Source organism: Burkholderia sp. 9779_493, from assembly GCF_015712215.1.
Classification (GTDB): Bacteria; Pseudomonadota; Gammaproteobacteria; order Burkholderiales; family Burkholderiaceae; genus Burkholderia; species Burkholderia cenocepacia.
Genome location: NZ_JACCQA010000023.1, coordinates 1 through 56,318, shown reverse-complemented (window position 1 = coordinate 56,318; position 56,318 = coordinate 1). Strand labels below are relative to the sequence as shown.

Annotated in this window: 55 protein-coding genes (1 of these 55 running past the window's edge); 26 read left to right on the top strand and 29 right to left on the bottom strand. The window is 67.1% G+C overall.

Going from position 1 to position 56,318, the window contains the following annotated elements; translation table 11 throughout:
* Positions 1–170 carry the beginning of a BCAM0308 family protein gene (locus H0X95_RS23090; RefSeq protein WP_059721007.1) on the bottom strand. 340 nt of this gene lie to the left of the window's left edge, so the window shows 170 of its 510 coding nt (coding positions 1–170); it begins with the start codon at positions 168–170; its stop codon lies beyond the left edge, outside the window.
* 40 nt (positions 171–210) lie between these two features.
* Positions 211–858: a BON domain-containing protein gene (locus H0X95_RS23085; protein WP_059721008.1), complete on the bottom strand. Its 648-nt coding sequence runs from the start codon at positions 856–858 to the stop codon at positions 211–213.
* Between the two features lie 282 nt (positions 859–1,140).
* On the opposite strand from H0X95_RS23085, the gene H0X95_RS23080 reads away from it, so the two are divergent.
* The 7 genes from H0X95_RS23080 to H0X95_RS23050 all read left to right on the top strand — a co-directional run bounded on the left by H0X95_RS23080 (position 1,141) and on the right by H0X95_RS23050 (position 9,883).
* Positions 1,141–1,329, top strand: a complete 189-nt coding sequence (locus H0X95_RS23080) for a DUF2964 family protein (RefSeq protein ID WP_059721009.1) — start codon at positions 1,141–1,143, stop codon at positions 1,327–1,329.
* 182 nt (positions 1,330–1,511) lie between these two features.
* Entirely contained in the window at positions 1,512–3,008 is a 1,497-nt protein-coding gene (locus tag H0X95_RS23075) for an efflux transporter outer membrane subunit (RefSeq protein WP_059721010.1), read from the top strand.
* Positions 3,005–4,078 carry an HlyD family secretion protein gene (locus H0X95_RS23070; protein WP_059721011.1) on the top strand — a complete coding sequence of 358 codons (1,074 nt, stop codon included), beginning with the start codon at positions 3,005–3,007 and terminating at the stop codon, positions 4,076–4,078. Before H0X95_RS23075 ends, H0X95_RS23070 begins: the two co-directional genes overlap by 4 nt.
* Complete coding sequence (gene rbbA, locus H0X95_RS23065; protein WP_059721012.1) at positions 4,075–6,879, top strand: ribosome-associated ATPase/putative transporter RbbA; 2,805 nt, start codon at positions 4,075–4,077, stop codon at positions 6,877–6,879. Before H0X95_RS23070 ends, rbbA begins: the two co-directional genes overlap by 4 nt.
* Positions 6,880–6,881: 2 nt before the next feature.
* Positions 6,882–8,006, top strand: a complete 1,125-nt coding sequence (locus tag H0X95_RS23060) for an ABC transporter permease (RefSeq protein ID WP_006488436.1) — start codon at positions 6,882–6,884, stop codon at positions 8,004–8,006.
* 157 nt (positions 8,007–8,163) lie between these two features.
* Positions 8,164–8,349: a DUF2964 family protein gene (locus tag H0X95_RS23055; RefSeq protein ID WP_058902626.1), complete on the top strand. Its 186-nt coding sequence runs from the start codon at positions 8,164–8,166 to the stop codon at positions 8,347–8,349.
* Positions 8,350–8,479: 130 nt separating this feature from the next.
* Positions 8,480–9,883, top strand: coding sequence for an MBL fold metallo-hydrolase RNA specificity domain-containing protein (locus H0X95_RS23050; protein ID WP_006488469.1), 1,404 nt, complete (start codon positions 8,480–8,482; stop codon positions 9,881–9,883).
* An 81-nt stretch (positions 9,884–9,964) separates the two neighbouring features.
* Here H0X95_RS23050 and H0X95_RS23045 read toward each other — a convergent pair whose 3' ends face one another.
* From H0X95_RS23045 to H0X95_RS23025, 5 genes are read right to left on the bottom strand one after another with little or no spacing between them, the layout of a single operon-like run.
* Positions 9,965–11,005, bottom strand: a complete 1,041-nt coding sequence (locus H0X95_RS23045) for a zinc-dependent alcohol dehydrogenase family protein (RefSeq protein ID WP_059721013.1) — start codon at positions 11,003–11,005, stop codon at positions 9,965–9,967.
* The gene (locus H0X95_RS23040) at positions 11,002–12,033 is read right to left on the bottom strand and encodes a bifunctional enoyl-CoA hydratase/phosphate acetyltransferase (RefSeq protein WP_059721014.1); all 1,032 of its coding nucleotides are present in this window, start codon (positions 12,031–12,033) and stop codon (positions 11,002–11,004) included. Before H0X95_RS23040 ends, H0X95_RS23045 begins: the two co-directional genes overlap by 4 nt.
* Positions 12,030–13,850, bottom strand: coding sequence for a PHA/PHB synthase family protein (locus tag H0X95_RS23035; protein WP_058902622.1), 1,821 nt, complete (start codon positions 13,848–13,850; stop codon positions 12,030–12,032). Before H0X95_RS23035 ends, H0X95_RS23040 begins: the two co-directional genes overlap by 4 nt.
* Positions 13,847–14,593 (bottom strand): beta-ketoacyl-ACP reductase, encoded by a 747-nt coding sequence (locus H0X95_RS23030; protein ID WP_012493058.1) that lies wholly within the window; start codon positions 14,591–14,593, stop codon positions 13,847–13,849. The genes H0X95_RS23035 and H0X95_RS23030 overlap by 4 nt, the downstream gene beginning before the upstream one ends.
* On the bottom strand, positions 14,583–15,116 hold the full coding sequence (locus tag H0X95_RS23025) for a hypothetical protein (protein WP_059721015.1): 534 nt from the start codon (positions 15,114–15,116) through the stop codon (positions 14,583–14,585). Before H0X95_RS23025 ends, H0X95_RS23030 begins: the two co-directional genes overlap by 11 nt.
* A gap of 189 nt (positions 15,117–15,305) precedes the next feature.
* Between H0X95_RS23025 and H0X95_RS23020 the strand changes: the two genes are divergently transcribed.
* The 4 genes from H0X95_RS23020 to H0X95_RS23005 all read left to right on the top strand — a co-directional run bounded on the left by H0X95_RS23020 (position 15,306) and on the right by H0X95_RS23005 (position 18,756).
* Positions 15,306–16,145 (top strand): universal stress protein, encoded by an 840-nt coding sequence (locus H0X95_RS23020; protein ID WP_059721016.1) that lies wholly within the window; start codon positions 15,306–15,308, stop codon positions 16,143–16,145.
* A gap of 8 nt (positions 16,146–16,153) precedes the next feature.
* Positions 16,154–17,353 (top strand): acetate/propionate family kinase, encoded by a 1,200-nt coding sequence (locus tag H0X95_RS23015; protein ID WP_006488472.1) that lies wholly within the window; start codon positions 16,154–16,156, stop codon positions 17,351–17,353.
* 69 nt (positions 17,354–17,422) lie between these two features.
* Positions 17,423–17,926: a universal stress protein gene (locus H0X95_RS23010; RefSeq protein ID WP_059721017.1), complete on the top strand. Its 504-nt coding sequence runs from the start codon at positions 17,423–17,425 to the stop codon at positions 17,924–17,926.
* Positions 17,923–18,756 carry a universal stress protein gene (locus H0X95_RS23005; protein ID WP_006488447.1) on the top strand — a complete coding sequence of 278 codons (834 nt, stop codon included), beginning with the start codon at positions 17,923–17,925 and terminating at the stop codon, positions 18,754–18,756. Before H0X95_RS23010 ends, H0X95_RS23005 begins: the two co-directional genes overlap by 4 nt.
* Before the next feature lie 72 nt (positions 18,757–18,828).
* On the opposite strand, the gene H0X95_RS23000 is transcribed toward H0X95_RS23005, so the two are convergent.
* Entirely contained in the window at positions 18,829–19,299 is a 471-nt protein-coding gene (locus H0X95_RS23000; protein ID WP_059721018.1) for a universal stress protein, read from the bottom strand.
* A gap of 251 nt (positions 19,300–19,550) precedes the next feature.
* On the opposite strand from H0X95_RS23000, the gene H0X95_RS22995 reads away from it, so the two are divergent.
* The 3 genes from H0X95_RS22995 (at position 19,551) to fnr (ending at position 23,273) form a co-directional block, all read left to right on the top strand.
* A complete protein-coding gene (locus H0X95_RS22995) occupies positions 19,551–21,548 on the top strand; it encodes a PAS domain S-box protein (RefSeq protein WP_059721019.1) in 1,998 nt (665 codons plus the stop codon).
* Positions 21,545–22,192 (top strand): response regulator, encoded by a 648-nt coding sequence (locus H0X95_RS22990; protein WP_006488271.1) that lies wholly within the window; start codon positions 21,545–21,547, stop codon positions 22,190–22,192. Before H0X95_RS22995 ends, H0X95_RS22990 begins: the two co-directional genes overlap by 4 nt.
* 307 nt (positions 22,193–22,499) lie before the next feature.
* On the top strand, positions 22,500–23,273 hold the full coding sequence (fnr, locus tag H0X95_RS22985; protein WP_006488370.1) for a fumarate/nitrate reduction transcriptional regulator Fnr: 774 nt from the start codon (positions 22,500–22,502) through the stop codon (positions 23,271–23,273).
* Positions 23,274–23,298: 25 nt separating this feature from the next.
* Here the strand turns inward: fnr and H0X95_RS22980 are convergent, their stop codons facing one another.
* Complete coding sequence (locus tag H0X95_RS22980) at positions 23,299–24,288, bottom strand: zinc-dependent alcohol dehydrogenase family protein (RefSeq protein ID WP_059721020.1); 990 nt, start codon at positions 24,286–24,288, stop codon at positions 23,299–23,301.
* 178 nt (positions 24,289–24,466) lie between these two features.
* On the opposite strand from H0X95_RS22980, the gene H0X95_RS22975 reads away from it, so the two are divergent.
* The 5 genes from H0X95_RS22975 (at position 24,467) to H0X95_RS22955 (ending at position 29,163) form a co-directional block, all read left to right on the top strand.
* Positions 24,467–25,474, top strand: coding sequence for an Acg family FMN-binding oxidoreductase (locus tag H0X95_RS22975; protein WP_006488462.1), 1,008 nt, complete (start codon positions 24,467–24,469; stop codon positions 25,472–25,474).
* Between the two features lie 19 nt (positions 25,475–25,493).
* Complete coding sequence (locus tag H0X95_RS22970) at positions 25,494–25,829, top strand: c-type cytochrome (RefSeq protein ID WP_006493297.1); 336 nt, start codon at positions 25,494–25,496, stop codon at positions 25,827–25,829.
* A 31-nt stretch (positions 25,830–25,860) separates the two neighbouring features.
* Positions 25,861–26,904 carry a TIGR00730 family Rossman fold protein gene (locus tag H0X95_RS22965; protein ID WP_058902616.1) on the top strand — a complete coding sequence of 348 codons (1,044 nt, stop codon included), beginning with the start codon at positions 25,861–25,863 and terminating at the stop codon, positions 26,902–26,904.
* 135 nt (positions 26,905–27,039) lie between these two features.
* Positions 27,040–27,240 (top strand): hypothetical protein, encoded by a 201-nt coding sequence (locus H0X95_RS22960; RefSeq protein ID WP_369718985.1) that lies wholly within the window; start codon positions 27,040–27,042, stop codon positions 27,238–27,240.
* Positions 27,241–27,405: 165 nt separating this feature from the next.
* Positions 27,406–29,163 carry a SulP family inorganic anion transporter gene (locus H0X95_RS22955; protein ID WP_058902615.1) on the top strand — a complete coding sequence of 586 codons (1,758 nt, stop codon included), beginning with the start codon at positions 27,406–27,408 and terminating at the stop codon, positions 29,161–29,163.
* 91 nt (positions 29,164–29,254) lie between these two features.
* Here H0X95_RS22955 and H0X95_RS22950 read toward each other — a convergent pair whose 3' ends face one another.
* Both H0X95_RS22950 and H0X95_RS22945 read right to left on the bottom strand, forming a co-directional pair.
* A complete protein-coding gene (locus H0X95_RS22950; RefSeq protein ID WP_006488400.1) occupies positions 29,255–29,458 on the bottom strand; it encodes a hypothetical protein in 204 nt (67 codons plus the stop codon).
* 36 nt (positions 29,459–29,494) lie between these two features.
* Positions 29,495–30,145, bottom strand: a complete 651-nt coding sequence (locus H0X95_RS22945; RefSeq protein ID WP_059721021.1) for a BON domain-containing protein — start codon at positions 30,143–30,145, stop codon at positions 29,495–29,497.
* A 230-nt stretch (positions 30,146–30,375) separates the two neighbouring features.
* Between H0X95_RS22945 and H0X95_RS22940 the strand changes: the two genes are divergently transcribed.
* Entirely contained in the window at positions 30,376–31,041 is a 666-nt protein-coding gene (locus H0X95_RS22940) for a nitroreductase family protein (RefSeq protein WP_058902613.1), read from the top strand.
* 94 nt (positions 31,042–31,135) lie between these two features.
* On the opposite strand, the gene H0X95_RS22935 is transcribed toward H0X95_RS22940, so the two are convergent.
* The 5 genes from H0X95_RS22935 to H0X95_RS36000 form a co-directional block, all read right to left on the bottom strand.
* The gene (locus H0X95_RS22935) at positions 31,136–31,570 is read right to left on the bottom strand and encodes an Hsp20/alpha crystallin family protein (protein WP_058902612.1); all 435 of its coding nucleotides are present in this window, start codon (positions 31,568–31,570) and stop codon (positions 31,136–31,138) included.
* Between the two features lie 175 nt (positions 31,571–31,745).
* Positions 31,746–32,021, bottom strand: a complete 276-nt coding sequence (locus H0X95_RS22930; protein WP_006488456.1) for a DUF1488 domain-containing protein — start codon at positions 32,019–32,021, stop codon at positions 31,746–31,748.
* 117 nt (positions 32,022–32,138) lie between these two features.
* Positions 32,139–32,609: a universal stress protein gene (locus H0X95_RS22925; RefSeq protein WP_006488364.1), complete on the bottom strand. Its 471-nt coding sequence runs from the start codon at positions 32,607–32,609 to the stop codon at positions 32,139–32,141.
* Positions 32,610–32,820: 211 nt separating this feature from the next.
* Positions 32,821–33,075: a hypothetical protein gene (locus tag H0X95_RS36005; protein WP_006488265.1), complete on the bottom strand. Its 255-nt coding sequence runs from the start codon at positions 33,073–33,075 to the stop codon at positions 32,821–32,823.
* 1,072 nt (positions 33,076–34,147) lie between these two features.
* A complete protein-coding gene (locus H0X95_RS36000) occupies positions 34,148–34,528 on the bottom strand; it encodes a hypothetical protein (RefSeq protein WP_230205735.1) in 381 nt (126 codons plus the stop codon).
* 484 nt (positions 34,529–35,012) lie between these two features.
* Between H0X95_RS36000 and H0X95_RS22910 the strand changes: the two genes are divergently transcribed.
* Both H0X95_RS22910 and H0X95_RS22905 read left to right on the top strand, forming a co-directional pair.
* Positions 35,013–35,879: an ion transporter gene (locus H0X95_RS22910; RefSeq protein ID WP_059721024.1), complete on the top strand. Its 867-nt coding sequence runs from the start codon at positions 35,013–35,015 to the stop codon at positions 35,877–35,879.
* Between the two features lie 204 nt (positions 35,880–36,083).
* A complete protein-coding gene (locus H0X95_RS22905; protein ID WP_059721025.1) occupies positions 36,084–36,572 on the top strand; it encodes a GlcG/HbpS family heme-binding protein in 489 nt (162 codons plus the stop codon).
* A 71-nt stretch (positions 36,573–36,643) separates the two neighbouring features.
* Here the strand turns inward: H0X95_RS22905 and H0X95_RS22900 are convergent, their stop codons facing one another.
* The 12 genes from H0X95_RS22900 to H0X95_RS22845 all read right to left on the bottom strand — a co-directional run bounded on the left by H0X95_RS22900 (position 36,644) and on the right by H0X95_RS22845 (position 45,887).
* A complete protein-coding gene (locus H0X95_RS22900; RefSeq protein ID WP_059721026.1) occupies positions 36,644–37,315 on the bottom strand; it encodes a MarC family protein in 672 nt (223 codons plus the stop codon).
* Positions 37,316–37,465: 150 nt separating this feature from the next.
* The gene (gene arsN2 / locus H0X95_RS22895) at positions 37,466–37,918 is read right to left on the bottom strand and encodes an arsenic resistance N-acetyltransferase ArsN2 (RefSeq protein WP_059721027.1); all 453 of its coding nucleotides are present in this window, start codon (positions 37,916–37,918) and stop codon (positions 37,466–37,468) included.
* Positions 37,919–38,031: 113 nt separating this feature from the next.
* Positions 38,032–38,754, bottom strand: a complete 723-nt coding sequence (arsH, locus tag H0X95_RS22890; RefSeq protein WP_059721028.1) for an arsenical resistance protein ArsH — start codon at positions 38,752–38,754, stop codon at positions 38,032–38,034.
* A 20-nt stretch (positions 38,755–38,774) separates the two neighbouring features.
* Entirely contained in the window at positions 38,775–39,848 is a 1,074-nt protein-coding gene (arsB, locus tag H0X95_RS22885) for an ACR3 family arsenite efflux transporter (protein WP_059721029.1), read from the bottom strand.
* A 62-nt stretch (positions 39,849–39,910) separates the two neighbouring features.
* Positions 39,911–40,405 carry an arsenate reductase ArsC gene (locus H0X95_RS22880; protein ID WP_058902587.1) on the bottom strand — a complete coding sequence of 165 codons (495 nt, stop codon included), beginning with the start codon at positions 40,403–40,405 and terminating at the stop codon, positions 39,911–39,913.
* Between the two features lie 23 nt (positions 40,406–40,428).
* The gene (locus H0X95_RS22875) at positions 40,429–40,776 is read right to left on the bottom strand and encodes an ArsR/SmtB family transcription factor (protein ID WP_059721030.1); all 348 of its coding nucleotides are present in this window, start codon (positions 40,774–40,776) and stop codon (positions 40,429–40,431) included.
* A 102-nt stretch (positions 40,777–40,878) separates the two neighbouring features.
* Positions 40,879–41,874, bottom strand: a complete 996-nt coding sequence (locus H0X95_RS22870; protein ID WP_230204565.1) for a serine protease — start codon at positions 41,872–41,874, stop codon at positions 40,879–40,881.
* A 233-nt stretch (positions 41,875–42,107) separates the two neighbouring features.
* Positions 42,108–42,443 carry a hydroxyisourate hydrolase gene (uraH, locus tag H0X95_RS22865; RefSeq protein WP_058902584.1) on the bottom strand — a complete coding sequence of 112 codons (336 nt, stop codon included), beginning with the start codon at positions 42,441–42,443 and terminating at the stop codon, positions 42,108–42,110.
* Positions 42,444–42,474: 31 nt separating this feature from the next.
* Positions 42,475–42,945: a hydroxyisourate hydrolase gene (locus H0X95_RS22860; protein ID WP_059721032.1), complete on the bottom strand. Its 471-nt coding sequence runs from the start codon at positions 42,943–42,945 to the stop codon at positions 42,475–42,477.
* Between the two features lie 28 nt (positions 42,946–42,973).
* A complete protein-coding gene (locus tag H0X95_RS22855) occupies positions 42,974–43,690 on the bottom strand; it encodes an outer membrane protein (protein ID WP_059721033.1) in 717 nt (238 codons plus the stop codon).
* A 107-nt stretch (positions 43,691–43,797) separates the two neighbouring features.
* Positions 43,798–44,442 (bottom strand): response regulator transcription factor, encoded by a 645-nt coding sequence (locus tag H0X95_RS22850; RefSeq protein WP_027810675.1) that lies wholly within the window; start codon positions 44,440–44,442, stop codon positions 43,798–43,800.
* A complete protein-coding gene (locus tag H0X95_RS22845; protein ID WP_059721034.1) occupies positions 44,439–45,887 on the bottom strand; it encodes a sensor histidine kinase in 1,449 nt (482 codons plus the stop codon). Before H0X95_RS22845 ends, H0X95_RS22850 begins: the two co-directional genes overlap by 4 nt.
* Positions 45,888–46,299: 412 nt before the next feature.
* Here H0X95_RS22845 and H0X95_RS22840 point away from each other — a divergent pair, with 412 nt between their 5' ends.
* From H0X95_RS22840 to H0X95_RS22825, 4 genes are all read left to right on the top strand, one after another.
* Positions 46,300–47,094: a winged helix-turn-helix transcriptional regulator gene (locus H0X95_RS22840; protein WP_230204566.1), complete on the top strand. Its 795-nt coding sequence runs from the start codon at positions 46,300–46,302 to the stop codon at positions 47,092–47,094.
* Between the two features lie 96 nt (positions 47,095–47,190).
* Entirely contained in the window at positions 47,191–50,223 is a 3,033-nt protein-coding gene (locus H0X95_RS22835; RefSeq protein ID WP_230204567.1) for an ATP-binding protein, read from the top strand.
* A 200-nt stretch (positions 50,224–50,423) separates the two neighbouring features.
* Positions 50,424–54,317 carry an ESPR-type extended signal peptide-containing protein gene (locus H0X95_RS22830; RefSeq protein WP_196446227.1) on the top strand — a complete coding sequence of 1,298 codons (3,894 nt, stop codon included), beginning with the start codon at positions 50,424–50,426 and terminating at the stop codon, positions 54,315–54,317.
* 233 nt (positions 54,318–54,550) lie between these two features.
* Positions 54,551–55,243: a response regulator gene (locus H0X95_RS22825; RefSeq protein WP_059721047.1), complete on the top strand. Its 693-nt coding sequence runs from the start codon at positions 54,551–54,553 to the stop codon at positions 55,241–55,243.
* Positions 55,244–55,376: 133 nt separating this feature from the next.
* Here H0X95_RS22825 and H0X95_RS22820 read toward each other — a convergent pair whose 3' ends face one another.
* The gene (locus H0X95_RS22820; protein ID WP_059721048.1) at positions 55,377–56,096 is read right to left on the bottom strand and encodes a response regulator transcription factor; all 720 of its coding nucleotides are present in this window, start codon (positions 56,094–56,096) and stop codon (positions 55,377–55,379) included.
* Between the last annotated feature and the right edge of the window lie 222 nt (positions 56,097–56,318).

The window sequence follows — 56,318 nt, the reverse complement described above, 5'->3', positions numbered from 1 at the left end:
GGCGTCGCGTACCAGGTCCAGCGGCCGGCGTCGCAGACCGCGCCGCATCCTTCGCAAATCCGGTCCCCCGACGGCCGTTTCGGATCGCGATAACTGTCCTTCGTATGCGGCTGCATGCGCTTGTCGCGGCGCAGATAGTGGCGGCCGGGGCCGGAATGCGAACGATTCATGGCTGCTTCTCCGTGGTAATCGGCGGTACGGGCGCGACGGTCACGCGACGGTCAACCGGTCGACGACCTCGCGCACGCCCCTGACCGACGCCGCCGCGCCGCACGCGGCACGCCTTTCCGCCAGCGACGCGACCGTGCCCGTCAGCATGACGATGCCGTCGTCCGCATCGATCGAGATCCCGGCGGATTCGCGCTGCGCGCGACGGGCCAGCGCTTCGGCAATCCGCGTGCCGACGTCGGGCACCGTATGGTCGGCCCGCACCCGAATGCGGTTCGCGACACCGACGACGCCCTTCATCCGGCTCACCATTTTTTCCGCTGCACGGCTCTGGAACGCATGATCTACCTCGCCGTCGAGCGTCACGCAGCCGTGATCGACTTCGACGCGAATTTGGTGATCGCGCAATGCCTCCTGCCAGCCAAGCGCGAAGGTGATCGCAATCGCCAGTTCGTGGTCGGCGCAGGCATCCTCCGGCGGCTCGACGTTCAGTTCGAGCACCAGCGCGCGCGCATCCGCGACGTGCAGCGCGGTTTTCTGGGCCTCGAGCTTCTGGGCCCAGCTGTCGACCGTGCCGCGTAACGTCACGATCCGGTCACGTACGTCGACGTCGATCCGGCGCGAATCGATCGCCGGATTCCAGAACAGTGCTTGCTCGACATCCTGCTTGAGTGTTGCATCGGACTTCATGTCGGTCTCCCGTCCCGGCGTGTGCCGGTCGCGAAGCGTGCGACCGGATGTGTGCCGTACCCGATTCAGCATCGCGCATGGCGGCACTGGCGGCTTGACGAGGATCAATCATCCGCAGGCTTGCGGCAACGGCGAGCAGGTGCGCAACCGCCCAGTTTGTCCGTTGATGCAGATCAACGGCCCGCCGGAGCGCGACTCGATCATGGCGACAGAGGCTGCAAACCAGGCGACAACGCGCACATGGCGCAGCGATATGACCGAACCGCTTTCCGGGAGACCGTCATGAACCGAAAGCAGTACCGCATCGCACTCTCGACGCTGAGCGTGTTCATCGCGCTGGCGTCGCTGGCCGGCATCGTGCATGGGATGCTGTTCGACGAGCGGGTGTTCAGGTATTCGATCGTCACATTGATCCTGAGCATCCTGTCGTTCGTCGTGCTGCTGAATCTCGCGCCGGGCGACCGCCCATAAACAGAACATCGGCTGGACAATCTGCCGTAAGCATGTCAAGCGAGGCTTCACTCGAAACGCATTACGGCCGCAGTGATACAGATCAAGGGGGCGCGCGGCAATCGTCGGATATAAGTGAACCCGAACCGGCGTCGCCATGCAGGCGGTGCCATCCAGCGTTCTCGTATCCGATGAGGCATCCCATGCGCGCCGTCGCGGTTCCTCCGCTGTTTTTGCCTGCCATCGCGCGGTGCATTCGTCTCGTTGCGCTGGCGGCCGGCGCGGGCCTGCTGTCGGGATGCCTGTCGCTCGCGCCCCCCGACGAACTTCCCGCCGCGCCGATCGCCGCCGCGTTCCCCGATCCTTCCGCCCGCAGCGTCTCCATTGCGCAGGCGCCGCCTGCCTGGCACGACTACTTTATCGACGTCCGTCTGCGCGCGTTGATCGGGCAGGCACTCGCCAACAATCGGGATCTGCGTGCAGCCGTTGCACGTGTCGAACAGGCACGCGCCGTCTACGGTATCCGCAGCGCGGATCAATGGCCGACGATCGGCGCCGGCGCGGCCTATGCGCGGTTTCGCACGCCGGGCGGCTTCCTGACGCCAGCGCCGGTCATCGGCCAGGTATACGAGGTCCAGCTGGCTGAAACGCAATGGGAGATCGATTTCTGGGGCCGCGTGCGCAACCTGAAAGCGTCGGCGCTGCAGCGCTATCTCGCGAGCGATGCAGCGCGGCAAGCGGTGACGCTGAGCGTAATTACCGGCGTGGCGGACGCCTATCTGACCCTGTGCGAGCTCGATGAACGGATCGCGTTGACGCGCGCGACGATCGAATCGCGGCGCGAATCGCTGCGGATTTTCCGGCTGCGTCACGCGGCCGGCGCGATCTCGCGGCTGGACCTGACGCAATCGGAGATCCTGCTGCAGCAGGCCGAGTCGCTCGGCGTCCAGTTGCAGCAGGCGCGGGCATCGGCGGCCGACGCGCTGACATTGCTCGTCGGTGCGACGCCGGCGCTGGCCGACGCGCCGCTGACCCTCGACGACGGCGCTGTGACGCCGTCGCTCGCGCCGGGCCTGCCGTCGTCGCTGCTCGAGCGGCGTCCGGACGTGATCGCGGCCGAGCACGAACTGCAGGCCACGCGCGCGAACATCGGCGCAGCGCGTGCAGCGTTTTTCCCGCGTATCGCATTGACGAGCGCGATCGGTTCGGGGAGCACCGCACTGCGCGACCTGCTGTCGTCCGGAACGGGCGTGTGGTCGGTGATTCCGAACGTCACGCTGCCGCTCCTCGACGGCGGCCGCAACCGGTCGAATCTCGCGCTCGCGCACGCGCAGCGCGACGAGGCGCTCGCCCAGTACGAGAAGACCATGCAGCGCGCGTTTCGCGACGTGTCCGATGCACTCGCCGCACGCTACTGGCTCGCCGACCAGGTCGCGATCGAGAGGGCGACGCTCGCGTCCCAGGCCGAGCGCGCACGTCTGGCGAAACTGCGCTACGACAGCGGCGCAACCCGCTTCCTGGAAGTTCTCGATGCGCAACGGGACCTGATGAACGCCGAGCAGCAATGGGTGATGACGCGTCGCGCGCTGTTATCGAGCCGCGTCGCGCTGTACGGCGCGCTCGGCGGCGGGACGCCCGATACCGACAGCGCCGCCGCGGCATCGAACCACCTTTCCATCGATTCGGGTTCCATACCATGAAGACCATCAAGCGCCCTCTTCTGCTCGGTGCCGGTGCGGCTGTGCTCGCGATTGGCCTGATTTACTACGGCTTGACCCGCTGGCGCGACGCGCAGACGGACGCCGGGCTCGTCAGTGGCAATGGCCGCATCGAGGCGACCGAGATTGACGTCGCGACCAAGTTGCCGGGGCGCGTCACCGCCATGCTCGTCGACGAAGGCGATTTCGTGAGTGCAGGTCAGCCGCTCGCCCGCATGGACGTCGTCGTCCTGCAGGCGCAGCTCGACGAGGCGCAGGCCCGGGAACAACAGGCAGTGAACACCGCGGCGAGCATCGACGCGCAGGTGGCCCAGCGTCGCAGCGACAAGGCTGCGGCGGATGCGCTCGTCGTGCAGCGCGAAAGCGAACTCGACGCAGCCACGCGCCGGCTGGCGCGTTCCGAAACGCTGTCGCGGGACGGTGCGTCGTCGCTGCAGGAACTCGACGACGATCGCGCGCGCGCCGGCAGCCTGCGGGCGACCGTGAACGCCGCGCGCGCTCAGGTGGAAGCCGCCCAGGCCGGGATCGACGCCACGCGGGCCCAGCTCGTCGCCGCGCGCTCGGCGGTGACGGCCGCGCAAGCGACCGTCGCGCGCGTACAGGCCGATATCTCGGATAGCGAGCTGACGTCGCCGCGCGACGGGCGGGTCCAGTACCGCATTGCCGAATCGGGCGAAGTCCTGCCGGCAGGCGGCAAGGTGCTCAATGTCGTCGACCTGTCCGACGTCTACATGACGTTTTTCCTGCCCGAAACGGTCGTCGGCCGCGTCCCGCTCGGCGCCGACGTGCGGATCGTGCTCGATGCTGCGCCGGAATACGTGATTCCGGCACGCGTGTCGTACGTGTCGAGCACGGCGCAATTCACGCCGAAGACGGTCGAGACGGCCACCGAACGGCAGAAACTGATGTTCCGGGTCAAGGCGCGCATCGACCGCGATCTGCTACAGCGCCACCTGAAGCTGGTCAAGACCGGCCTGCCGGGTGTCGCGTGGCTGAAGACCGATCCGAACGCCGGCTGGCCGGCGCGCCTCGCGATCAAGGTGCCGCAATGAACGCGACGTTGCCCGTCGATACCGGTGCCGGTGCGGGCGAAGGTCCGCCGGCATCCATTGAATCGGGCGCGGTCGCCCGACTGTCGGGCGTTTCGTTGCGCTACGGCGCGACGTACGCGCTCGACGACGTGACGCTCGATATCCCGGCCGGCCGCATGGTCGGGTTGATCGGACCGGACGGCGTCGGCAAGTCGAGCCTGCTCGCGCTCGTGTCCGGCGCGCGTGCGATGCAGCAGGGCCGTGTACGGGTCCTCCGCGGCGATCTGTCGTCGCGCGTCCATCGAGCACGCGTATGCCGGCGCATCGCCTACATGCCGCAAGGGCTGGGCCGGAACCTGTACGCGACGCTGTCGGTCGAGGAAAACCTGCAGTTCTTCGCCAGACTGTTCGGCCACGATGCGGCCGAGCGACGCCGCCGGATCGACGCGCTCACGCACAGCACCGGGCTGCATGCGTTTCTCGACCGCCCTGCCGGCAAACTGTCCGGCGGCATGAAGCAGAAACTCGGTCTGTGCTGTGCATTGATTCACGACCCCGACCTGCTGATCCTGGACGAACCGACGACCGGCGTGGACCCGCTCTCGCGAGCTCAGTTCTGGGAGCTGATCGAACGTATTCGCTCCGCCCGTCCGGCAATGAGCGTACTCGTCGCCACCGCGTACATGGACGAGGCCCAGCGTTTCGACTGGCTGATCGCGATGGACGCCGGCCGCGTACTGGCGACGGGTAGCCCCGGCGAACTGCTCGCCCGCACCCGTTGCGACACGCTGGAAGCCGCGTTCATCGCGTTGCTGCCGGAAGCGCGACGGCACGGGCACCAGCCGATCCGGCTGACGCCGTTCCAGCCCGATGAGACCGACGGCTACGCGATTGAGGCCGACGCGCTGACGATGCGGTTCGGCGATTTCGTCGCGGTCGACCACGTGAGCCTGAAGATCCGTCGCGGCGAAATCTTCGGGTTTCTCGGCTCCAACGGCTGCGGAAAATCGACGACCATGAAGATGCTCACGGGCCTGCTCGCCGCGTCCGAAGGCACGGCGACGCTGTTCGGCCGTCCGGTCGCCGCGAACGACATCGATACGCGCCGGCGAGTCGGTTACATGTCGCAAGGGTTCTCGCTGTACGGCGAGCTGACCGTCAGGCAGAACCTCGTGCTGCATGCGCGCCTGTTCGGCGTACCGGAACCGGACCTTCCCGCGCGGATCGACGAAATGGTCGGGCGCTTCGGGCTCGCCGAGGTGCTCGATGCGCTGCCCGAGCGCCTGCCGCTCGGCATGCGGCAGCGGCTGTCCCTTGCCGTGGCGATGGTGCACAAGCCCGAACTGCTGATCCTCGACGAACCGACGTCGGGCGTTGACCCGGTTGCGCGTGACGACTTCTGGCGACTGATGATCGAGCTCGCGCGCAACGATCGCGTCACGATTTTCATTTCGACGCATTTCATGAACGAGGCCGCCCGCTGCGACCGCATCTCGCTGATGCACGCGGGCCGCGTGCTGGCAAGCGCCGCGCCGGACGAACTGGTTCGCCTGCGCGGCGCCGCCACGCTCGAGGACGCGTTCATCGGTTACCTGACCGACGCGCAACGCGTGGACGGCGCCCCGACGGATACGTCGTCGGGCACCGGCTGGCTTGCCGCGTCGCCCGAGACCGGCAACGCGGGCCACCGTGCCGCATGGTTCAGCCCGGCGCGCGCCGGCAGCTACCTGTGGCGCGAAGTGCTGGAACTGCGACGCGACCCGTTGCGCGCCACGCTGGCGCTGTTCGGTTCGCTCGTCCTGATGTGCGTGATCAGCATCGGCATCAGTCTCGACGTGGACAACCTGACCTTCGCCGTGCTGGATCGCGATCAGTCGATGCTGAGCCAGGACTACGCGCAGAATCTTGCGGGTTCCCGCTACTTCGTACCGCGCGCGCGGCTCGCAGACGATCGCGACATCGATCGCCGCATGCGCAACGGCCAGCTGTCGCTCGCGATTGAAATTCCGCCCGGTTTCGCCCGCGACGTCGCACACGGCCGGCACGTGGAAATCGGCGCGTGGGTCGACGGCGCGATGCCGATGCGCGCGGAAACGATCCGCGGCTATGTGGCCGGCATGCACGAAAACTGGCTGCGCGATCAGGCGAAGCGCCGGCTCGGCGTGTCGCTCGTCCCGGCCGTCGATGTCGCGATCCGCTATCGGTACAACCCGGACGTCAAAAGTTTGCCCGCGATGATTCCCGCGATCATGCCGATGCTGCTGCTGATGCTGCCCGCGATGCTGACGGCGCTGGCCGTCGTACGGGAACGGGAGCTCGGATCGATCGTCAACCTGTACGTGACGCCCGTGACCCGCGCCGAATTCCTGCTCGGCAAGCAGGCGCCGTACGTGATGCTGGCCATGCTGAATTTCCTGCTGATGGTCGTGCTGGCCGACGTCGTGTTCGGCGTGCGGATCAAGGGAAGTGTCCCAACCTTGGCGGCTGCGGTGCTGGTCTTCAATGTCGTCGCCACCGGCATCGGGCTCTTTGCGTCGACGTTCACGCGCAGCCAGATCGCCGCGATCTTCATGACGATCGTCGGCACACTGATCCCCGTCGTGCAGTTCTCCGGCCTGCTGACGCCGCTGTCGTCGCTCGAAGGCAGCGGCAGGTGGATCGGCACGGTCTATCCGGCCACCTACATGCTCGCGATCAGCCGAGGCGTCTACAACAAGGCGCTCGGGCTGGCCGACCTGTCGTCCCAGTTCTGGCCGCTACTCGCGGCCGTGCCGGTCATCATGGTGACGACCGGCGTCCTGCTGCGCAAGCAGGAGCGCTGATCGTGTCGCGCCTGCTCGCCATTTACCGGCTCGGGATCAAGGAACTGTGGAGCCTCGCCCGCGACCCGATCCTGCTCGCGCTCATCGTCTATACGTTCAGCGCGTCGATCTACGTCGCCGCGACCGCACGCCCCGAAACGCTGCACAAGGTGCCGATCGCGCTCGTTGACGAAGACGCGTCGCCGCTGTCGGCACGGATCGCGGCGGCGTTCTTTCCGCCCCAGTTCGCACCGCCCCCGATCATCGACACCGGCGCGGCCGATCGCGGCCTCGACAACGGCGACTACACGTTCTCGCTCGACATTCCGCCGAACTTCCAGCGCGACGTGCTTGCCGGCCGTCATGCGACGATCCAGCTCAACGTCGATGCGACACGGATGACGCAAGCCTTCACTGGCAGCACCTATATCCAGCAGATCGTGTCGGGCGAGATCGACGCATTCGTGCGGCGCTATCGCGGCACGCCGTTGCCGGGCGTCGATCTCGCGATGCGGATGCGCTTCAACCCGAATCTCGACGAAGTCTGGTTCGGCGCGCTGATGGAACTGATCAACAACGTGACGATGCTGTCGATGATCCTCACCGGCGCCGCGCTGATTCGCGAGCGCGAACACGGCACGATCGAGCATCTGCTCGTGATGCCGGTGACCGCCGCGGAAATCATGCTCGCAAAGGTCTGGTCGATGGGGCTCGTCGTCACGGTGGCGGCCGTCGCGTCGCTGACGTGCGTCGTGGGCGGCGCCCTGCACGTGCCGATTCCCGGCTCCATCCCGCTGTTCGTGGCCGGGATGGCGTTGCATCTGTTCGCCACGACGTCGTTGGGGATCTTTCTCGCGACGCTCGTGCGCAGCATGCCGCAGTTCGGTATGTTGCTCGTGCTCGTGCTGCTGCCGCTGCAACTGCTGTCCGGCGGATTGACGCCGCGCGAAAGCATGCCGGCGGCCGTGCGGGACATCATGCTGGCCGCGCCCACCACCCATTTCGTCGAGCTCGCGCAACGCATCCTGTACCGGGGCGCCGGCCTCGATGCGGTGTGGCCGCAATTCGCGGCGCTTTCCGCGATCGGGAGCGTGCTGTTCCTGCTGTCGCTGATGCGGTTCCGCAAGACGATCGGTCAGATGACGTGATCGCCCAGTCGCGGGTGCGAAGCCGGGATTCACCTGTTGATACAGATCAACCGCGCCGGAGGCCGGCACGCGATCATGGCGTCGTGTCTTGCGAAATCGCAAGCCGTCGCGATTGCGGCAACGCGGACGAACACCGGCCGCCCCACGGGAGAACGTCATGATTCACCATTCTTGCCGGACCGCGCTTGCTACGCTGGGCGTGTTCATTGCACTCGCGTCGCTACTGGGCGTCGTGCACGCGATGCTGGTCGACGCGCACGTGCTGCCGTACGCGATCGTCACGCTGGTATCGGGCATCGTCGCGTTCGTCTCGCAGCTCGAGCCCGCGCCGAGAGAGCGATAGCGAAACAGCTGGAAGCGCCGCATTCGACCTCATCGTTCGATGCGGGAATCCCTGATTTCCGTCAATCGCCGCGGGCCGGTTCGCGATGTAATCGACGCACTGAACCCCTCGACTTTCAGGGAGGCGAGCGATGAAACTGACTTTTCTCGGTGCGACCGAAACCGTGACCGGCTCGAAGTATCTGGTCGAGCACGGCGGCCGGCGCGTGCTGATCGATTGCGGCCTATTCCAGGGCACGAAAAATCTGCGATTGCGCAACTGGAACCCGTTGCCGCTCGCACCCGACACGCTCGATGCAGTCGTGCTTACGCATGCGCATATCGACCATACCGGCTATCTGCCGGTGCTGGTGCGCGAAGGCTATCGCGGGCCGGTGTACTGCACGGCGGCCACGGCCGAACTCTGCGACATCATGCTGCGCGACAGCGCGCGGCTGCAGGAGGAGGAAGCCGAGTTCGCGAACCGGCACGGCTACTCGAAGCATCATCCCGCCCAGCCGCTCTATACGCTCGACGATGCGCAGCGCGCGCTGCGCCTGCTGAAGCCCGTCGCCCTCGACGAATGCACTACGCTCGGCGGTGGCCTGGCGTTCCGCCTGCTGCCGGCCGGGCACATCCTCGGCGCGGCGAGCGTGGTAATGCACGGGAATCACAAGGTACTCGCGTTTTCGGGCGACCTCGGCCGATACCATGACCCGATCATGCAACCGCCGCGGCCGCCCGCACATGCGGATTACCTGGTCGTCGAGTCGACATACGGCGACCGGCTGCACCCGGCGTCCGACCCCGAGAACGAGCTGGCTATGCTGTTCGACACAACCTTCGCGCGGGGCGGGGTCGTCGTGATGCCCTGCTTCACCGTCGGCCGTGCGCAGGAAATCCTGCATTACATCGCACGGCTGAAGGCATCCGGCCGCATGGCGCGCGTCCCGGTATTTCTCGACAGCCCGATGGCGACGGACGTGACCGAAATCTATCGCCACCACATCCTCGAGCACCGGCTGACGCTGTCCGAAGCGAACGCCCTCGGCCATGCCGCGACGATGATCCAGTCGGTCGACCAGTCGAAGGCGATTGCAGAACACCACGGCCCGATGGTCATCATCGCGGGAAGCGGCATGGCAACCGGCGGGCGTGTACTCCATCACCTGAGCCGCTATGCACCCGATGTGCGCAACACGATCGCGCTGGTCGGCTACCAGGCAGCCGGTACGCGCGGCGCGGCATTGGCCGCACACGAACCGACCGTGAAGATTCACGGCGAATACGTCCGCGTGCGCGCCCAGGTCGAGTCGATCACCACGCTTTCCGCGCATGCCGACTACGAGGAGATTCTCCAGTGGCTCGGCACGATGCAGTCTGCGCCCGTTTGTACCTTCATCACGCATGGCGAACCGGCATCGGCCGACGCATTGCGGCGGCGCATTTCGGAGCGCTTGCACTGGCCGTGCGAAGTACCGACTTACGCGCAGACCGTCGATCTCGATGCAGTCGAATCGGGCGATGCGCGCGAGCCGGCCGCCCTCTCATCCTGACTACGGCGCCGGCGAGACGCCGGCCACGCACGGCGGGATCCGGACGTTGCGTACCGGTCCCCGTCGCGCGCCACCCGGCGATCAGCCGGCTTCAATGATGACCTTCAGCGCATGGGTTTGCGCCGCGCGGCCGAACGTGTCGTACGCACGCTCGACGTCGTCGAGCGAGAACCGGTGGGTGATTAGGCGTTTCGGATCGAGACGCCCAGCGCGCACGGTCTTCAGCAGCATCGGCGTGCTGACCGTGTCGACGAGCCGCGTCGTGATCGCGATGTTGCGATCCCACAGCTTTTCGAGGTGCAGGTCGGCCTTCACGCCATGCACACCCACGTTCGCGACGACGCCGCCCGGCGCCACGAGCGCCGTGCACATCTCGAACGTCGCCGGAATGCCGACTGCCTCGATCGCGCAATCGACACCGATGCCGTCGGTCAGCTTCATGACTTCCGCTACCGGGTCGCCGGCACGGCTGTCAAAGCAATCGGTCGCGCCGAAGTGCCGCGCGATCTCGCGCCGGTTGCTGTCCGGATCAATCATGATGATCTGCGCGGGCGAATAGAACTGCGCAGTCAGCAACGCTGCCAGCCCGATCGGGCCTGCGCCGACGATCGCGACCGTGCAGCCCGGCTGCACCTTGCCGTTCAGTACGCCGCATTCGAATCCTGTCGGCAGGATATCGGACAGCATCACGAGCGCGTCCTGGTCCGCGCCTGCCGGAATCCGGTACAGGCTCGTCTGCGCATGCGGGATGCGCACATACTCGGCCTGTGTGCCGTCGATCCGGTTACCGAGAATCCAGCCGCCGGTCGTGCAGTGAGAATAAAGGCCGCGGCGACAGTATTCGCAGCGGCCGCACGACGAGATGCACGAAATGAGTACGTGATCGCCCGGCTTCAGCGATTCGACCGCGGCGCCAATCTGATCGACGACGCCGACGCCCTCATGGCCGAGAATTCGGCCGGGTTCGCACGTCGATACGTCGCCCTTGAGGATATGCAGATCGGTGCCGCAAATCGTCGTGCGCGTCACGCGGATGATCGCGTCGGTGGGCGACTGCAGTTCCGGCTTGGGCCGTTCCTCGAGCGCCTTGCGCCCCGACCCGTGGTAGACGAGTGCTTTCATCGCTGCTCCTCCATCGAAAAAGTCGCGGGTTCGTTGATCGAAGCGGGTGCGTGCCGTTGCTGCGCCAGCAACGCGGCCAGCGCACAAGACGCGACCCGGACGGCGACGCTGTCGGCGCGGCTCGTTAGCACGATCGGCACGCGTGCGCCGACGACGATGCCCGCGCTGGCGGCGCCGCCCAGGTATTCGAGCTGCTTTGCAAGCATGTTGCCCGCTTCGATATCGGGGACGACCAGGATGTCGGCGTGGCCGGCCACACGCGAATCGATCCCTTTGTCGCGGGCCGCCCGTTGGGATATCGCGTTGTCGAATGCGAGCGGACCGTCGACGATCGCCCCCTCGAGCTGGCCACGCTCGGCCATCTTGGCGAGCGCCGCCGCGTCGAGCGTCGAACGCATTGCCGGATTGACGGTTTCGACCGCGCACAGCACCGCCACACGCGGACAGGCCACGCCAAGCGCATGGGCGACGTCGATCGCGTTCTGCGTGATGGCCGCTTTCTGCGCGAGATCCGGTGCGATGTTCACCGCCGCATCGGTCAGGATGAATGGTCGCGGATACGCCGGCGTCTCGATCAGGAAACAATGGGACATGCGCTTGTCGGTGCGCAGGCCCGAATCCGCGGCGACGACCGCACCCATCAGCTCGTCCGTGTGCAGGCTGCCTTTCATCAGTGCGCCGGCGCGGCCGGCCGCCGCGAGTTCGACCGCACGAGCGGCGGCCGCATGGCTGTGCGGCACGTCTTCGATCGTCCACGTTGAAAGATCGACGCCCGCGTCGTTCGCCGCTCGCAGCACCTTGGTGCGGGGCGCGACGATCAGCGGCTCGATCGATGCGCCCAAGGGAGACGCCCTCAACGCGGCAAGCGCAACGACGCTGGCGGCATCACACGGATGCACGACGGCGACGACGAGCGGCCGCGCATGACGCGTGCGTGCAATCAGGGACGGTAGTTCGCCGTTCGCTTGCGGCAGCAGCCCGGGCAGGCACGCGTCGTCGGGGACACCCGGATGAAGGTTGTCGTTCATGTTTCGAGTACGTAAGTGCCGGGCGCCGCCGCGAACCCTGCGGCCGGCGTGCGGGCCGGTACGTCGCCCGACGAGCGCGTGTGCAACCAGTCTCGCCAGCAGAACCACCACGAGCCGTCCACCGCCGGCGTATCGCGCACGAAGTCGTGCCGGCTGCGGTAGGCCGCGCCGGGTTCGCGGGTCACGCATCGGTAGTGCCGGCCCGGATGGCCCGGCTCAGACACGATGCCTGCGTTGTGCCCGCCCGACGTCAGCACGAAGGTCAGCGCATGGTGCGTGAGCAGATGGAGCTTGTAGACGGACCGCCAGGGCGACACGTGATCGCGCTCGGTGCCAACCACGAACGTCGGCACGTCGATGTCCGACAGCGCGACAGGCCGCCCGTCGACGCAGTAGCGGCCGGTCGCAAGATCGTTGTCGAGAAAGAGCTGCGTCAGGTATTCGGTGTGCATGCGATACGGCATGCGCGTGGTATCCGCATTCCACGACATCAGGTCGTTGGGCTTCGTGCGCGTGCCGAGCAGGTATTCGCTCATCATCCGCGACCAGATCAGGTCGCGCGCGTTCAGCAGTTCGAACGCGGCGGACATCTGCGCACCGTCCAGGTAGCCCTGCCGCCACATCAGCGCGTCGAGCGCGGACAGCTCGCTTGCATCGATGAACAGACCGAGCTCGCCGGGTTCGCTGAAATCGGTCTGGGCCGCCAGCAACGTGACCGAGCGCAACGCTTCGTGTTGCCGCCCGTCGCGCGCCAGCGCTGCCGCGGCGATCGCGAGCAGCGTGCCGCCCAGACAATAGCCGGCCGCATGCACCGCTTCGCCGCAGATCGTCCGCGCGGCGTCGAGCGCCGCCATGCACCCGTCGCGCAGATAATCGTCGAGCCCGAGGTCGCGAGCCTCCGCGCCCGGGTTGCGCCATGACACGGCGAACACCGTATAGCCTGCATCGACCAGGAAGCGAATCAGCGAATCGTGCGGCTGCAGATCGAGGATGTAGTACTTCATGATCCACGACGGTACGACCACGATCGGCTCGCGGGCCACGTCGGCCGTCGTCGGGGCGTACTGCAGCAGCTCGCACAGCGCGTTGCGCCAGACGACGCGCCCCGGCGTAATCGCCACGTCGCGTCCCGGCAGATAGGCGCGCGTATCGTCGCCCCGCGTGCCGCTCGCGCGCTCGATCAACGCGTTCGCGTCGTCCAGCCAGTGTCGCCAGCCTGCCGCGAGGTTCGCGCCACCGCTATGCATTGTCGCGTCGAGCACGACTGGGTTGGTCGCGAGGAAATTTCCAGGCGAGCATGCGTCGAGCCACTGTCGCGCGACAAATCCGACCAGTTCCTCGTGATGACGGTCGACACCCGGCACGCCGCGTGTCGCGTCGCGCCACCAGCGCTGGATCGACAGGAAGCCGTCGCGATACGCGCAAAACGGCCAGCCGCCCCACGCCGGCGCGGCAAAGCGCGGATCGGCGTGACCGGCGTGCACGGCAAGGCCGCTCGTATCCGCGTCGCCGGCCTCGCCGTCGCGCCCGTTTGTCGCTGACGCCACGGCGCCCAGCCACGCCTGCGTCGCGAGCACGAAGCATTTTCCCGGGGCCACAGCCAGATGCGCGCCCCAGTCAAGAATGGCCAGCGCCAGCGACACGGGTGACAACCCGAAGGTCATCGCGGCCACGTTCGCATGCGCGGCGCGATTCCACTCGTCGGCGGGCGCCGCTCGAACGGGTGCGCAACCGGCGGCGCTCGTCGCGATTTCGATTGCATCGGGCGGGCGCGTCGGCTCCGGCCGGAACGGCGCGCGGATGACGGCTGCCTTCATTTCATGTGCATCCCGCCGTTGACGTCGAATTCCGCTCCCGTCGCGAACGACGCCGCATCGGAACACAGAAACGCGACGAGCGCGGCGATTTCGTCGGGATTGCCCAGGCGGCCGACCGGAATCTGCGGGAGGATCTTGGTGTCGAGCACCTCCTTAGGCACCGTCTCGAGCATCGCGGTCGCCAGGTAGCCGGGCGCAACCGTGTTGACTGTCACGCCGTGGCGCGCGAGCTCGAGCGCCAGCGCCTTCGTGAAGCCGTGGATGCCAGCCTTCGCGGCCGCGTAGTTGGTCTGCCCGTAGGCGCCGCGCGAACCGTTCACGGAGCCGATGTTCACGATCCGCCCGAAACCGCCTTCGATCATGCCCGGCACGAACGGCTTCGTCATGTTGAATATGCCGTCGAGATTGGTGCGCAACACCGCGTCCCACATGCTCTTGGTCATCTTCACGAAGGTGGCGTCGTGCGTAATTCCGGCGTTGTTGACGAGCACGTCGACGCGCCCAAATTCGGCCAGCACTCGCGCCGCGCAATGCTGGCACGAATCGTAGTCGGCCACGTCGACCTCGAACGCATGGAACGCCCGGCCCGCCTCCCGTTCTTTCGTGAGCCACGTCGCCACATGGTCGTTGCGCTCCCTGTGCGACACCGCCACCGTCATGCCGGCATCGTGTAGACGACGGCCGATCGAGGCGCCCAGTCCGCCCATTCCGCCGGTGACAAACGCGACACGGTCAGCGCACATGATCGCTCTCCCGCGCGCCAGCGATACCGTTCAGTCGACCGGCGGCGACCCCGTTCTTCGCGCCGGCCACGTCCTCGATCCCGCGCTCCAAGGCCGCCATCCAGTCGGCCCACGGCATGCTGGCTTCGTTGACCACCGCCAGTCGCCCGAGGTCGGGCAGCCAGTCGGTCTGATAACGCGACAGCGCGCCTGCGCCGTATTCGCGCAACCAGGTACGCCACGCCCCGGCGCTCTCGAATTGCGCACGCATGCACAGTTCGGTGGCGTCCTGCCAGATCGCGACGCTCGCGATCGTGTAGTCGGTCATTACCTGCCGGCTGGCCTCGGCGAAAGCCGTCCACTCCCTTGTTTCCGCCAGCGCTTGCTGCAGGCGACGCACCGCGATGCGATCCCGCTCGATGCGCCGGCCCGCCAGCGCATGCCACTCGTGTTGCCAGTCGCGGTTCTGCGCAACCATGCGCAATGCGAGATCGCAGCCCGCGCGGCAAACGTCATTCGGTATCGTCAATGCATCGGTACTCATCGGCTTTCCCCTTTCGATCGGGTCAATGGATTGGCATCCGCCTCGTCCCTTCTGTCCGGCCTGGGCGTCGCGACCGTTTCACTGTGCGGGTATCGCGCATCGCTGCCGTTGATCTGAGTCAAGTGCGTGGAAACCCTGCTTCGTAGACTGGATTGCACTGGCGGATCACCCGTCGATGGAGCGATTCCGATGAGCTACAAGAGCATGGTCGTGCACCTTGATACGAGCGCTCGTGCGCATTCGCGCCTCGAATTCGCGTTGCGTCTCGCCCGGCGCTTCGGTGCACATCTCACGGGGCTGTTCGCGGTCTACACACCCGAGCCGCATTCGTTCTACGTGATGGCCGGTTCCGCCGACTATTTCCGCGCGCACCGCGAACAGCGCGACGAACGGATGGCTGCGCTGGAGCGCCTGTTTCATGCGGAGACTGCCCGTGCGAAAGTGCCCGCAACCTGGGTTCGCGCCGACGAGCGCGCGAATGTGGCCGTGCCGCGCGCCGCGCGTCTCGCCGATCTGGTGATTGCGGGCCAAAGCGACCCGAACGACCCCGAAACCTATATCGACGATCAGTTTCCAGAGAACCTCGTGTTGTCCGCCGGCCGCCCGGTGCTGTTCTGGCCGTACACCGGAGAATTCCCGTCGGTCGGCGAACGGGTGTTCGTCGCGTGGGACGGCAGCCGCGAAGCCGCCCGCGCCGCGCACGACGCACTTCCGTTCCTCGAGCATGCGAAGCGTACGACAGTCGTTGCCGTGGTCGACGGCGATTCGGAATCCGCGACCACTCGGATTCCGGCCGCCGATGCCGCGCTGATACTGGCGCGCCACGCGCGCGACGTGAACGTGCTCGACATCGCGACCGGCAGCGGCGCGTCGGTCGGCGACACGCTCCTGTCGCGCGCTTATGAAACGGGTTCCGACCTGATCGTGATGGGCGCCTACGGCCATCCGCGCTGGCGCGAGCTGATGATCGGCGGCGCCACGCGCACGGTGCTGGCGTCGATGACGCTGCCGGTACTGATGTCGCACTGAGCAGGCCGATGCGTACGCTTGCGCTGCTCGTCGTCAACGCCGGTTCGTCGAGCGTGAAGTTCTCGATCTTCGCGTACCCGCCGCACGGCGACCCCGTGCAGCGGCCGCTGCACGACGGCGAGGCGGTCGCCGCCGGCAACGGCGTCTCGATCCGCTTCGACGCCGATCCGGACGGTTCGCTGCCGCTCGGCGCCGGCGATCCCTACCGCGCCGTGCTCGCGCAGATCGCGATGTGGATCCGGGTACGGTTGCCGCACATCACGCTGGGCGCGATCGCGCATCGCGTCGTGCACGGCGGCGCGCGGTATACCGAGCCGGTGATCGTCGACGGCGACGTGCTGGATGAACTACGCACGCTGACACCCCTCGCGCCGTTGCACCAGCCGCACAGTCTCGATGCGATCGACGCGCTGCGCAACGCGTTTCCCGACGTGCCGCAGATCGCCGTGTTCGATACCGCGTTTCATCGCACGCTGCCGCGTACCGAACAATTGCTGCCGTTGCCGCACGCATGGTTCGACCGAGGCGTGCGTCGCTACGGATTCCATGGCCTGTCGTACGAATATCTTTCCGTCGCACTCGACGATTCGTTCGGCGCCCGCGCGCATGGTCGCGTGATCGCCGCCCATCTCGGCAGCGGGGCGAGCCTGTGCGCGCTACGCGAGTGCCGTAGCGTTGCGACGACGATGGGCTTCTCCGCGCTCGACGGGCTGATGATGAGCACCCGCTGCGGGACGCTCGACCCCGGCGTCGTGCTGCACCTGCTCGAGGCCGACAACCTGTCGGGTGACGCGCTGGGGCACCTGTTCTATCACGAGTCGGGACTCAAGGGGGTGTCGGGCGCGTCAGGCGACCCGCGTGTGCTGCTCGAGTGCGAGGCGGCCGGCGACCCGCTCGCGCGGGATGCGCTGGCGCTGTACGTCCACCGCATCGTGCGCGAGACCGGCGCGCTCACCGCCCTGCTCGGCGGCCTCGACATGCTCGTCTTCACGGCCGGCATCGGCGAGCACTCGGCGCCGTTGCGCGAGCGGATCTGCGCATCGCTCGGCTGGCTCGGCATCGAGCTCGACACGCGCGCGAATGTGGACAATGCACACGTCGTGTCGTCCGCGTCGAGCGCGGTCACGGTGGTCGTCGAGCCCACCAACGAAGCATGGATCGCGGCGCGCGCCGCGGTGCGCGTGCTGCGCGGCAACCGGGACGCTTGATCCAGATCAGCGCCGTCGGCGCACACGCGCCGATGATGTGTTCATCCACATCCGTTCAAGGGACATGCCATGTACTCGAACATTCTGGTTGCGCTCGACGGCAGCTACACGTCGTCCCGCGCACTCGACGCCGCGCTGGATCTCGCGGCGGAAACGGGTGCGCGGCTGACACCCGTCTACGTCGTCGATTTTCTGGTGCCGGCCTACGACATGTACGGATACGACCCGTCGATCCTGGTCGATTCGTTCCGTGAAGAAGGATTACGCGTGACCGAGGACGCAGCGCGACGCATGAAAGCGCGTGATGTGGTCGGTGCGCCGCGGATTTCCAACGTCGCGCCGGCAGGCGAGGATATCCCGCACCGGATCGTCGGTCTCGCGGGCGAGATCGACGCCGATCTGATCGTGATGGGCACGCATGGCCGGCGCGGCTTTCCGCGCCTGTTCCTCGGCAGCGTGGCCGAACGCGTGCTGCGCCAAGCCAGGTGCCCGGTCTTGATGATTCCGGCCAGCGCCGCAGCGAAAGCGTCCGCCGAGGCCACGGCTGCATCCACCGAAAAGGAACCGTCATGAGCTACAAGACCCTGCTCGTCCATCTCGACGACAGCGCGCGCTGCGCCACACGCGTCGACCTCGCACTCGAACTCGCGGGACGCTGGAATGCCCATCTGGTCGGACTCTACGTCGTGTGCCAGGATCTCTTCGAGCCGCTGCGGCGGCCCGACGAACCGCTGAAGCTGGCCGTCTACGAACGCCTGTGCGACCAGCGCCGCAAGGAAGCCGAAGAACGGTTCCTGACGGCCGCCGAGCGTGCCGGACGCAGCGTCGAATGGCAGGCGCCGACTGGCAATGCGACCGAGGCCGCGATCCTGCATGCGCGCCACGCCGACCTGCTGGTGCTCGGCCAGGAGGATCCCGACGACCGCACGACCTACGTGGCGCGCCATTTCGTCGAGGACGTCGTGATGGGCGGCGGACGCCCGGCTATCGTCGTGCCCTATGCGGGCGACGTGCGAACGATCGGCGAGAACGTGCTGATCGGCTGGGACGGCGGACGCGAGGCCGCGCGCGTGATGGCCGATGCGCTGCCGCTGCTCGCCCGCGCGCGCTTCGTCAACGTCGAGACAGTCTCACGCGGGCATCCTGATCCGGACAAGACACCGCCGGGCGTCGATGTCGCCGCGTATCTCGAACGGCACGGCATTCGCGCGTCGTTCTCAACCACGCCGCGCACGCGGTCGGTCGGCGTGGGGGCGACGCTGCTGAACCGCGTAACCGACCTGCATGCGGATCTGCTGGTGATGGGCTTGTACAGTCATGCCCGCATGCACGAACGCGTGCTCGGCGGCGCGACCCGCACGATCCTCGAGACGATGACGGTGCCGGTCCTGCTGTCTCACTGAACGCGTGAAAACGGGCAGCCGCGTGCGGCTGCCCGCCTCCGGTAACGGCCACCGTCACTGCGATCGCAGTCGTCACAGCATTCCGGCGCAAGCGCCCGGCCCCTCCCGTACGACCAGCACCGGTCGGCCCGCGACGCGCACCAGCGATTCGGCGACGCTACCGAGCAACGCACGGCGCACGCCGCGGCGACCATGCGTGCCCATCACGATGAGGTCCGCGTCGCATTCGGCGGCGGCGCGCGCCAGCACGTCCGAGACATCCTGTCCGCATGCGTCGATCGTTTGCGCGATACCGCGTACGCCGGACAGCTGAAACGCCGTTTCCGCGTCGGAGACCGCGATCGCGGCCTTGTCCGCGTCCAGTCCGGCCGGATCGCGCTGATCGATATAGCCGCCGTCGACGTCCGCCAACCGCGGCGCGTCCGATACCACGCACGTGGCGATGACCAGACTGCCCGAATCGCGGGCGAGCGAAATCGCCTCGTCGAGCGCAAGCCGCGCGCTGCGGCTGCCGTCGAGTGCAGTAAAGATTCTTCGATACATGGCGCGTGCCTCCTGTCGTCCCGGTTCGATCGGTTCGTGAAACCAGTCTGATCCCTTCGCACGCCTTTCCGTTGACGCGGGTCAAGTGCGCGCGGCGACGTCCGTACGCATCAGTCCCGATTGGCGAACCTCGGTAAAACGCGCACAATTCAGGGCGATATCGCAATTCCAGCCCGCCCCGCCGCTTTTCGTGTCCCGCGTCCGGCCCGCCGCCAGCCGGCCGTCGACGAAATCCGTCAGGATGAACGGCCATGACAGTGAATGCGCCCCCCTTCCGGACCGGACCGGCTCCGCGCCGCATCCGGCCGCCCGCCCGATATGCCGGGCTGGCCGCGCTGCTGACGCTGGCGCTCGGCCTGACGGCAACATTTGCGGCATCCCGGGTACTGGAGAACAATGTCCGGCACGCTACCCAGGTGAGATTCGAGCAAGCCGCCACCCGCGCGACGGCCGGCCTGCGGCGCAGCCTCCTCGACGCCGCAGTTATATTGCGCGGCACCCGCGCGTTTGCATCGGCACTGTCGGCGGAGCCATCCGGCGCCGCATGGCTCCGCTATCTCGCCAGTCTCGATCTGGACGCGTTGCAATCGCCGGTCCGCAGTCTCGGAAGAATCGAGCCGAGCGCCGCCGAGGACAATCAGGCAACGCGACAGGCGCTGCAGCGGGCGGCAGAAACCGGCAAGGTCGCTTTGGCCGCGAACGCGATACAGGACAGTATCGATACGGCGTTCGCCCGGACGGAACTAACGTTGTATCTGCCGATTGGTGCAAAAGCGGAAGACGGCACATCGTTCGAGGCGCGGCACGCGACGGCGACCGGATACGTTTATGCCGCACTGAATCCAGACCGTCTGGTCGATCCGTCCCTGCTCGATCGACTGCATCTGGAAATCGTCGCCGACGCCCCAGCGGCGCCGGTCTACACCGCCGGTTTCAGCGGCGACGATGCCACCGATTCCCGCAAAGCGCTCGAGCGAACTGATTCGCTCGTGTTCGGTGGCACGCCGCTGTCGCTGCACTATCGCGCGGCGTCCGCCGACACGGCCCGCACCGCAATGGCCGTGCTGCTGACCGGCACCGTGCTCTCGCTAACGTTGGCCGCGCTCGTGCGGCAGATCCTCTCGCAACGCACACGTGTCGCCGAGACCGCCGGCAACAGTCAACCGACGGAGGCCCGGATGATGGGCATCATCCGGTCGTCGATGGAGGCTATCGTCACGGTCGACGAGAACCAGACGATCGTGATCTTCAACCCTGCCGCCGAACACGTGTTCGGCGTTTCCGCGATGGAGGCGGTCGGCGCGCCGCTGTCCCGCTTCATCCCCGAACGCTTTCGTGCCGCGCATGCGCGGCACGTCGAGCAATTCGGCGTGACCGGTGTGTCTGAGCGCCAGATGGGGCGACAACGCGTGCTGTTCGGCTTGCGCGGTGACGGCACCGAGTTTCCGATCGAGGCGTCGATCTCGCAGATTCGCGACGGCGCCGGCAAGCTGTACACGGTGATGCTGCGCGACGTCACCGAGCGGGTGCGAGCGGAAAACGCCCTCAAGCAGTCGCGCGAGGAGTTGCGCGACCTGTCCGCCAACCTGCAGAACGTGCGCGAGGAAGAAAAAACACGGATTGCGCGCGAATTGCACGACGACCTCGGCCAGCAACTCACGGCGCTTAAGATGGACCTGTCCGCCGTCGAACTGGGACTTGCGGGCGTCGTCGCGCCCCACACCGGCGTGCGCGAGCAGTTGGGTGCCATGCATCGCCTGATCGATTCGACCGTTGCGTCGCTGCGACGCATCGCGGCCGATCTGCGGCCGGTGATGCTCGACGACCTGGGTCTCATCCCGGCGATCGAGTGGCTTGCAAACGATTTCACGCGCCGCTACCGGATCACGGTCGACCGTGACATCGGGCCGGTCGACACCAAGTTTACCGGCGCCGGCGCGACCGCGTTGTTCCGCATCGTGCAGGAGGCGCTGACCAACGTCGCGCGACATTCGGATGCGACGAATGTGACGCTGACCTTGAAAACGGCAGACGGCTATTGCATGCTGCGCGTCGCGGACAACGGCCACGGCGCGCCGAAACACCCCCGCGACAGTCAGGATCGCCCGTCGTTCGGGCTGATCGGCATCCGCGAGCGCGCGCACATGCTCGACGGCACGGTGACGATCGACAACCGGCCGGGCTCGGGATTCACGATCACCGTGGCGCTGCCGCTTCACGCCATCCAGCAAGGAGACGTGCTGTCATGATCAGGGTACTCATCGCCGACGACCACGCGCTTGTGAGGGACGGTCTGAGGCACATCCTCCAGAACGCGAGCGGTTTCGACGTCGTCGGCGAAGCGCAGGACAGTGCTTCGACGATTGCGCTCATGCGCGACACGGACGCTAACGTGCTCGTGCTCGACCTGTCGATGCCCGGCCGCAACGGCGTCGAACTCATCAAGCAGATCAAGGACGAGAAACCGGGATTGCATATCCTTGTGCTAACGATGCACGCCGAGCAGCAATACGCGGTGCGCGCGTTCCGCGCGGGAGCCTCAGGCTACATGACCAAGGAAAGCGCCAGCGCCGAACTGGTCGCCGCGTTGACTAAGATCGCGGCCGGCGGCGTCTACGTGAGCCTGACCATGGCCGAGCAATTCGCGCAGAGCCTGAACGAACCGACCGATCTCTTGCCGCACCAGCGCCTGTCCGACCGCGAGTTCGATGTGTTCCGGCGCGTAACCACCGGCGAGTCGATTTCCGAAATCGCGCAGGCGCTGTGCGTCAGCGTCAAGACCGTCAGCACGTACAAGACGCGCATCCTCGAAAAGATGCAGATGCCGAACGACACGGCCCTCGTGCGCTACGCGATGCGTCACAAGCTGTTCGAGGACCCAGACGAGCTCTGACGGCGGTCGCGACAAGACGCCGCACCAGTGTAGGAAACCTCCTACAAGCCTTCCCTCTCACCTACCACAACTTCAATTCCGGCTGATTTTCCTGACGGCGCGCAACATCCATACTGCAGATCAAGAAAAACAATTCAGCGTGCCTCCCGGCGCACCGGCAGCGTCATCGCCGAGACCGGCCTGACGGTCTCCTGGCGCGTCCGCAAGGCAATCCCGACACGAAGGCGGCCGAGACAGGCCGCCGGTACAACGGCCAGCGCGATCCCGCCCGACGGCGAACCGCCGCTGCCCCGAACTGGAGCCGATCATGCAGAGCAGTGCCGAAGTCTCGACGACCATGCCGTTACGTCCGTTCATCCCGCTGCATCCCGTCGAACCGGCGGACCAGCCCAAGCGCGCCGCGTCCCGCTGTTCGACGTGTGCGTTGCGTACCGTCTGCATGCCGCCCGATCTTTCGCCCGACGATTTCGTCCGCGTCGACGCGATGATCTGCACGACGCGCCACGTGCGGCGCGGCGAAACGCTGTTTCGTTCGGGCGATGCGTTCAACAGCATCTACGCGGTGAGAACCGGCTCGTTCAAGACGATCGTGATGCATCGCGACGGCGACGAGCAGATCACCGGCTTCCAGATCGTCGGAGAGTCGCTCGGGCTCGATGGCGTGCACACCGGGCACCACAACGGCGACGCGATCGCGCTCGAAGACAGCACGGTCTGCATCATTCCCTTCGGCCAGCTCGAACAGATGTGCCGCGAAGTGCGGCCGATGCAGCATCACGTATATCAGATGATGAGCGGCGAGATTGTGCGCGAATCTTCGCAGATGCTGCTGCTCGGCACAATGAGCGCCGAACAGCGCGTGGCCGCGTTCCTGCTGAATCTTTCCGCCCGCTTCAAGGCGCGCGGCTACTCGGCCGCGGAATTCGTGCTGCGGATGACGCGCGACGAGATCGGCGAATATCTCGGGATGAAGCTCGAAACGGTCAGCCGCATGCTGTCGAAGTTCCAGCACAAAGGGCTCGTCGCGGCGCAGGGCAAGCAGATCCGGATCGTCGATTCGGATGGCCTGCGGCAAATCTGATCGCACCGCGGCGGCGGCGCGCGGATCAATCGTGCATGCCCAGCACGGCGGCACCTGACACGCGTCCGCCGCGTAGGTCGTCGAGTGCGCTGTTCGCGTCGGTCAGCGCGTAGCGCACTGCCTCGACCCGCAGTGGCGTCGCGGCGGCGATCCGCATGAATGCGACCGCATCCGCACGCGTCAGGTTGGCCACCGACGCGATGCGGCGCTCGCCCCACAGCCACGCGTACGGAAAGCTCGGGATGTCGCTCATGTGAATGCCGCCGCATACGACGATCCCGCCTTTGTCGAGCGCCCGCAGCGCGGCCGGCACCAGCACCCCCGCCGGCGCGAAAATCAGCGCGGCATCGAGCCGCTCCGGCGGTGCTTCGTCGCTGCCGCCGGCCCATGCCGCGCCCAGCGACAACGCCAATTGCTGCGCCGCGGTGTCGCCGGGCTTCGTCAATGCGAACACCTTGCGTCCCTCACCCTGCGCGACCTGCGCGACCAGATGCGCCGCCGCACCGAAGCCGTAGATGCCGATACGGCGCGCATCGCCCGCCATCCGCAAGGTCCGGTAACCGATCAGGCCGGCGCACAGCAGCGGCGCGGCTTCCAGATCGGAATAGCGCCGTGGCAGATGCACGCAATACCGGTGGTCGGCGACCGCGCACTCGGCATAGCCGCCGTCGATCGTATAGCCCGTGAAACCCGGGTTGTCGCACAGATTTTCGCGGCCGGATATGCAATATGCGCAATGCCCGCATGTCGAGCCCAGCCACGGGACGCCCACCCGGTCGCCGACGGCGAAGCTCATCACGCCTTCGCCCAGCCCGCGCACCGTGCCGACGATCTCGTGCCCCGGAATCAGCGGCAGTTTCGCGTGAGCGAGTTCGCCGTCGACCACGTGGAGATCAGTCCTGCACACCCCGCACGCATGCACGTCGATCAGCAACTGACCCGCCGCAGGCGACGGGTCAGGCACGCGCGTTTCGCGTAAATGCGGCGTCGTGCCGTCAAACATCATCGCAAGCATGCTTGCCCTCCCCGCGCGATCGCCTTCTCGCGCTTCGCTTTCACAGGCTAGTCGCTGCACTTCGCGCATGCACCGCCCGGTGACGGACGCTTGATGTGCGTCAACGGCCGTCAGACGGTTGCTGACACGATGAAGTGACGTGAATGACGCCGCCGGCGCGGCGACCTGGAGATAATCGATGATATCCGTTCCCCCGCTTGCCGCAAGCATGCGTCCCGACCATGATCCGAGGTCGCTGGTCGGCTACGCGGTGCTGGCGCCGTCCAGCCACAATTCCCAGCCGTGGCGCTTCCTGGTCAACGGCAACACGATCTCGGTGTGCGCAGACCGCACGCGCGCGTTACCCGTGGTCGATCCGTTCGATCGCGAGTTGATCATCAGCTGCGGGGCGGCGTTGCTAAATCTGCGCGTCGCGCTCGACCACGCCGGGTTCGCCCATACGATCAGCACGTTTCCGTCCGAAGTCGACCCCGATCTGCTGGCGCAGGTCCGGATCTGCGACGATGGCTATTCCGACGCGGCCCTCGGCACACTGTTCGATGCGATTCCGGCGCGCGTCACGACACGCGCGCCGTTCGAATCCAGCTTGGTTCCAGAAGCGATCCAGCAGGCGCTGATCGAGGCCGGCATCGCGGAAGGCGCCGATGTCGCGTGCGTCGACTCGATTGCACACCGTGCGCGCGTCGCCGAGCTGGTCGCCGAAGCCGACCGTCAGCAGTTCGCGGACCCGCGCTTCCGGCGCGAACTGGCGAGTTGGATCGATCCGCGCCGGCATGTCGACGGCATGCCGGCATTCGCGGCCGGCGTGCCCGCGCTGCTGGACTTCGCCGCGCCCGTCGTGACGATGGCAGTGCGGACCTTCGATCTCGGCAACGGGCTGGCCGCCCTGCATCACCAGCTCGTCGGCGCATCGCCGCTGATCGTGTGCATCGCGACCGTGCGAGACGATCGCGAAGCGTGGCTCGCCGCCGGCCAGGCGCTGGAGCGGATCCTGCTCGTCGCGACGCGCGCGGGCTACACCGCGTCGTACCTGAATCAGCCGGTCGAGACGGCCGGATTGCGCGCCCATTTGCGCCACATGCTCGGGCTGCGCGGCGAGCCGCAGTTGCTGCTGCGCGTCGGGCGCGGCCCGCATACGCCGCATTCGCCGCGTCGTCCGCTCGACGAAGTGCTCTCTTTCTCCTGATCTCGACGAGGAAACGAACATGAACATCATGCGTTGCGCCGCCCTCTGCGTAATCGCCGTGACGGCCAGCACGGCTGCCGCGCAGACGGCCGTGCCCGAGCCGACGGAACTCGTCGAAGCGCAGCACTGCATGTTCTGCCATACGCCTGACATGACGTTCCTCGGGCCGTCATTCCACGAGATTGCGGAACGGTACCGCGGCGATCCGCGTGCGGCGGCGGAGCTGGAACGCAAGCTGCGCGTCGGCGGCCCCGCACACTGGGGCAATACACCGATGCCTTCCGCCGTCGATCGTGGCGGCCCGCTGTCCTCCGACGACTCGCATCGGCTCGTACAATGGGTGTTGAGCCAGTGACCGACACGCGACCCTTCCACTCACGTCGACCATGATCAAACGTGCGCCCGCGAGCAACGCGCGCCACCGCCCCGCATCCGGTGCGACGATCGTGAAGACGCGCGGCAAGCGCTCGCGCACAAGACTCGATGCCGTCGTCGGCGGCGACGTCGGCAGACAGCCCGTCCCGCGTCCGACGCGTACGGCCAACAGCCCGAACAGCGCCCGGATCGACGAAGACGCGACCCTTCTGCGGCGTTCCGGCATGCGCGGCATCCGGCTGCAGCTCGACTACTGGAAAGCCGAGGAGCGCCTGCAGAACGAGCGTATCGGCCATGCGGTCGTGATCTACGGCAGCACGCGCATCGTTGCACCGTCGGTCGCTAACGCGCGGCTCGATGATGCGAATCGCCTGCTCGCGGAGCGTCCACACGACGCGAGCCGGCGGCGCGCCGCGACGATCGCCAGCCGGCTCGTCGAACACAGCGGCTATTACCGCGTTGCGCGCGAGTTTGGGCGTATCGTCGCCCATGCCGCCCGATGCACGCGCACCGCGCGGCTCGCCATCGTCACCGGCGGCGGCCCCGGCATCATGGAGGCCGCCAATCGCGGCGCCTACGAGCGCGGTGCGCCGAGCATCGGCTTCAATATCGAGCTGCCACGGGAACAGGCGCCGAATCCGTACATCACGCCGGCTCTTTGCTTCCGGTTTCACTATTTCGCCATCCGCAAGCTGCACCTGCTCGAGCGCGCGAAAGCGGCCGTCTTCTTCCCTGGCGGCTACGGCACCTTCGACGAGCTGTTCGAAGTGCTGACGCTGCTGCAGACGCGCAAGATCGCGCCGCTGCCCGTCATCCTCGTCGGCGAGGCGTACTGGCGCCGTGCGGTCGACCTGGCGTTTCTCGCGGACGAAGGGATGATCGACCGCCGCGACCTGGAGCTGTTCACGTATTGCGAATCCGCTGCCCAGATCTGGCACGCGATCGGAAGCTGGTATGCACGGCGTCGGAAACGCCCGCCGGCACGCTGCGATGTGTCTTCGAAGTCACCGCGGTGTAGGAATCCGCCGACGAAACGAGCATTATTCCTACCGTGACTTCGGGACAGGCTGATTGAAGCGGCGGCGCGCGACACCGATACTGAAATCACGGATACCGGCTGCACGGCGCCCGATCGCAAGACAACCAGGAGAGATGCCATGTCATACGTCGACTATCGTTCCGATCCGGGGATGCGGGCCACCACATCCGACACGTCCGGCACGGCATCGCTTGACACGGTGGCGCTCGTTGCACTCGCGCGTGACGCCGGCATGCTGGTCACACTCGACGGGCAGATCGGGCGCGAGCGCTACGAAAGCGTGACGGGATCCATCGCGACACTGGCCCGGTTCGCACAGGCGCTGCAGCTTGCGGGGCTCAAGGCGGCCTGATGTCCGGCGTCGCGGCGCGCCGTGCGGCGACATCCGTCGCCGTCAGAATCCCTCGCTCGTCGCGTCGTCGTGCCTGCCCGTTCGAGGATGGCGGCGTCCCGATGAACGCCTGCCTGCCGATGCGAGCCAGCCCTTTCGCGCCGGCGCACGCCCGATGAAGCCGCGATGAACCGCCCGTTATCTGGATACATCGCCCGCGTGCTGCCGGGCGTGGCGCTGCTCGCGAACTACCGCCGCGCATGGCTCGCGCGCGACCTGTATGCGGGAATCGCGCTGTCCGCAGTACTAGTGCCGGTCGGCATGAGTTACGCGCAGGCGGCCGGACTGCCCGCCATCACGGGGCTTCATGCGTCGGTCGCGGCCTTGCTCGCCTATGCGTTGCTCGGCCCGAGCCGGATTCTCGTCCTCGGTCCGGATTCCGCGCTAGCGGCGCTGATCGCCGGCGCGATCGTCCCGCTCGCCGGCCATGATCCGCCGCGCGCGATCGCGCTTGCCGGCGCGCTGGCGCTGTCGGCCGGAACGATCTGCATTCTGCTCGGTGTGCTCGGCCTCGGCTTCGTCACCGATCTGCTGTCGCGTCCGATCCAGTATGGTTACCTGAACGGCATCGCCATCGCGCTCGCGCTTGGGCGACTGCCCGAACTGTTGGGCATGCCGGTATCGGCCGGCGACGTGTTTTCCAGCGTACCGCATATCGTGCATGCGCTCGCAGGCGGCCGGTTTTCGGTCGCTGCCGGTCTGCTCGGGGTCGCGGTGCTGGCGACCATCATCCTGTTCAAACAGGTGGCGCCGCGCTGGCCCGGCGTATTGATCGCCGTGCTGGCGGCGACGATCGTCGCCCGTCTGCCGCCGTTGCACGGGATCCCGACGGTCGGCGCGCTGCCGGCCGGCCTGCCCGCCCCGCGTCTTCCGGCCGTCTCGCTTGCCGATCTGAGCGCGCTCGCGTCCGGTGCGGTCGCCGTGGCGCTGGTGTCGTTCGCCGACATCAGCATGCTGTCGCGTGCGCTGTCTGCACGGGCAGGCGATGCGCCGAACCGCAACCAGGAGCTGATCGCACTTGGCGCGGCCAATCTACTGGCCGGCATGACGCACGGGTGCGCGGTCAGCAGCAGCGCGTCGCGCACACCGGTCGCGATCGCCGCCGGCGCCCAAAGCCAGATCACGAACCTCGTCGCGGCCGCGTGCATCACAATACTGCTCGTTGCCGCGCCGGCCCTGCTCACCTTCGTCCCGCGCACGGCGCTGGCCGCGGTCGTAATCTACGCGGCGTTCGGCATCGCCGACGTCCGCAGCGTCGTGCGGCTGTACCGAATGCGCCGCGGCGAATGCCTGATTTCGATGCTGTGCTTCGCCGGCGTGATCGGCATGGGTGTCGTGCCCGGCATCCTGCTCGCCAGCGCGCTGTCACTGCTGTCGTTCGTGTGGCGGGCCTGGCATCCGTACGACGCGGTGCTGGGCCGGCTAACGGGCGTACGCGGCTATCACGACATCGCGCGGCATCCGGGTGCAGCGCAAACGTCCGGGCTCGTGCTGTTCCGCTGGGATGCGCCGCTCTTCTATGCAAACGTCGAGATCTTCTGCGAACATTTGCGCGCCGCGATCGCGCGATCGACGAAGCCGGTCACGCGCATCGTCGTCGCGGCCGAGCCTGTCACCGACATCGACGTGAGTGCCGCGGACCGGCTCGTGGCGCTGCACGCCGAACTGGCGGAACGCGGCATCGCAATGAATTTCGCCGAGATGAAGGGACCGGTGAAGGATCGCCTGCGCGCTTACGGTCTGTTCGACGTGTTCGGTGCAGCCAGCTTCTTTCCGACCGTGACCGATGCGGTTGCCCGTCACGTTCGGCGACCGGGCCGACAGACGCGTCCGTGCAAAAGAAAGCGCGCCACGCGCCGGCGTGTTTCTCACGAGACGCGATAGACGATCGACGCACGAATCGATGCGGCGGTTGCCGCATACCGCGACGGGATCGACGCGGTCGCGACGCACACGGCCTTCGGCAGCCGCCGGTTCAAAGCGTAAAGATGTTCGCCTTCTTCATCTCGATCCACGTCATCCCGACACGCAGCCCGTCGATCACGGCTTCGCGCTCGCATGCGCCATCGGGCGATTCGAGTGTGACATGGATCCGGTAACGAAAGCCGTCTGGTTCGGCCGTGACCGCCTCGCTCGCGACCGACCAGTCCGTTTCATGAACCTCACCAGACAATATCATCTGACCTCCCTCCCAGACTGCCGCATCCCGACGGATTCACTCGATCACCAGGTCGTCGACGACGGCACGCACGCCACGCGCCGACCACGCGGCGCCGCGCACGGCCTTGCGCTCGGAAAACGAGCCGACCTTGCCGGACAGCCGTACAGTGCCGTCGTGCACGTCGATCGCGATGTGCTTCACCTCGCGCTCCGCGTGGCGCATGATCGCGCGCTTGATGTTGCCGCCGATGTCCTCCACGCCCACCGCCCCCTGCACCGCGATGTGGTCGGTTACGCCCGTCACGCTGCGCATCTGCGAGATCGCGCGCACGGCCAGGTGGCTCTGGTATGCCCAGTCGACCTTACCGGACAACGTGATCCAGCCGCGCTCGACCTGCACCTTGACCGCATCGTCATGCAGCCCGACCGTCCAGTGCAGCACGGAACGAACCGCCTTCGCGATGTCCTCGTCGGTACGCACGTCGTCGTCCGGCAGATGCACGGTCATGTCGACGACGAGCGCCTTGACGCCGCCCACGCGGTTCGCAGCGCGCTCGATCGCGAGCTTTTCCGCATAGCTGGGCGGGTGCCCCGAAAGCGTCACGATCCGGTCGGCCACCTCGACACCGATGCGTGTCGCGTCGATCGACGGGTCGGACTCCAGTTCATCCTCGACGTCCTGCTTCAACTGCTTGTCGGTTTTCATCGTCTGCTCTCCTGTGAGCTACGGCATGCCTGTTCGCCGCATACGGCCAGATTTGCACAGGCGCGTGCTCGGGTCGCTGACGCATGTCAACGGATGCCCCGCGTCACGCTGCGCGGCCGGCCGACGCGTCGCTTGACGGAAGTCAACTAGGCGCGGCGCGACCGTCTTATCGTGAGATCGCCGATGCGCAACTTTCCAGGCCCGCGCAGTCACGCTTCAAGGAGACTCGAATGACCGAACCGCAACTGTTGGCCTATTCGCCGGCGCCCGCGGCGCAGCCTGCACCGCCCCGCGGCGAGTCGCGGGAAGCCGTCGACCTGCCGCGCCCGATGCTCGACAACGACGTGCCGCTGATGGCAGCGCTCGCGACCCGCATGAGTTCCCGGGAATTCGCCGCCACGCCGCTGCCACCCGCGACGCTCGGCACGATGCTGTGGGCGGCGGACGGCATCAACCGTCCCGCGAGCGGCGGCCGTACGGCACCGTCCGCGCATGCGTTCAACGAAATCGACGTCTACGTCGCGCTGCCGGCCGGCGTCTATCGATACGATGCACCCGCACACCGGCTCGTGCTGAAGCACGCGGTCGACGCGCGCAACCTGACGGGCTATCAGGACTTCGTCGGCCGGGCGCCGCTGGATCTCGTCTATGTCGTGCGAACGTCCGCGATGCTCGACATGCCGCCGCGACAACGTGACATGTTCTCGGCGATCGCGGCCGGCGCGATCGCGCAGAATGTTTCGCTGTACTGCGCGGCGGCCGGCATCGGCACCGTCGTGCGCTGCTGGATCGACCACCGCCTGCTCGCCGACGCGCCGCGGTTGAACGAGGACGAATTGCCGATCCTCGCGCAGACGGTCGGCTATCGAACCGGCGGCACGCCGTCGCATGCATGAGCGCCCCGCGGCCGCATCAATGAAAACGGCGCGCGGATCGCTCCGCGCCGGCTTCTCGCGGCGGACAATGCGCGCCTGCACCGCCCGCCGACGATCAGCTGATCGCGAGCTTCTTCTGCCCGACCGGCGCCTTCTTCGGTAGTGTCAGCGACAGCACGCCATCCTGATACGTCGCCGTCGCGTTCGCGTCGTCGATCTCGCCCGACAGCGAGAACGAACGACTGACCGCACCGCTGTAGCGTTCGCGCCGGATCACGCGTTCACCGTCCTTCTGTTCGTTGTTGCGCTCGATCTTCGCGTTGATCGATACGGTATTGCCCGTCACCTGGACGTCGATATCGTCCTTGGCGACGCCGGGCAGTTCCGCGTTGACCGTGTATGCGTTGTCGTTTTCGGTGACGTCGATCTTCATCGATGCAAGATCCGGCTCGTCGGCCAGCGTCATCCCGCGCAGCGGCCTGAACAGGCCCTGGAACAGGTCGGAAACGGGTTCGATCGAGAACGGATCGTAACGCGTCATGTTGTTCATGGTTCATACTCCTCATGCAGATGACAAGCAGTCGGCGCTTTCGTCCCGACAGCATCGACCGCGATGAAAACCGAGCGCGACACCGGGTGCCGCGCAAGGGACGAATGATCTTGCGAATTCCAGCGTACGCGCCCGTCTCGGCATACGCTTGATGCGCGTCAAAGGCGGCGGCCGATCACGTACAGAACCGGAAGTACCCGCTGTGAAGCAGGACCGGCCGCCCGCCCATTTCCTCGAGCAAGCAACGCGCCGCACGTTCGATGACGGGACGATGGCGCGCAAACGCGTCGACAAGATCCTGCTCGCGAGGTGACACCGCGCGGAAGTGGTCCTCCAGCGCGGCCGCGGTGATCGCACACCGCACGCGATGTCCGTCGACGAGCGCAAAAAAGCGCAGCGCGGGGTCGACGCCGCAATACGTCGGTGGTTCGGAAGGAAACGATATCTGCATGATGGTTACCTGACCTGATAGTCCATTGACTGCGGACGAAGGCACGCTCGGCACGTTGCCCGTGTCGTCCGGCCCGCACGTTCGGCTCCACCGCCGAGCTTCGTGCCGTGACGGCAATCAGGCCGCCACGGCGGCGGGTGTGGGGCCTTCGTCGCGCACGAGCAGAACCGGGCAACGGGATTCGCGCAGGAAGCGTTCGGCGACACTGCCGAGGAGCATCCGCCGAATGCCGCGACGTCCGTGTGTGCCGATCACGGCCAGATCGATCGAACGATCGTCGACGTAGCGCTGTAGCCGCTCCACGACATCCTGCCCAATATCCGTCTCGACAATTTCCGTCTCGCCGTTCACCCCGGCATGCGAGATCGCCCGGTCAGCGCTTCGCAGGATCGTCTTGCCATAGTGACGGATTTCGTCGAGCAGCGCGGCCGGCTCCATACGCCCGCCGTAAGCAAACAGAATGGATTTATCGACGACGAAAACCGCGAACAGCCGTGCGCCGCACGATCTGGCCATTTTCAGCCCTTCGTCGAGCGCCTTTTTTGATGAAGGACTACCGTCTACTGCGACCATGATGCTCGTATACATGCGGACCTCGCTGGATAACCCGACGCGTTGGCGGCGTTCGAATGTGTTTCCATCATCATCGCTGGCCGGACGCGCTCGTTGACCGAGGTCAACGGTTTGAAATCGGCGGAATGCCGACAGCGGACGGGACCGAGGTCCGCAGCGGCGAGCGCATCGACGTGTTCGGTCGTGTGCCAGCGCGACACGAGCCTTGACGCGACGCGCAACATGTTCAACGCTCACTCGGCAGCGATGGGATATGCGGCGAAGGCGGCTGACGCACGTACGACAGGAAGCCGCTCTGTATCCCGAGAATTTTCTTCGCGCACGTATCGTATTGCCAACCGGGCCCGCCATCGCTGTCGTACATGCCCTTGCACATCGGCTTGAGCCGGATCACGTAGCCGCCACCGTCCGATACCGTGCGAGAGGCCCACAGATAGACTTCTCCGGCCACATACGGTTGTGCGGTTTCGATCCGGTCCATGCCTGATCGGATGACTCGGGTAGCCGAGTGACTTTCGATGTAACGCTGTGTGCGGTTCCACGCGCCATCGCATTCCGATCGAGTCGAACACCGCAGTGATGCCGCCTGACGCCCCTCGAGCAGTTGCGTCTCCGTCGACCTGAAAGTCGCGGCCCGCTGCGACCCGGCACATGCGCCGAGTGCAAGCAGTACAACAGCCATCAACATCCGTCGTTTCATCGCAAGTGCCTCGCGCAGCCGTGATTTCCCGCTCGTGATGGAACGGCATGATTGGGCTTGATGTAGGGCACGGCCGCGCCGCGACGAACATGCCGCGTCCGGCGCACAATCACGCGTCATGGTGTGCGAGCGCTGAAACCGAATGTATTGCCGCTCCGGATGACACGATTGACCTGTGTCAATCATGCTTCGGTGCGGCGATCGATCGCGCGCGGATGCCGGGCCCCATGCGCCTGGGCAGAAAGCCGCACACGCGGCATCATCGTCATTGACCGGCATCAACGCCAACGAATCGCGCGTGATAAACCCTCTTCTCGCTGGCGCGTTCGTCCCGGCGTCAGGATTGGTACGCGACCGCGACGGCGGTTCTTCATCCACCGCGGCGACTTCAAAGCCTTAGCGCCCCATCGCATCGCCATCAAAGACCGTACTTGCGCTTTCGATTCTTAAAGGCTGGCTCGGTACCCTCAAGAATTTCAACGACAGTGCTCTTGATCAGTGGTGACTCAATGCCGCCAGACGTAGACCAAAGCAAAGTTGTCACCGTTTGCGAAGTAAAAATGTCACTTCGTCGGTCGGCATCGACTGGAAAACGGAAAACTGCCGCAAATTCATTGGCTTGAGTGTCGCGCAATAAAGTCGTCACCGCCCCGGGCGTTGCGAAGACAGATGTCAACTCGCCCGGGACGCACCCGCACCGCCGGCAGGCGCGGTTACGCGTTCCGCGGAACCGAAGTTTGAGTGGGCCATCGTGCCGGCGTGATAAATCTCGATTCAGCGGGATGGCAGTCATTGGTATAGGTGCGCAGCGGCGGTGGGTCTCTGTTGAGGGCGATTGGCCACGGGAGACGCCTCAGAGATTGTCAGCGCCGGGCGTTGGCTGATCAGCTGGATACAGGATGGTGTCGGTGATGCGGCCGGCGACCCCATCGAGGTCCGGGAACAACATGCCGCGATTGATGCCGGCCCGCTGAAGCTGTCCCCGGATGATGCCGAATTTCTCGCCTGGAATGCGAATATAGCGCAGCCGGTCGCGAAACTCAGGGTTAGTGTCGAGCGCGAAATACTTTTTGTCGAGCCCACTCTGCTTGCCGCGATGCACTGTGAACCAGCCATCCTGCGCAACGATACGGCGGGACACGTGGCGCGGCTTAAACAAACGTGTTTGACCGAGCCCGAGCGGATCTTTGCTCTCCTCGGAGGAGATCAGATCGCCAAGCGTAACGGGCAACATCCAGATCGCGCCCGGCCACACGCCGCGGCCCTCCTTTCACACGAGCGGTTCTCGCACGGTTTCTCGACGGCCGGCTTTCTCACAGCGAACCAGAGTGCCGACAATGCACTCCCCGACCAATCCAGCAAGCGGGTTCCTGATCGAACAGACCTAGAGGGGCACCTCATGGTTTTCTGTCCCGTCTCATGTCGTGCGCGCAGGGCATATCGTTGCATTGAGCGGGCACAGCGCACAGCGTCTCGGGACTACGCTCGATGAGCACTGATATGGCTCGGTGCAAATTTGCGAAGCACATGCGTTAAAGACTTAGAACGGCACCGATAGGCGGAGCGGCACCAACTCGGGACGCACCATGGCGTCAACGTTGATGGTTTCCGGCGCATCCGTGGAAACAGGGCACGAAATAAGATCGAGGTCGGCTCATACAGCTCATATCGGACAGGTCCGATTGGCCCGGCCAGATGCCGTCCGTACACTGCGGCACATGATTTCGCTGATCCAGTCCTCCTTCGATACGGCGCGCGATGCCCTCGCGCATGTCGCGCGCCGCCCTTCGTTCCTGCGCAAGCTCGACATCGCGGTGCTCGCACTCATTGTCGCGAGCGTGCTCGTTGTGATGGCCGACAGCGTGCAGACGCTGCACGCGCAGTACGGCCACGCGCTCTATGCGGCCGAATGGGCGTTCACGCTGCTGTTCTCGGCCGAGTACCTGTTGCGCCTTTGCACCGCGAAGAAGCCGGTCGCGTACGCGCGCAGCTTCTTCGGCATCGTCGATCTCGTCTCGGTGCTGCCGACCTATCTCGCGTTCTTCTTCCCCGGCCTGCACGCGCTGATCGACGTGCGACTGCTGCGTCTGCTGCGCGTGTTCCGCATCCTCGGGCTGTCGATCTATCTCGAGGAAGGGCAGATGCTGATCCGGGCGCTCACGCGCGCACGGCGCAAGATCTTCGTGTTCATCGGCGGGATGTTCGTGCTCGTCGTGATTCTCGGCACCGTGATCTTTCTGGTCGAAGGGCCCGAGCACGGGATCACGAGCATTCCGGTAGGCGTCTACTGGGCGGCGGTGACGATGAGCACGACCGGCTACGGCGACCTGACGCCTGTCACGCCGCTCGGCCGGCTGATCACGTCGTGCGCGATCCTGCTCGGCTACGGGATCATCGCGTTTCCGACCGGGATCATGGGCGCGGAACTCGTTGCATCGGCGATGGAGCGCAACAGGGCGAATGCGCGGCCGGCCGACGGCGACGGGCCGTGCTGCCCGCATTGCGGCGGCGCGCTCCCCGTGCAAGGTGCGGCGGATACTCATGCGCACGGCCGCGTGTCCGCCAAAGGCCGCGACGCGCGATAGCCGCGGCAAGAATAAGCCCTGTCCTATTCAGCTTCCCTTCCCGGTGGCCGACACTGAACTCATCGAGCGGACGACCGCGACCGATCGCTCCGGGCCGTAACGGCCTGCGCATCGGTCGCAAGCGCCGGCGGTTTTCAAGAAAGTTCGCATGAAACCGCCCGCCCAATGCCCCGCTCGCATCCGTCATTTCATCGAGGAGTTCACATGATCATTCGCGCTACCCTCGCGACGCTCGTCGCCGCCACGCTGACGACCGCCGCTTCCGCCCAGGTGCTTCACGAGAAAAACCTGCCGTTGAATCTCGCCGCCGACATCGCGCAGCAAACGATCCAGGCATGCTCGGCCAGCGGCTACGACGTGACGGTCACGGTGGTCGACCGCAGCGGTATCGAACGCGCGGTGCTGCGCGGCGACAACGCGGGGCTGCATACCGTGGATGCGTCGAAGCGCAAGGCCTATACCGCGCTGTCGACGAAAACGCCGACCGGCACGCTGGCCACGAACCTGCAGAAGAACCCGGCCGCCGCGCAGATGACGGCCATCGACGGCTTCCTGGTGCTCGGCGGCGGCGTGCCGATCAAGGCCGGCGACGAAGTGATCGGCGCCGTGGGTGTCGGCGGTGCGCCGGGCGGGCATCTCGACGAAGCGTGTGCGCTGCAGGGGATTGCGCGGGTACAAGCGAAGCTGATGTAACGAACCGGCCGCTCCCTGACGGAGCGGCTTTTTTATCGGGCGCCGACACAAACCGTGAAAGCGCCCGCTTCTCACCCCGCCTGCCCGCCCAGCATCTGCACGAACGCGGCCAAGCCCGTCAGCATGATTTGCACGCCCACGCACAGCAGCAGGAACGCGGACACGCGCATCGCGACCTTCGTCCCTTCGCTGCCGAGATAGCGCGCGAGCGTCGTCGCGCGGCTGTAGATCTGCCAGATCGCGAACGCAACGAGCGCCGCGACCGCCACCGACACGACACCCGACACCAGGTAGTCGCTCGCCGTATGCGCACGATTGGCATGCAGCGCGATGCCGGCCGCGATCGAGCCGGGACCGATCGTCAGCGGCACCGTCAGCGGAAAGAACGCGCGCGACATCAGCTTCTTCAGATCGTCGCCATGCATGGCGACGTCGCCGCCGGCCGGGACGTCCGGCGCGTTCAGCATCGACCAGCCGGCCACCGCCACCGCGAAGCCGCCGCCGATCCGCAACGCCTCCATCGAGATCCCGAAGAAGTTCAGCACCGGCGCGCCGACGAAGAAGATCACGAGCAGCGTGAAGAACACGTTCGTCGCGAGCTGCTTCGACAGAATCGCGCGCTCGGCTTCGCTCAGCGATTGCGTGCGTTCGAGAAACACGAACGCCATGCCGAACGGGTTGATGATGCCGATCAGGCCCGTGAAGCCGAACAGGATTTCAGGGATCAGGCGGTCGAGCTGCATCGCGATCGTGCTCTCCGGTAACGAACGGGAATAAAAAAGCGGCCAGTCGAGAAGACCGGCCGCAAAGAGGAGATATCTCCATGATCCGGCACACGGGGGTATGCCGGGCCGCAGAAACTTGATTGTCGGGAATGTGAACCGGCAAGGGAATCAGTCGAGTCTGATTTTGTCGTCGCAGACCATCAGCATCGCGACGGCCGATCCCGGACAGACACCCTGTAACTGGCTGGACGCCAGCAACGGCTCCGGCACCGCTTCGCGGGCGATACGGACGAAACCCTGCCTGACGAAGTAGTCTTCCGCCGTCGTGGTCAACAGTCCGACCGACTGGACAGCATGCGCGCGGCATTGCGCGAGCAAGCGCGTTACCAGCAGCCGCCCTACCCCGGCGCGACGCGCGTGTTCGACGACAGCGATCGAGCGAATGAGCGCATGGCGTCCGTGGAATTCGATGCCGCCACACCCCACGATGCCGGATACCCCACCGGCAACGACAAAATGCGGCAGGTGCACGGCGACGCCGGCGGTCGGCAAACCGCTGGCACGAAGCAGCGCCTCGATCGAGGTCAAATCGGATTCGGTCGCTTGACGAAGAAGTGCCATGGTTCCACCCCGGTTTGCGGTGACATCAATCCCTGCGCCCAACACGCTCGCACAAGCCCGATGCGCCGCACCGGAACGTGCCCGATCGCCCCCGCGTTCATTCGATGGCGATGCTAGATACGCGCTTGATTGACGCGTTTCGACAGTTCTTCCGCGCTTTCCTTCCGCTCACTATACCGGTCGACCAGATACGGGCCGACATCACGCGTCAGCAGCGTGAACTTCACGAGTTCTTCCATCACGTCCACGACGCGATCGAAATACGCGGACGGCTTCATCCGCCCCGCCTCGTCGAATTCCATGAACGCCTTGGCCACCGACGACTGGTTCGGGATGGTCAGCATGCGCATCCAGCGCCCGAGCACGCGCATCTGGTTCACCGCGTTGAACGACTGCGAGCCGCCGCTCACCTGCATCACCGCGAGCGTCTTGCCCTGCGTCGGCCGGACGGCGCCGACCGACAGCGGAATCCAGTCGATCTGCGCTTTCATGATCCCGGTCATCGCGCCGTGCCGCTCCGGCGAACACCACACCATCCCTTCCGACCACGTCACGAGCTCGCGCAGCTCGACCACTTTCGGATGACTGTCGGGCGCGTCGTCGGGCAGCGGCAGGCCGCTCGGATTGAACACGCGCACTTCGGCGCCCATCGCCGTGAGCAGGCGCTCGGCTTCCTCGATCAGCAGACGGCTGAACGAACGCTCGCGCAGCGAGCCGTACAGCAGCAGGAACCGCGGCGGATGCGTGGATGGCGCCGCAGGCCGCAGTTGCGCGACGTCCGGCACACGGAACAGTTCGGCATCGAGTTGCGGCAGGTCGTTCAGGTAGTCAGCCATGGGTAAATGCTCTCGTGATTTCAAGCCCGGCACTCGTACCAGCCCTTCGACCGGTTGACGATGCGCACGACCAGCAACATCACCGGCACCTCGATCAGCACGCCGACGACGGTGGTCAGCGCTGCGCCGGAATGAAAGCCGAACAGGCTGATCGCGGCCGCGACCGCCAGTTCGAAAAAATTGGATGCGCCGATCAGTGCCGACGGGGACGCGATGTCGTGCCTTTCGCCGACCGCGCGATTGAGCCAGTACGCAAGCGCCGAATTGAAGAACACCTGGATCAGGATCGGCACCGCGAGCAACGCGATCACCAGCGGCTGCTTCAGGATCGCTTCGCCCTGGAACGCGAACAGCAGCACGAGCGTGGCCAGCAGCGCGGCGATCGACCACGGGCCGATCCTGATCATCGCGGCATCGAACGCGGCCTGGCCGTTCGCGAGCAGCCGCTTGCGCAGAATCTGCGCGAGGATCACCGGAATGACGATGTAGAGCACCACCGACGTGACCAGCGTCGCCCACGGCACCGTGATGGCCGACATCCCCAGCAGCAGGCCGACCAGCGGTGCGAACGCGATCACCATGATGCTGTCGTTCAGCGCGACCTGCGACAGCGTGAAGAGCGGATCGCCGCCCGTGAGCCGGCTCCACACGAACACCATCGCCGTGCACGGCGCGGCAGCCAGCAGGATCAGCCCGGCGACATAGCTGTCGAGCTGTTCCGCCGGCAGCAGCGGTGCAAACAGGTGGCGGATGAAGAGCCAGCCGAGAAACGCCATCGAGAACGGCTTGACGAGCCAGTTCACGACGAGCGTGACGCCGATGCCTTTCACATGCCGGCGCACCTCGTGCAGCGCGCCGAAGTCGACCTTGACCAGCATCGGGATGATCATCACCCAGATCAGCAGCCCGACCGGCAGATTGACCTGCGCATACGCCATCCGGCCGATCGCCTGAAACAGGCCGGGCAGCGCTTGGCCGAGGGCAATGCCCGCGACGATGCATAACGCGACCCAGACGGACAGATAGCGTTCGAAGAAGTTGATGGCGGGTTTCGCGACCGCCGTACCGGGCGGCGTGATGTTGGACGTATTCATCGGACGAGCGTCGGTCTTGTAGTCGTGGGCGGCTGCGCGTCTCGGCGCATCGCAGCGTGCGATCAGTGTTGCGCAATCTCGATCAGCGCGGCCCGGAGTGCATCGTCGCTCATGCGGTCGAGCGGCAGCGCCAGCAACTGCAGCATCCGGTAACCGATCGCTTGCCGTGTCAGTTCGAAGGCGAGACGCTTGCCTTCGTCGCCGCCCGTCGCGTTCGACGGATCGGCGTAGCCCCAATGCACGTTGACCGGGCTGCCGGGCCAGTACGGGCACGTCTCGGACGCCGCGCTGTCGCACACCGTGATGACGACGCGCATTTCCGGCGCACCGTCGCCGACGAATTCGTCCCGGCTTTTGCTGCGATAGCCGCCGACGTCGACGCCGGCATGCGTCAGCGCTTCCAGCGCGAACGGATTCAGCCGGCCGCTCGGCGCGCTGCCGGCGCTATAGGCCCGCACATCCTTGCCGAGCTTCGCGGCCCAGTGATTGAGCATGCCCTCGGCCAGCACGCTGCGCGCCGAGTTGTGGGTACAGAGGATCAGGACGTTCGTGGTCATGGGCGAAGGCGCGCGAACGCGCGTCAGGATTGACGGGGACGATCGATCTTCCCGGAAGGCGAGCAGCCGGACACCGGCGAGCATGGATTGCCGCCGCAACAATTCTCCGTGAGATAGCCGAGCAGCCCGTTCATCGTGTCGAAGTTCGCGCCATAGAACACGAAGCGGCCGTCCTGGCGGCTCGTCACGAGCTGCGCGTGCGCGAGTTCTTTCAGATGAAAGGACAGCGAGGACGGCGGCACGTCGAGCAACGTGGCGATCCGGCCGGCCGGCATGCCTTGTGGCCCGGCCTGCACGAGCGCGCGAAAGACCGCGAGCCGGGATTCATGCGCGAGCGCCGCGAGGGCGGCAATGGTTTCATTCGTTTCCATATTTCGATAATAGTCGAAATATGGAAATCGGAAAAGCGACGCCGATACAGGGCATCGCCGGGACGGTCTGTCCGTCGATATACGCCACGCGACGCTCGCCGGTCAGTGCCCGATCAACCGCGTGTGGCTCGGCAGTTCGACCGACAGATCGGTGCCGCCCGCGGCGGACCGCGACGTATCGCGCGTCGCGGCAAGCCATTGCGTGAACTCAGTGGCCGTCATGCCGACGGCTTGAGCCGAACTCGATACCGGCGCGGTCGTCGGCGTATCGGCCGCGCGGGCTGCCGGCTGCGCACGCGGCGTCGCACCACGCGCCGCGATCGCCGCATGTTGCGCGACAGACGCATTCGCCGCAGCCTGACGCGCCGCCTTGCCGCGCGACGCCCCGGCGGATTTCGCCGCCGGCCGCGCCGCTAGCGCCGCAACCGGCTTACTCGCCGACGATGCACGATCGGCACGCGCCGGCGCGGCTTCCGCGACGACGGCATTCGACGCGACAGCCACCGCCACCGGCTCACCCGCCGAGCCGCTCCCCGCGACGTGCAACGCACGCGCTTGCGCGGACGCGGTTTCCGCCACCACCGTCGCCGCCGCCTTCATCTGCGCATCCGTCGGCGCCGCCCGATCCGCCCGCACGATCGCGACTTCCGCCGGCCGGCCGGTCGCCCGCGCGACTTCCGTCGCCGCGACGGCCGCGGTCGGCGCGGCCGCGATCGCTGCCGAATAAACCGCGTCGTGCTCGGCCGCGTGCTGACGCTCGTCGACCAGATGCGTCGCGAGGATGCACGTCGCGCCGAACAACGCGCACGCCATCAGCGTGAGCCGCCAGCGGCGGCGCAGCGGATGCGGGCGCACCCACGCGCGGTTGTCGGAACCGAAGTCGGCCGCGCGAACGGCCTTGGCGGGCCGCGCGGCCTTGGCGACGGTGCCGCCGTCCGTCGCGGGGGCCGGCACGCGGGGCGGGCCGTAGATATCGAACACGTGTTGCCGCGCCCGCCGGCTCGCCACGAACGGCCGGCGTCGCCGGCCGTACGGCGGCGGCACATCCGAGAACGGATGCGCGAGCGGAATCGCGTAATGCCCGGTGATGTCCTGCATGCTCATGATGTCGACGACGCATTGCGCGACATCCGCCGCGGCAATCCGTGCTCCCGTAGTTGAACGAATGGCTCCGAGTATCGCCGTCGCCCCGGTTACGGTAAATCGGACTGCGTCACCTTCGGTCCGATACGGCGGTCAGCCTGGTCCTACCGTCGCGCCCGGGCGCCCGGACGGACGGCGCACGCCCCGCGCATACCGCGCATCGCCGCCTCGCACCGTCCGTCGAACGCTCAACTGCCCCGATACACCGACACGTACCACGGCGAACACGCCACCGGCACGTGATGGTGTCGCGCCGGATCGGCCACGGTGAAACGCACGGGCACGATGTCGGTCAGCGCATCCGCCACCTTGAAATACGCGCCGAGATGCAGCCGCAGTTCGAACTCGCCGCGGCGCGCGAGCTCGCCGTCCAACATCGGCGCGTCGTTGCGCCCTTCCGCGTTGCTGACCGCACGCGCGACGAGCGCCGGCGGCTGCTCGCCCAGGTCGAATAGCTCGATCCGCACGCCGGTGATCGGCCGGCCGGTGGCGACGTCCAGCAAATGCGTGCTGATGCCCGTCATGTCGTCCTCCCTTTGCGCAGGTGCGGCCGCATCACGTGCCGCGGTAATACGTGTAGTTCCAGCGGCCGAATTGCACCGCGACATGCAGGCGCTCGTCGTCGCGCGCGATCCGGAAGCGGACCGGCACGACCGTCAGGAACGGCGACTGCACGCCACGCGCACGGAAGTACTCGCCGACATGCAGCATCAGCGTGTACGTGTCCGCGCGATACGCGTCGCCGGCCAGCAACGGCGTGCCGGTGCCGCCGCGCGCATCGACGGTGGCATCGACCAGCGGCACGTCCTGCGCGCCGTCGACACGCGACAGCTCGACGCGCATCCCTTCGGCCGCGACGCCGTGCAGCAGGTCGACGATGCGCACCGTCAGGTCGGGCGATGCACCGCGCCGCACACCGGGCGCGACGCGCGGCGCACGCGCGCCGTCAGCCCATGCGGGCACGGCGGCCAGCGCGGTCGTCGCCAGCACGAGCCTGCGTCGCCCCGTATCGATCACGTTCGTCATGCGATGCGTCTCCCGGCCGCGTCTTCCATCAGAACCGGCCGCGCAGGCCGATGAACACTTCGTTCGACGACAGCTTCGACTTCAACTGTTCGTCGCGTGCGTTGATGCGGTTCGCGAACGTGTTGAAGCCGGTCTCGACGTTGCCCATGTCGACATAGCGATACCCGAGGTCGATCGAGAAGCGCTTGTTGATCGCGTAGCTGACGCCCGCACCGGCCGAATACGCGAGGTTCGTCTGCGTCTTCGACGCGAAGCGGCGCGTATCGTTGGTCTGCCAGCCGTCGGCCGACACGATCGCGACGCCGATGCCCAGCGTGCCGTACACGGAGAAGCCGCGGCCGAGATCGAAGTCCTTGTAGCCGTTCAGCATCAGGCGCTGCGCCGATACGTGGAATTCGTTCGCGTTCGCGTCGAACGGCGCCCAGTAGCTGGTGAAGTTGCTGGTGCGCTTGAACACGTATTCGCCTTCCGCGCGCCAGCCGTTGCCGAACTGGTAGCCAAGGCCGAGCGAGCCGGTGACGTTCGAGCCCGTCTCAGGACCGCCGACGCGGCTCGCGACGCGCGGGCTCGTCAGCTCCATGTTCACCGCGTTGTCGAACGCGCCGATGACGCGGCCCGTCGCGTAGTAGCCGGCATCGCCCGTGTCGGCGGTCTTCTTCGTCTCCGGTGCGGCGACGGGTTCGGCGAAAGCGGCTCCCGAGAACAGCAGGGCGAGCGTGGACGGCAGGGCAAAGCGCTTGATCATGATGAATCGAATCCTTGACGATGAATGACTTGTCGGAGAAGCCGTCATCGTAGGAATCGCGCCGCGATCGTTGAACCCGTTCGGCTACGGGTGGCGCCTCCGTAGCGCTACGGAGGCGAGCCGCCCGCGAGCGCCGCGTAATCGCGCACGAGCTCGACCAGCGACGCGGCCCGCAGCTTGTCGAACACGTTTGCGCGATAGGTCTCGACGGTGCGCGGCGACAGCCCGAGTTCGCGGGCGATCTCCTTGTTGCTGCCGCCGCGCACGATCCCTTCCAGCACCTCGCGTTCTCGCGCGCTCAGCGTCGCGAGGCGGGCCGCGCGAGTCTGGTCGACGTCGTCCTGGCCGCGCTGTGCAGCCTGCCGGCGCAGCGCCTGCTGCACCGTGTCGATCAGTTCGTCGTCGTCGACCGGCTTGCGGAGGAAATCGAGCGCGCCGCGCTTGAACGCGCGCCGGCACGCGTCGACATTGCCGTGGCCCGTCAGCACGATCACCGGCAGGTCGCGCCGCGCGCGCAGTTCGTCGAGTGCATCGAGGCCGCTCATGCCCGGCATCCGGATGTCGAGCAGCACGCAGCCGAGCGCCGCGTCGTCGGCATCGGCGAGGAAGGCCGATGCGTCCGGATAACAGCGCGTCCTCACGCCGACCGTGCGCAGCAGCAACGCGAGGCCGTCGCGCACGGCTTCGTCGTCGTCGACGATCGCGACGACCGACGCGGCGCGCGTTGTAGAGGGTTGAAGCGAATCGTTCATGCGGCCTCCCCGGCCAACGGCAGCAGCAACGCGGCTTCAACGCCGCCCGACGGCAGATTGCGCACCGTCAGCGTGCCGTCCTGGCGCTGCGCGAGCGTGTCGCACAGCGGCAGCCCGAGGCCGAGGCCACGCGCCCGCGTCGTGAAAAACGGTTCGAACAGGCGCGGCAGCACGTCTTCCGGCACGCCGGGACCGTTGTCGGTCACGCTGAAACGGTAATGCCGGCCGACGCGCGCGCCGCTGATGCGGATCTCGCCGCGCGATGCGACCGTGCCGACTCCCGCGCCGGCCAGCGCGTCGCGCGCGTTCTGGATCAGGTTGTGCAGGATCTGCTCGACCGCGATCGGCTCGGCGAACGGCCGCTCGCGCGCCGCCGCGTTGTGCCAGCCGAGCGCGATGTGCTCGCGCGCGCACTCGTCGCGGTACAGGAACAGCAGCGTATTCATGATCGCATCGGGATCGAGCGCGCGACGCTCGCCGCCATGCGCGGTGGTCACCGCGTCGCGCATGCGTTCCAGGATCGCCGCCGCGCGCTTCGCCTGCGCGACGCTCGTCTGCAGCGCGCGGCGCACGCTGTCGCGCTCGGCCGGTTGGTCGAGCAGGCGTTCGGCCGCCCGCGTGTGGCTGACGATCGCGGTCAGCGGCTGGTTCAGCTCGTGCGCGAGGCCGGCCGCCATTTCGCCGAAGGTGTCGAGCCGGCCGAAGCGATCGAGGCGCGCCCGCGCATCCTCGCGCCGCCGCGCCTCGCGCAGCCGCCACGCGCCGAGCGCGCCCGCCGCGAGCAGCGCCGCCACCGCGTTCCACAGCGCGATCGGCAGCCACGGCAGGTCGGCGGCCGTCAGCGTGCACGTGGTGCGCAGCACGAACGCCTGCGGCTGCGCGGGCAGGTGTTTCTCGAGATGCATCGTCCACAACGGCGTCGCGCCGCCATTCACGCCCCGCAGCAGCTCGACGCGCCGGTCGCGCAATTCGAGCGCCGCCGACGAAATCGCCGTCGACCAGTCGCCTGGCTGCAGCATCTGCCGAGGATCGACGCGCACGGCCCAGCCGGTTCCCGCGACGAGCCAGTACGCGGCCGGGCCGTCGAACGCGAGCGTGAACGGCTTGCCGGACCGTTGCCGCGGCAGCGTGTCGGGAGCCGGCCCGCCGTCGGTCTGCCAGCCGCTACCGGGCCGCCAGTATGCGAGCCCGTCGAGCTGCGGCATCCGTTCGCGCAGGTTGTCGAGCATGTGCGCGGGCGGCGCCGCGAGCGACGACGCGCCGAGCGTCGCGAGGATCGCCTCGTGCTGCGCGGCCTTCTGCGCAAGCAGGCGGATCGTGATGCTCGAGTCCTGGAAGAAGCGGCCGTACGCGTCGGACACGGCGCGCGAGACGACGAACGCGGTGCCTGCAAGGCTCAGCGCGAGCCATGCGGCCAGCGCGGCGATTCGGAAAGACGGTTTCATGTTCGATGGCAAGCGGGAAAGCGGGCCGGCGCACAGTACGAAACGATTGCCGCACCCGGCGCCGGGGACCGTCATTGTCGACAAATCGACACGGCCCGTGGTCCGAATCCGGTTATGCCGGATGTCAGCCCAGTCCCAAACCGCGGCGACATCGATTGCAACGCCTGCAGTTTCAGACTGGGCTGATTTTCTTCAGAGTCCGAACCGACCAGAATCGGCTTGCTTGTTCTCCGTTGCCTCCTGGAGTACAGGCTCCATAGTCGATACTTTTCCCGCCCTCCCGGCGGGACTTTTTTTGGACGGCGTCACGCCGCTAGCTGCCCGGAACCTGTCCGGCCATGATCCCGCCTCTTTTCGTCCGACCGCGTACGCACGCCGCACTCGCGCCGCACCGGCTTCGCCCGCCCGCATCGTGACCGACGCCCCATCCACCGCCATCGCGATCCTGACGATCGACCATCCGAGCCGCGGCACGTTCGACGACCGGCTGCGTCGCGCCGGTTACGGCTACGACCGCCTGCGCATCGACGACATTCTGCGCCGCGCCGGCTACCGGCCGTCGCGCTTCGAGTATCTGCCCGAGCTGCTCGCAGCCTGCGACACGCGCGCGTTCGATCTGTTCGTCGTGCAATGCGAAACGGCCTGCCGGCGCACGACGGACGCGATCCAGGCGCTGCGCGCGCGGTTCGCCGGCACCGTCGCGATCGTGTCGATCAGCCAGCGCGACGCGGAACTCGCACGCTCCGCGTGTTTCATCGCCGGGGCGAACGAGCATCACCCGTACGCCGTGCCGCCGGACACGCTGATCGCGAGCATCGCGACATGGCTGCGCTGGTCGCATCACCGTGCGACCCATCATCGCCACTGGCGGATCGGCGCGTTCGAATTCGATACGGCCACGCGCAGCGTAACCGTGGCCGGCCGCGAGCACGTGCTGACCGAGAAGCATTTCCAGATCGCGACCGCGTTCTTCCTGAACATGGGCCGCGCGCTCGACCGTGCGCATGTGAGCCAGCTGGTGTGGGGCTCGCTCGTCGCGGCGTCCAGCCGGCGGCTCGACACGCACGTCGCGTATCTGCGCGATCGGCTCGAACTCGACGGGCGGCACGGCGTGAAGATGATGACGATGTACGGCTTCGGCTATCGGCTCGTCACGTGCGAGCCGGGCGCGGAGCCCGACGACGACGAAGCGGCGCCGCGACGATAGCCGGCCTGGCCCGGCGGCACGCCGCGGCGCCGACCGGTTCGCCGGCACCCCGCAAACCTGACAGCCCCGATTGCGCGCTGATCGGACTCCATTATCATGGGGGCACCCTGGCCGACCGCCCCGCTCCCGATGGACCACCGCGCCGCACCCGATCCCGCCCGCTCCGCCGCCGCGCCCGCGTCCGCGCCGACCCGCATCGGCCGCCGCCAGCGCGCGCTGCTGTATGCCGGCGGCGCGGCCGTGACGGTCGCGATCCTGCTCGCGAGCGGCCTGATGCTGTATACGATGGCGCGCGAGGCGATCCAGGCGCGCTATACGACCTTCGCGGTGCGCCAGTTCCTGGTCCAGATCGAATTCAAGATGCGCACGACGGGCATGGACACGCTCGTCACGCACGACGAGGCCGTGTGGAATTCGCGCGCGACCGATCCGGCGCGCGTCGCCGCCCTCGCGGCCGGCCGCGGCCGGCTGATCATCCAGGGCAGCCCGGCCTTCCCGCCGACGCTCGTGCTGGCCGACCTGTCGCCCGCGCACCCGGCCGACAGCTACGCGCACGATCTGGCGATGGCGAGCGACATGAGCTATCGCGTCGGCGCGTACGTCGCGAAGCACGACGCCGATCGCGCGATCGCCGGCTACGCCTATCGCCCCGACCGCAGCTTCGCGGTCGTGATTCCCGAACCGGTGCCGCCCGATCCGCTCACCGCGTCGCCCGCCACCGATGCGGCCACGCTCGTCGCCAAGGTCGCCGCCGGCGTCGGCACGCCGCCGCCCGGGCAATACGAATGGCATCCGCCCGTCTACGACCCCGTGCAGCGGCGCGACGTGTTCCGGATCGCCGGCACCGTGTACGACGCGCAAGCGCCGCGCGCCGTGTTCCTGTCGACGCTGCCGGTCGACGTGCTGCGCACGCGGCTGTCGACGGGCGACACGACCGACGCCGCGATCGTCGTCGACGCGCACGGCCGCACGCTGCTGCGCGCCGGCACCGCGGCCGACGACGATGCCACGCGCGCGGCCGTCGAGCGGCTCGGCGCGCATACGCGCGAAGCCGTCCGGCGCGGCGGGCCGCGCACCGCGTTCGGCGACGGGCTGTTCTCGCTGAGCCAGCCGATCGCCGAAACCGACTGGACGCTCGTGCAGGCGTTCACGCTGCGCTCGCTGCTCGCGACGATCGGCCTGCGCGCCGGCTGGTACATCGCGGTCATGCTGGCCGTGATCGCGCTCGTCTGGTGGCTGCTCGTGCGCTTCGACCGCCGCGTGCTGAAACCCGACGACGCGCGCACGCGGCGCGTGATCGACAGCGAGAACCTGAACCGGACGATCGTCGAAGCCGCGCCGTCCGGCATCGCGCTGCTGTCGCTCGCGGATGGCACGGTGCTGCTGCAGAACGACACGATGCGCGACTACGATGCGCGCCGCGCGGGCGAACCGTCGTTGCCGGCGCGGCTGCTCGAACGCTTCGACCGCTCGCCCACCGCCGCCGCGTGGCAACCCGATCTGCACGTGACGCTGCCCACCGCCGGCGGCGAGGCCGTCGACCTGCTCGTCAACCTCGTGCGCACGCGCTTTCGCGACAGGGACGTCGTGCTGTGCAACTTCTCCGACATCACGTCGCAGAAGAACATCGAGCGCCGGCTCGACGAAGCGGCGCGCGCCGCCGACGCCGCGAACGACGCGAAGTCCGCGTTCCTCGCGACGATGAGCCACGAGATCCGCACGCCGCTCAATGCGATCCTCGGCAACCTCGAACTGATCGGCCGCGAACCGCTCGCCGAGTCGCAGCGCGAGCGGCTGCATACGGTCGAGGGCGCGTCGTCGGTGCTGCTCGACCTGATCAACGACATTCTCGACCTGTCGAAGATCGAGGCCGGTCAGATGACGATCGAGGCGATCCCGTTCGATCTCGCGGAGACGATCCGGCAAACCGGCGCGATGTTCGAGCCGCTCGCGGCCGCGAAAGGGCTGCAGTTCGACGTGTTCGTCGACGACGCGCTCGCGTCGCGCTACGTCGGCGATCCGACGCGCATCCGGCAGATCGCCGCGAACCTCGTCGGCAACGCGATCAAGTTCACGAACCACGGGGAAATCACGCTCGAGGTCTACCTGCGCGACGATACGGATCCCGAATCGCCGGTCGCGATCGGCGTCAGCGACACGGGCATCGGCATGACCGACGCGCAGCGCGCGGCGCTGTTCCGCCCGTTCACGCAGGCCGACACGTCGATCACGCGCCGCTACGGCGGCACGGGCCTCGGGCTCGCGCTGACGAAGCAGCTCACGCAGATGATGCACGGCACGGTCGACGTGAAGAGCGAATCCGGCAAGGGCAGCACGTTCGTCGTCACGCTGCCGCTGCGCGCGGCCACCGATGCGCAGATCGCCGAGCACGATGCCGCGCAGGTCGGCGATGCGGCGCTGCCGAGCGTCGCCGCGCGCGTGCTGGTGGTCGACGATCACCCCGTGAACCGCACGCTGCTGCAAGGGCAACTCGTCACGCTCGGCTACGCGGCCGATGCCGCCGACGAAGGCGCGGCGGCGCTGCGGCGCTGCGCGGACACGCGCTACGACCTCGTGATGACCGATCTGAACATGCCGGGGATGGACGGCTATACGCTCGCGCACGTGCTGCGTGCGCAGTATCCGGGGCTGCCGATCGTCGCCGTCACCGCGCATGCGAGCGCGGCCGAGCATGCGCGCTGCGCGGAAGCGGGGATCGTCGCGGCGCTGGTCAAACCGGTGCTGCTCGATACGATCGACAGCACCGTGCGGCGTTACGCGCAGACGGCCGCCGCGCAGGCGCCAGCCCGGCACACGCTCGTCGATCTCGCGCAAGGTCCGCTGCCGCCGGACGTGCATACGCTGCTCGAAGCGAGTCGCGCGCAATCGGTCGCGGCGATGCACGACGCGGCAGCGCGCAACGATATCGCCGCGCTGCGTCACGAACTGCATTCGCTGCGCGGCGCGTTCGCGACGATTCACGAACATGCGGTGGCCGACGCGATCGGCGAACTGCAAGCCATCGTGCACGGCGGCGACCTGACGTCGTTCGAGGCGCGGCTCGCCGAAGCGGACGCGCTCGCAAGGGAAGCGCTGCAACGGCGCGCGACGCAGGCGCCGGCTGCCTGAATCCCGCACGGCCGGCCCTCGCGCGCCGGCCTCCTCCCTCCATCGCCTTTCGTTCCGCGGCGCAGGCCCGCGGCGCGTCGTCGCGCGCGTAGGACTGGGCCTACACGGTCGCTATCTCGAATCAGCCAGGGACGACTGATTAGGACGAGGCCGATCCCTACCATCGGTTTGTGAACTGACAAACTGAAAGGAGTAGGGACATGAACAAGACTTATCGCAGTGTCTGGAATGCCGTGACCAACACGTGGACGGCCGCCGCCGAAACGGCGAAGGCGCATTCGAAGGGCTCGGCGCGCGCGGCGCGGCAGGCCGTGATCGCGATCGCGCTGGGTGGTGCGGCGATCGGTGGCGCAGCCGCAGCGGAGGCATGCACGACGGAAGACGGGTCGAGCGGGACGGTCAATGCGGCGGGGGTGTGCAAGGCGGCAGGTTCGGACGTGGTCAGCACGATGGGCGCGGTCGGGACGACGGCAGCGCTCGACGACACCTTTATCAAAATTGCGACCACAGGCACCGCCTCGGTGGTGTCCGGTACAAATGCCATCGCAATCGGGGGAGGAGCAAGTGCAACCGGAGCATCCTCCCTGGCGCTCGGCAATGCCACAACGGCAACGTCATCGTCGTCTGTCGCAATCGGGAATTCCGCAGTTGCAATAGGTGGGAACAATGCTACTGCCGTCGGTGCCGGAGCATCGGCAACGACTGCGTGGGCGACCGTGCTCGGATCGGCATCGACTGCAAGCGGAAACGCTGCAATTGTCGTCGGTGCTCAATCCGTGGCAAGTGGTGTCGGCGCAAACGTAATCGGCAACAATGCCGTCGCTTCCGGGGATCGAGCTGTTGCTCTGGGCTCGCGCGCGTCTGCTACTGGCGACTTCTCCGTTGCGCTTGGGGGGCAATCCGTCGCAGATCGCGACAACAGCGTTTCCGTTGGTTCGGCAACCCGACAGCGGCAAATCACCAACGTCGCGGACGGTACAGCGAATACCGACGCCGTGAACCTGGGCCAGATGCAGACCGCCCTGTCGACGAAGGTCGACGATACGTACGTCAAGATCGATACGAGCAACAGCACGGTCGCCGCGCAAGCGGGCACGGCCGCGCTTGCCATCGGCACGAACACGAGCGCCTCGGGATCTTACGCGACGGCCGTCGGCAACAGCGCGCTGGCTAACGGCAACAACAGCACGGCACTCGGCTTCCAGGCCACCAGTTCGGGCGGTGCCGCCGTCGCGGTCGGCAATGGTGCGAACGCAAGCAGCTCGCATGGCGTTGCGCTGGGTGTCAACGCGCAGGCGTCCCATACCGATTCGGTGGCGCTCGGTGCCAGCTCGATCACGGATCGCAACAACAGCGTATCGGTCGGCTCGTCGACGCTGCGTCGGCAGATCACCAATGTGGCTGCCGGTACGGCCGACAACGACGCGGTAAACGTGGCGCAGATGAACTCCGGCCTGTCGACCACGAATGCCGCAATCGCCGCGACGAATCTCAACGTCTCGAGCCTGAGCACCGGCCTGTCCTCGACCAACAGCACCGTTGCCGGCCTGAGCACTGACTTGTCCACGACCAACAGTACCGTTGCCGGCCTGAGCACCGGCCTGTCGTCGACCAACAGCACCGTCGCGGGTCTGAGCACCGGCCTGTCGTCGACGGTCAGCACGGTCGCCGGCCATACCAAGCAGATCGGCGACCTCGACGACAAGCTGAGCAAGCTCGAAAGCGGGACCACCGGCCTCGTCCAGCAAGCGAATCCGGGCGACGACATCACCGTCGGCGCGAACACCGACGGCAACGCCGTGGACTTCAGCAGCAAGACCGGCGCACGCACGCTCAAGGGTGTCGCGGCAGGCGACGTGTCGGCGACGAGCACCGAAGCCGTCAACGGTTCGCAGCTGCACGGCGTGTCCGACAGTGTCGCTTCGGCGATCGGCGGCGGCGCGACGGTGAACCCGGACGGCTCGATCTCCGCCCCGTCCTTCGCCGTCGGCGACGGCAGCGGCGGCACGAAGATCGTCAACTCGGTCGGCGAGGTCGTCACCAACCTCGACGGCCGTGTCACGACCAACGAAGGCGACATCAAGAAGCTGGCCGACGACATCGGCAGCGGCACGCTCGGTCTCGTCCAACAGGCGAAGCCCGGCGACGACATCACGGTCGGTGCGAACACCGACGGCAACGCCGTGGACTTCAGCAGCAAGACCGGCGCACGCACGCTCAAGGGTGTCGCGGCAGGCGACGTGTCGGCAACGAGCACCGAAGCCGTCAACGGCTCGCAACTGCATGGCGTGTCCGACAGCGTCGCCTCGGCGATCGGCGGCGGCGCGGCGGTAAACCCGGACGGCTCGATCTCCGCTCCGTCCTTCGCCGTCGGCGACGGCAGCGGCGGCACGAAGATCGTCAACTCGGTCGGCGACGTCGTCACCAACCTCGACGGCCGCACGACGACCAACGAAGGCGACATCAAGAAGCTGGCCGACGACATCGGCAGCGGCACGCTCGGTCTCGTCCAGCAGGCGAAGCCCGGCGACGACATCACCGTCGGCGCGAACACCGACGGCAACGCCGTGGATTTCAGCAGCAAGACCGGCGCGCGCACGCTCAAGGGTGTCGCGGGAGGCGACGTGTCGGCGACGAGCACCGAAGCCGTCAACGGCTCGCAACTGCACGGCGTGTCCGACAGCGTCGCTTCGGCGATCGGCGGCGGCGCGGCGGTGAACCCGGACGGCTCGATCTCCGCGCCTGTCTTCACCGTCGGCGACGGCAGCGGCGGCACGAAGATCGTCAATTCGGTGGGCGACGTCGTCACCAACCTCGACGGCCGCGTCACGACCAACGAAGGCGGCCTCAAGAAGCTCTCCGAGCAGCTTGAAAGCGGCACGCTCGGCCTCGTCCAGCAGGACGCGATGACGGGCGGCATCACGGTCGGCGCGAACACCGGCGGCTCGGTGGTGAACTTCGCGGGCACCGGCGGCGCGCGCGTGCTGTCCGGCGTCGCGAACGGCGTGGACGACGACGACGTCGTGACGGTGTCGCAGCTCCGCGCCACCGGCCTGATCGACTACACGGGCAAGGAAGTCGGCGCGGTCACGTACGACTCGGGCCTGAACTTCGACACGGTGACGTTCGCCGGCACGTTCGGCACGAAGCTGCAGCGCGTCGCCGCGGGCGAAATCAGCGCGACGAGCATGGACGCGATCAACGGCAGCCAGCTGTTCGACCTGCAGGAGCAGTTCGCGAAGCAGTACGGCGAGCTGAGCGGCCAGTTCGGCGACCTGTCGAACCGCTTCGACGATCTGTCCGACCGTCTCGGCGAACTCGAAACGAACCCCGGCACGGGCGGCCCGGGCACGGGCGACGGCTCGACGGTGGTCGGCGAAGGCGCGGTGGCATCGGGCGAGAACAGCTCGGCACTCGGCGAGAAGGCGCTCGCGTCGGGCGAGAACAGTTCCGCCGTGGGCCAGGGTGCGGTCGCATCGGGCAGCAACGGTTCGGCCATCGGCCAGGGCTCGACGGCATCGGGCAGCAACAGCTCGGCCGTGGGCCAGGGCGCGGTCGCATCGGGCAACAACGGTTCGGCTGTCGGCCAGGGCGCGGTCGCGTCGGGCGAAAACGGCACGGCGCTGGGCCAGGGCGCGTCGGCCACCGGCAGCGGCTCGGTCGCGATCGGTCAGGGTTCGGTGGCGTCGGAAGCCAATACCGTGTCGTTCGGCAACGGCACGGAAGAAGGCAACCGCCGGCTCGTCAACATCGCGGACGGCATCAACGCCAGCGATGCGGCGACGAAGGGCCAGCTCGACCGCGCGATGGAATCGGTCGACCAGCGCTTCAACGACACGAACCGCGCGATCAACGACGTCGCGAAGAACGCGTACGCCGGTATCGCGGCCGCGATGGCGATGCCGAACATGACGCCGTCGCAGCCGGGCAAGACCGTCGTCGCGGTCGGCGCTGCGAACTTCAAGAGCGGCTCGGCGATCGCCGCCGGCGCCACCTACCGGTCGCGCAGCGGCAACTGGCTCGTGAACGGCGCGACGTCGATCACGTCGGTCGGCGACGTGGGCGTGCGTGCCCAGGTCGGCTATGAGTTCTGACCCGATCGCTCCGCCGCGCGCGGAGCATCGACCCGACGCGGGGGAGTCCTCCCCCGCCGTTCGGCCGACGGCCGGTGCCGATTCCGCCAGGAGTCGCCACCGGCCGTCGGCGCGTCCGCCTCGCGCGCGGCTTTTCATCGCGCGCCCCGCGGCGGCCCGCATGCGCCGATTCCCTTCTTTCAACCGAGCGAGACACGCGCGCCGCCGGCTGCGGCGCGACGCGTGAAACCAACATGAACAGAACCTTCCCCATTCGCATCGTGATCGCCGACGACCATCCGGCCGTCGTCATCGGCGCCCGCTACGAACTGTCGGCCACGAACACCGTCGCGGTGGTCGCGACCGCGCACAACTCGACGGAGCTGATGGACGCGCTGTCGACCCATCCGTGCGACGTGCTGGTGTCCGACTACGCGATGCCCGGCACCGAATACGGCGACGGCCTCGCGATGTTCACGACCCTGCTCAAGCGCTTTCCGGGACTGAAGATCGTCGTGATGACGATGATGGAGAACGCGGTGGCGCTGCGCGCGCTGATCGACATCGGCATCGCGTGCATCGTCAGCAAGTCGGACATGCCCAATCACCTGACGATGGCGATTCACGCGGCCTATACGAACGGCCGCTACCTGTCGCCGTCGATGGACCGGATCCTGCGCAACACCGGCAGCGTCGGCGGCAGGGCGCCCGCGCTGTCGGTGCGCGAGGTGGAAGTGATTCGCCTGTTCGCATCGGGGCTGTCGGTCAACGAGATCGCGGAGAAGCTCAATCGCAGCAAGAAGACGATCAGCACGCAGAAAAGCTCGGCGATGCAGAAGCTCGGCATCGAGCGCGACGTCGACCTGGTGCGCTATGCGATCGCCTGCGGGCTCGTGACCGACTACGGCTATGCGCCGCCCGTGCGCGGCGACGAAGCGAGCGCGTAACGCCGCTGCCGCGACCTGAAACAAAAAGCCCCGGCAACCTGACGGTGCCGGGGCATCGGTGCGTCGGTACGAACAGGCGTGCTCACCTTCCGTCATGACCGCCATTCCGCGCGGCCGGCCTCGTCGCGCGCCGTCAGGCCGGATCGACGCCGCCTTCCTCTTTCGCGTCGCCGCCCCGCCCTTCGCTGGCCGATGCGGCGACGATCCCGTGCTCGATCGCGTAACGCAACAAATCGATGTCCTTGTCGATCCCGAGCTTTTCCATCGCGCGCGCCTTCTGCGTGCTGATCGTCTTCTTGCTGCGGCTAAGTTTGTCGGCGATCTCGTTGACCGTGAGGCCCGACGCATAAAGCCGCACGACTTCGAGTTCGCGGTCGCTGAGCTCGCGCTTCTGGTCGGCGGCCCGCGCGCTCGAATGCGACGTGAGCGTCCGCACGACCTTCTCCACCGACGGCGAGTAGTAGGTGCCGCCCGTCGCGGCCGCATGGATCGCGGGAATCAGGTGATCGATCGTGTCGGACTTGCTGACGATGCACTCGATGCCGAGCCGGGTCAGCGCGCCGATCACGGCCGGGTTGTCGAGCATGGTCAGCACGACCAGCTTGACGGCCGGGTGATTGCGCTGGAGATAGGAGAACAGCGTGATGCCGTCGCCGTGCGCGCTGCCCGGCATCGCATAGTCGGACACCACGACGTCGCACACGCCGGCCTCGACGAGCCGGATCAACTCGGTCGAATTGACGGCCTTGCCGGTCAACTGGATCGTCGGCACCGACGACAGGCCGTGCTCGACGCCGACCAGCATCGCCGGATGGTCGTCGGCCAGTACCACGCGTATCAGATAGCTTCCCATAGTCGTCCAGATTTGCGCGGCAATCGTCGCGGCCGGTTCGCCGCCCGGCGGGCGGCGACGGCGCGCATCGCGGCGTCGTGGATCGTAATTGGGCGCTATCTTCGCACGAAAACGGGCGCATCAGCCATCGCCCCGGCCGGCGGCGGCGGGCGCGCCGCGCACCGCCATGAAAAAAAACCGCCGGCTCGTGACGAGCTGGCGGTTCCAGGTACAGGGCGGGCG

Bases quoted from the DNA above. Each gene is read 5' to 3' on its own strand.
- H0X95_RS23085 (WP_059721008.1), bottom strand. From the start codon at position 858: ATGAAGTCCGATGCAACACTCAAGCAGGATGTCGAGCAAGCACTGTTC.
- H0X95_RS23080 (WP_059721009.1), top strand. From the start codon at position 1,141: ATGAACCGAAAGCAGTACCGCATCGCACTCTCGACGCTGAGCGTGTTC.
- H0X95_RS23075 (WP_059721010.1), top strand. From the start codon at position 1,512: ATGCGCGCCGTCGCGGTTCCTCCGCTGTTTTTGCCTGCCATCGCGCGG.
- H0X95_RS23070 (WP_059721011.1), top strand. From the start codon at position 3,005: ATGAAGACCATCAAGCGCCCTCTTCTGCTCGGTGCCGGTGCGGCTGTG.
- rbbA (WP_059721012.1), top strand. From the start codon at position 4,075: ATGAACGCGACGTTGCCCGTCGATACCGGTGCCGGTGCGGGCGAAGGT.
- H0X95_RS23055 (WP_058902626.1), top strand. From the start codon at position 8,164: ATGATTCACCATTCTTGCCGGACCGCGCTTGCTACGCTGGGCGTGTTC.
- H0X95_RS23050 (WP_006488469.1), top strand. From the start codon at position 8,480: ATGAAACTGACTTTTCTCGGTGCGACCGAAACCGTGACCGGCTCGAAG.
- H0X95_RS23045 (WP_059721013.1), bottom strand. From the start codon at position 11,005: ATGAAAGCACTCGTCTACCACGGGTCGGGGCGCAAGGCGCTCGAGGAA.
- H0X95_RS23040 (WP_059721014.1), bottom strand. From the start codon at position 12,033: ATGAACGACAACCTTCATCCGGGTGTCCCCGACGACGCGTGCCTGCCC.
- H0X95_RS23035 (WP_058902622.1), bottom strand. From the start codon at position 13,850: ATGAAGGCAGCCGTCATCCGCGCGCCGTTCCGGCCGGAGCCGACGCGC.
- H0X95_RS23030 (WP_012493058.1), bottom strand. From the start codon at position 14,593: ATGTGCGCTGACCGTGTCGCGTTTGTCACCGGCGGAATGGGCGGACTG.
- H0X95_RS23025 (WP_059721015.1), bottom strand. From the start codon at position 15,116: ATGAGTACCGATGCATTGACGATACCGAATGACGTTTGCCGCGCGGGC.
- H0X95_RS23020 (WP_059721016.1), top strand. From the start codon at position 15,306: ATGAGCTACAAGAGCATGGTCGTGCACCTTGATACGAGCGCTCGTGCG.
- H0X95_RS23015 (WP_006488472.1), top strand. From the start codon at position 16,154: ATGCGTACGCTTGCGCTGCTCGTCGTCAACGCCGGTTCGTCGAGCGTG.
- H0X95_RS23010 (WP_059721017.1), top strand. From the start codon at position 17,423: ATGTACTCGAACATTCTGGTTGCGCTCGACGGCAGCTACACGTCGTCC.
- H0X95_RS23005 (WP_006488447.1), top strand. From the start codon at position 17,923: ATGAGCTACAAGACCCTGCTCGTCCATCTCGACGACAGCGCGCGCTGC.
- H0X95_RS23000 (WP_059721018.1), bottom strand. From the start codon at position 19,299: ATGTATCGAAGAATCTTTACTGCACTCGACGGCAGCCGCAGCGCGCGG.
- H0X95_RS22995 (WP_059721019.1), top strand. From the start codon at position 19,551: ATGACAGTGAATGCGCCCCCCTTCCGGACCGGACCGGCTCCGCGCCGC.
- H0X95_RS22990 (WP_006488271.1), top strand. From the start codon at position 21,545: ATGATCAGGGTACTCATCGCCGACGACCACGCGCTTGTGAGGGACGGT.
- fnr (WP_006488370.1), top strand. From the start codon at position 22,500: ATGCAGAGCAGTGCCGAAGTCTCGACGACCATGCCGTTACGTCCGTTC.
- H0X95_RS22980 (WP_059721020.1), bottom strand. From the start codon at position 24,288: ATGCTTGCGATGATGTTTGACGGCACGACGCCGCATTTACGCGAAACG.
- H0X95_RS22975 (WP_006488462.1), top strand. From the start codon at position 24,467: ATGATATCCGTTCCCCCGCTTGCCGCAAGCATGCGTCCCGACCATGAT.
- H0X95_RS22970 (WP_006493297.1), top strand. From the start codon at position 25,494: ATGAACATCATGCGTTGCGCCGCCCTCTGCGTAATCGCCGTGACGGCC.
- H0X95_RS22965 (WP_058902616.1), top strand. From the start codon at position 25,861: ATGATCAAACGTGCGCCCGCGAGCAACGCGCGCCACCGCCCCGCATCC.
- H0X95_RS22960 (WP_369718985.1), top strand. From the start codon at position 27,040: ATGCGGGCCACCACATCCGACACGTCCGGCACGGCATCGCTTGACACG.
- H0X95_RS22955 (WP_058902615.1), top strand. From the start codon at position 27,406: ATGAACCGCCCGTTATCTGGATACATCGCCCGCGTGCTGCCGGGCGTG.
- H0X95_RS22950 (WP_006488400.1), bottom strand. From the start codon at position 29,458: ATGATATTGTCTGGTGAGGTTCATGAAACGGACTGGTCGGTCGCGAGC.
- H0X95_RS22945 (WP_059721021.1), bottom strand. From the start codon at position 30,145: ATGAAAACCGACAAGCAGTTGAAGCAGGACGTCGAGGATGAACTGGAG.
- H0X95_RS22940 (WP_058902613.1), top strand. From the start codon at position 30,376: ATGACCGAACCGCAACTGTTGGCCTATTCGCCGGCGCCCGCGGCGCAG.
- H0X95_RS22935 (WP_058902612.1), bottom strand. From the start codon at position 31,570: ATGAACAACATGACGCGTTACGATCCGTTCTCGATCGAACCCGTTTCC.
- H0X95_RS22930 (WP_006488456.1), bottom strand. From the start codon at position 32,021: ATGCAGATATCGTTTCCTTCCGAACCACCGACGTATTGCGGCGTCGAC.
- H0X95_RS22925 (WP_006488364.1), bottom strand. From the start codon at position 32,609: ATGTATACGAGCATCATGGTCGCAGTAGACGGTAGTCCTTCATCAAAA.
- H0X95_RS36005 (WP_006488265.1), bottom strand. From the start codon at position 33,075: ATGGACCGGATCGAAACCGCACAACCGTATGTGGCCGGAGAAGTCTAT.
- H0X95_RS36000 (WP_230205735.1), bottom strand. From the start codon at position 34,528: ATGTTGCCCGTTACGCTTGGCGATCTGATCTCCTCCGAGGAGAGCAAA.
- H0X95_RS22910 (WP_059721024.1), top strand. From the start codon at position 35,013: ATGATTTCGCTGATCCAGTCCTCCTTCGATACGGCGCGCGATGCCCTC.
- H0X95_RS22905 (WP_059721025.1), top strand. From the start codon at position 36,084: ATGATCATTCGCGCTACCCTCGCGACGCTCGTCGCCGCCACGCTGACG.
- H0X95_RS22900 (WP_059721026.1), bottom strand. From the start codon at position 37,315: ATGCAGCTCGACCGCCTGATCCCTGAAATCCTGTTCGGCTTCACGGGC.
- arsN2 (WP_059721027.1), bottom strand. From the start codon at position 37,918: ATGGCACTTCTTCGTCAAGCGACCGAATCCGATTTGACCTCGATCGAG.
- arsH (WP_059721028.1), bottom strand. From the start codon at position 38,754: ATGGCTGACTACCTGAACGACCTGCCGCAACTCGATGCCGAACTGTTC.
- arsB (WP_059721029.1), bottom strand. From the start codon at position 39,848: ATGAATACGTCCAACATCACGCCGCCCGGTACGGCGGTCGCGAAACCC.
- H0X95_RS22880 (WP_058902587.1), bottom strand. From the start codon at position 40,405: ATGACCACGAACGTCCTGATCCTCTGTACCCACAACTCGGCGCGCAGC.
- H0X95_RS22875 (WP_059721030.1), bottom strand. From the start codon at position 40,776: ATGGAAACGAATGAAACCATTGCCGCCCTCGCGGCGCTCGCGCATGAA.
- H0X95_RS22870 (WP_230204565.1), bottom strand. From the start codon at position 41,874: ATGCAGGACATCACCGGGCATTACGCGATTCCGCTCGCGCATCCGTTC.
- uraH (WP_058902584.1), bottom strand. From the start codon at position 42,443: ATGACGGGCATCAGCACGCATTTGCTGGACGTCGCCACCGGCCGGCCG.
- H0X95_RS22860 (WP_059721032.1), bottom strand. From the start codon at position 42,945: ATGACGAACGTGATCGATACGGGGCGACGCAGGCTCGTGCTGGCGACG.
- H0X95_RS22855 (WP_059721033.1), bottom strand. From the start codon at position 43,690: ATGATCAAGCGCTTTGCCCTGCCGTCCACGCTCGCCCTGCTGTTCTCG.
- H0X95_RS22850 (WP_027810675.1), bottom strand. From the start codon at position 44,442: ATGAACGATTCGCTTCAACCCTCTACAACGCGCGCCGCGTCGGTCGTC.
- H0X95_RS22845 (WP_059721034.1), bottom strand. From the start codon at position 45,887: ATGAAACCGTCTTTCCGAATCGCCGCGCTGGCCGCATGGCTCGCGCTG.
- H0X95_RS22835 (WP_230204567.1), top strand. From the start codon at position 47,191: ATGGGGGCACCCTGGCCGACCGCCCCGCTCCCGATGGACCACCGCGCC.
- H0X95_RS22830 (WP_196446227.1), top strand. From the start codon at position 50,424: ATGAACAAGACTTATCGCAGTGTCTGGAATGCCGTGACCAACACGTGG.
- H0X95_RS22825 (WP_059721047.1), top strand. From the start codon at position 54,551: ATGAACAGAACCTTCCCCATTCGCATCGTGATCGCCGACGACCATCCG.
- H0X95_RS22820 (WP_059721048.1), bottom strand. From the start codon at position 56,096: ATGGGAAGCTATCTGATACGCGTGGTACTGGCCGACGACCATCCGGCG.